This window comes from Flavobacterium sp. ACN6, assembly GCF_002304005.1.
GTDB lineage: Bacteria > Bacteroidota > Bacteroidia > Flavobacteriales > Flavobacteriaceae > Flavobacterium.
Window position 1 is genome coordinate 1 of sequence record NZ_MRCQ01000021.1, and the last position, 54,611, is coordinate 54,611.

The 54,611-nt window shown below is 34.6% G+C and carries 40 protein-coding genes and 2 tRNA genes; 11 read left to right on the top strand and 31 right to left on the bottom strand.

Annotated features, from left to right (window positions below; genetic code table 11):
* Positions 1–246: 246 nt before the first annotated feature.
* The 27 genes from BSF42_RS21480 to BSF42_RS21615 all read right to left on the bottom strand — a co-directional run bounded on the left by BSF42_RS21480 (position 247) and on the right by BSF42_RS21615 (position 31,921).
* Positions 247–331: transfer RNA gene (locus tag BSF42_RS21480), tRNA-Ser, on the bottom strand.
* Positions 332–484: 153 nt separating this feature from the next.
* Positions 485–569, bottom strand: a tRNA-Ser gene (locus tag BSF42_RS21485).
* A 140-nt stretch (positions 570–709) separates the two neighbouring features.
* Positions 710–1,108, bottom strand: a complete 399-nt coding sequence (locus BSF42_RS21490) for an acyl-CoA thioesterase (protein ID WP_095955189.1) — start codon at positions 1,106–1,108, stop codon at positions 710–712.
* A 1-nt stretch (position 1,109) separates the two neighbouring features.
* Entirely contained in the window at positions 1,110–2,243 is a 1,134-nt protein-coding gene (ribB, locus tag BSF42_RS21495) for a 3,4-dihydroxy-2-butanone-4-phosphate synthase (RefSeq protein WP_172426738.1), read from the bottom strand.
* Positions 2,244–2,245: 2 nt separating this feature from the next.
* Positions 2,246–3,700 (bottom strand): LptF/LptG family permease, encoded by a 1,455-nt coding sequence (locus tag BSF42_RS21500; RefSeq protein ID WP_095955155.1) that lies wholly within the window; start codon positions 3,698–3,700, stop codon positions 2,246–2,248.
* Positions 3,701–3,708: 8 nt separating this feature from the next.
* Positions 3,709–4,401, bottom strand: coding sequence for an outer membrane lipoprotein carrier protein LolA (locus tag BSF42_RS21505; RefSeq protein ID WP_095955190.1), 693 nt, complete (start codon positions 4,399–4,401; stop codon positions 3,709–3,711).
* A gap of 7 nt (positions 4,402–4,408) precedes the next feature.
* Positions 4,409–6,859 carry a DNA translocase FtsK gene (locus tag BSF42_RS21510; protein ID WP_095955156.1) on the bottom strand — a complete coding sequence of 817 codons (2,451 nt, stop codon included), beginning with the start codon at positions 6,857–6,859 and terminating at the stop codon, positions 4,409–4,411.
* An 18-nt stretch (positions 6,860–6,877) separates the two neighbouring features.
* On the bottom strand, positions 6,878–7,252 hold the full coding sequence (locus BSF42_RS21515; RefSeq protein WP_095955157.1) for a diacylglycerol kinase: 375 nt from the start codon (positions 7,250–7,252) through the stop codon (positions 6,878–6,880).
* Positions 7,253–7,265: 13 nt separating this feature from the next.
* Complete coding sequence (tpx, locus tag BSF42_RS21520) at positions 7,266–7,763, bottom strand: thiol peroxidase (RefSeq protein WP_095955158.1); 498 nt, start codon at positions 7,761–7,763, stop codon at positions 7,266–7,268.
* Positions 7,764–8,511: 748 nt separating this feature from the next.
* Entirely contained in the window at positions 8,512–8,769 is a 258-nt protein-coding gene (locus BSF42_RS21525; protein WP_042566605.1) for a hypothetical protein, read from the bottom strand.
* Positions 8,770–8,836: 67 nt separating this feature from the next.
* On the bottom strand, positions 8,837–9,145 hold the full coding sequence (locus BSF42_RS21530) for a co-chaperone YbbN (protein WP_008462030.1): 309 nt from the start codon (positions 9,143–9,145) through the stop codon (positions 8,837–8,839).
* A 256-nt stretch (positions 9,146–9,401) separates the two neighbouring features.
* On the bottom strand, positions 9,402–10,040 hold the full coding sequence (locus BSF42_RS21540; protein WP_065450690.1) for a peroxiredoxin: 639 nt from the start codon (positions 10,038–10,040) through the stop codon (positions 9,402–9,404).
* Between the two features lie 125 nt (positions 10,041–10,165).
* Positions 10,166–11,773: a glycoside hydrolase family 3 protein gene (locus BSF42_RS21545; RefSeq protein WP_371616457.1), complete on the bottom strand. Its 1,608-nt coding sequence runs from the start codon at positions 11,771–11,773 to the stop codon at positions 10,166–10,168.
* Positions 11,774–11,781: 8 nt separating this feature from the next.
* Complete coding sequence (locus BSF42_RS21550; RefSeq protein WP_095955161.1) at positions 11,782–12,228, bottom strand: GNAT family N-acetyltransferase; 447 nt, start codon at positions 12,226–12,228, stop codon at positions 11,782–11,784.
* 48 nt (positions 12,229–12,276) lie between these two features.
* Positions 12,277–13,158, bottom strand: a complete 882-nt coding sequence (locus tag BSF42_RS21555) for a hypothetical protein (protein ID WP_095955162.1) — start codon at positions 13,156–13,158, stop codon at positions 12,277–12,279.
* Positions 13,159–13,181: 23 nt separating this feature from the next.
* Complete coding sequence (locus tag BSF42_RS21560) at positions 13,182–13,523, bottom strand: hypothetical protein (protein WP_095955163.1); 342 nt, start codon at positions 13,521–13,523, stop codon at positions 13,182–13,184.
* A 21-nt stretch (positions 13,524–13,544) separates the two neighbouring features.
* Entirely contained in the window at positions 13,545–15,104 is a 1,560-nt protein-coding gene (locus BSF42_RS21565; protein WP_095955164.1) for an MFS transporter, read from the bottom strand.
* Positions 15,091–16,662 carry a glycoside hydrolase family 10 protein gene (locus BSF42_RS21570; protein WP_095955165.1) on the bottom strand — a complete coding sequence of 524 codons (1,572 nt, stop codon included), beginning with the start codon at positions 16,660–16,662 and terminating at the stop codon, positions 15,091–15,093. Before BSF42_RS21570 ends, BSF42_RS21565 begins: the two co-directional genes overlap by 14 nt.
* A gap of 93 nt (positions 16,663–16,755) precedes the next feature.
* Entirely contained in the window at positions 16,756–18,027 is a 1,272-nt protein-coding gene (locus tag BSF42_RS21575) for an acyltransferase family protein (protein WP_095955166.1), read from the bottom strand.
* Between the two features lie 38 nt (positions 18,028–18,065).
* On the bottom strand, positions 18,066–19,271 hold the full coding sequence (locus tag BSF42_RS21580) for an anhydro-N-acetylmuramic acid kinase (RefSeq protein ID WP_095955167.1): 1,206 nt from the start codon (positions 19,269–19,271) through the stop codon (positions 18,066–18,068).
* Positions 19,272–19,480: 209 nt separating this feature from the next.
* The gene (locus tag BSF42_RS21585; RefSeq protein ID WP_095955168.1) at positions 19,481–22,480 is read right to left on the bottom strand and encodes a glycoside hydrolase family 3 N-terminal domain-containing protein; all 3,000 of its coding nucleotides are present in this window, start codon (positions 22,478–22,480) and stop codon (positions 19,481–19,483) included.
* Positions 22,481–22,498: 18 nt separating this feature from the next.
* The gene (locus tag BSF42_RS21590) at positions 22,499–24,004 is read right to left on the bottom strand and encodes a sodium:solute symporter (protein WP_095955169.1); all 1,506 of its coding nucleotides are present in this window, start codon (positions 24,002–24,004) and stop codon (positions 22,499–22,501) included.
* Between the two features lie 24 nt (positions 24,005–24,028).
* Positions 24,029–24,850: an N-acetylmuramic acid 6-phosphate etherase gene (murQ, locus tag BSF42_RS21595; RefSeq protein WP_095955191.1), complete on the bottom strand. Its 822-nt coding sequence runs from the start codon at positions 24,848–24,850 to the stop codon at positions 24,029–24,031.
* A 131-nt stretch (positions 24,851–24,981) separates the two neighbouring features.
* Positions 24,982–26,178 (bottom strand): exo-beta-N-acetylmuramidase NamZ domain-containing protein, encoded by a 1,197-nt coding sequence (locus BSF42_RS21600; protein ID WP_095955170.1) that lies wholly within the window; start codon positions 26,176–26,178, stop codon positions 24,982–24,984.
* Positions 26,179–26,287: 109 nt separating this feature from the next.
* On the bottom strand, positions 26,288–27,190 hold the full coding sequence (locus BSF42_RS21605) for a hypothetical protein (protein WP_095955171.1): 903 nt from the start codon (positions 27,188–27,190) through the stop codon (positions 26,288–26,290).
* Positions 27,191–27,216: 26 nt separating this feature from the next.
* Complete coding sequence (locus tag BSF42_RS21610; RefSeq protein ID WP_095955172.1) at positions 27,217–28,830, bottom strand: SusD/RagB family nutrient-binding outer membrane lipoprotein; 1,614 nt, start codon at positions 28,828–28,830, stop codon at positions 27,217–27,219.
* A 10-nt stretch (positions 28,831–28,840) separates the two neighbouring features.
* On the bottom strand, positions 28,841–31,921 hold the full coding sequence (locus BSF42_RS21615) for a SusC/RagA family TonB-linked outer membrane protein (protein WP_095955173.1): 3,081 nt from the start codon (positions 31,919–31,921) through the stop codon (positions 28,841–28,843).
* A gap of 211 nt (positions 31,922–32,132) precedes the next feature.
* On the opposite strand from BSF42_RS21615, the gene BSF42_RS21620 reads away from it, so the two are divergent.
* The 3 genes from BSF42_RS21620 to BSF42_RS21630 all read left to right on the top strand — a co-directional run bounded on the left by BSF42_RS21620 (position 32,133) and on the right by BSF42_RS21630 (position 34,514).
* The gene (locus BSF42_RS21620) at positions 32,133–32,882 is read left to right on the top strand and encodes a DeoR/GlpR family DNA-binding transcription regulator (protein ID WP_095955174.1); all 750 of its coding nucleotides are present in this window, start codon (positions 32,133–32,135) and stop codon (positions 32,880–32,882) included.
* Between the two features lie 121 nt (positions 32,883–33,003).
* Positions 33,004–33,558 (top strand): LemA family protein, encoded by a 555-nt coding sequence (locus tag BSF42_RS21625; RefSeq protein WP_095955175.1) that lies wholly within the window; start codon positions 33,004–33,006, stop codon positions 33,556–33,558.
* Positions 33,558–34,514 carry a DUF3137 domain-containing protein gene (locus BSF42_RS21630; RefSeq protein WP_095955176.1) on the top strand — a complete coding sequence of 319 codons (957 nt, stop codon included), beginning with the start codon at positions 33,558–33,560 and terminating at the stop codon, positions 34,512–34,514. The genes BSF42_RS21625 and BSF42_RS21630 overlap by 1 nt, the downstream gene beginning before the upstream one ends.
* Before the next feature lie 630 nt (positions 34,515–35,144).
* Here BSF42_RS21630 and BSF42_RS21640 read toward each other — a convergent pair.
* Positions 35,145–35,957, bottom strand: a complete 813-nt coding sequence (locus BSF42_RS21640) for a mechanosensitive ion channel family protein (RefSeq protein ID WP_095955178.1) — start codon at positions 35,955–35,957, stop codon at positions 35,145–35,147.
* A 197-nt stretch (positions 35,958–36,154) separates the two neighbouring features.
* On the opposite strand from BSF42_RS21640, the gene BSF42_RS21645 reads away from it, so the two are divergent.
* On the top strand, positions 36,155–39,061 hold the full coding sequence (locus BSF42_RS21645; protein ID WP_095955179.1) for an FAD-binding and (Fe-S)-binding domain-containing protein: 2,907 nt from the start codon (positions 36,155–36,157) through the stop codon (positions 39,059–39,061).
* Between the two features lie 243 nt (positions 39,062–39,304).
* Here the strand turns inward: BSF42_RS21645 and BSF42_RS21650 are convergent, their stop codons facing one another.
* Positions 39,305–40,459: a Gfo/Idh/MocA family protein gene (locus BSF42_RS21650; RefSeq protein ID WP_095955180.1), complete on the bottom strand. Its 1,155-nt coding sequence runs from the start codon at positions 40,457–40,459 to the stop codon at positions 39,305–39,307.
* A 988-nt stretch (positions 40,460–41,447) separates the two neighbouring features.
* On the opposite strand from BSF42_RS21650, the gene BSF42_RS21655 reads away from it, so the two are divergent.
* Entirely contained in the window at positions 41,448–43,382 is a 1,935-nt protein-coding gene (locus BSF42_RS21655; protein WP_095955181.1) for an amino acid permease, read from the top strand.
* A 553-nt stretch (positions 43,383–43,935) separates the two neighbouring features.
* On the opposite strand, the gene BSF42_RS21660 is transcribed toward BSF42_RS21655, so the two are convergent.
* Positions 43,936–45,180, bottom strand: a complete 1,245-nt coding sequence (locus BSF42_RS21660) for an aminotransferase class I/II-fold pyridoxal phosphate-dependent enzyme (protein WP_095955182.1) — start codon at positions 45,178–45,180, stop codon at positions 43,936–43,938.
* Between the two features lie 350 nt (positions 45,181–45,530).
* Between BSF42_RS21660 and BSF42_RS21665 the strand changes: the two genes are divergently transcribed.
* The 3 genes from BSF42_RS21665 (at position 45,531) to BSF42_RS21675 (ending at position 48,514) form a co-directional block, all read left to right on the top strand.
* The gene (locus BSF42_RS21665; protein ID WP_095955183.1) at positions 45,531–45,989 is read left to right on the top strand and encodes an Lrp/AsnC family transcriptional regulator; all 459 of its coding nucleotides are present in this window, start codon (positions 45,531–45,533) and stop codon (positions 45,987–45,989) included.
* Between the two features lie 425 nt (positions 45,990–46,414).
* Entirely contained in the window at positions 46,415–47,818 is a 1,404-nt protein-coding gene (gene lpdA, locus BSF42_RS21670) for a dihydrolipoyl dehydrogenase (protein WP_095955184.1), read from the top strand.
* 153 nt (positions 47,819–47,971) lie between these two features.
* Positions 47,972–48,514, top strand: a complete 543-nt coding sequence (locus BSF42_RS21675) for a lipocalin family protein (RefSeq protein WP_095955192.1) — start codon at positions 47,972–47,974, stop codon at positions 48,512–48,514.
* Positions 48,515–48,570: 56 nt separating this feature from the next.
* On the opposite strand, the gene BSF42_RS21680 is transcribed toward BSF42_RS21675, so the two are convergent.
* Positions 48,571–48,945 carry a DoxX family membrane protein gene (locus BSF42_RS21680; protein WP_095955185.1) on the bottom strand — a complete coding sequence of 125 codons (375 nt, stop codon included), beginning with the start codon at positions 48,943–48,945 and terminating at the stop codon, positions 48,571–48,573.
* 301 nt (positions 48,946–49,246) lie between these two features.
* On the opposite strand from BSF42_RS21680, the gene BSF42_RS21685 reads away from it, so the two are divergent.
* The 3 genes from BSF42_RS21685 (at position 49,247) to BSF42_RS21695 (ending at position 54,178) form a co-directional block, all read left to right on the top strand.
* Positions 49,247–50,545, top strand: coding sequence for an anthranilate synthase component I family protein (locus tag BSF42_RS21685; RefSeq protein ID WP_095955186.1), 1,299 nt, complete (start codon positions 49,247–49,249; stop codon positions 50,543–50,545).
* A gap of 223 nt (positions 50,546–50,768) precedes the next feature.
* A complete protein-coding gene (gene tilS / locus BSF42_RS21690; protein WP_095955187.1) occupies positions 50,769–52,079 on the top strand; it encodes a tRNA lysidine(34) synthetase TilS in 1,311 nt (436 codons plus the stop codon).
* On the top strand, positions 52,079–54,178 hold the full coding sequence (locus BSF42_RS21695) for a protein-disulfide reductase DsbD (RefSeq protein WP_095955188.1): 2,100 nt from the start codon (positions 52,079–52,081) through the stop codon (positions 54,176–54,178). Before tilS ends, BSF42_RS21695 begins: the two co-directional genes overlap by 1 nt.
* Positions 54,179–54,611: the final 433 nt, after the last annotated feature.

The following is a 54,611-nucleotide window of genomic DNA, read 5'->3' on the forward strand; positions in this document are numbered from 1 at the left end:
GCAGAATCTTTCAATGCAAAAGTAAAAGCTTTTAGATCGCAATTTAGAGGAGTCAGAAAAATAGATTTCTTCTTATTCAGATTATCTAATCTTTTTGCTTAATCCCCAACTTTTGCACCTGATCCATGATTTTTCATATATCAATTCACCGGTATCGTTAAAAATTTTCAATGCAGAACAAGATAGTTTGATTTAGTATAATAAAAACAAAAACCCCTAACAAATGTTAGGGGTTTGAAGTTTCCGCGGAGAAAGAGGGATTCGAACCCCCGGACCTGTTACAGTCAACAGTTTTCAAGACTGCCGCATTCGACCGCTCTGCCATTTCTCCATTATGTAGCAATCATACGCTGATTGCGGGTGCAAAGATAAAATGTTTTTTCGGTTGTAAAAAATTTTTTCGGAACTATTTACAAAGAAAATAATAGGATATTCTATAAAAAAAAAGAAACCCTCAACAAATGTTAAGGGTTTCAATTTTCAGCGGAGAAAGAGGGATTCGAACCCCCGGACCTGTTACAGTCAACAGTTTTCAAGACTGCCGCATTCGACCGCTCTGCCATTTCTCCAGTATGTCGCGATCATTATCTGATTGCGAGTGCAAATATAGTATGCTTTTCCGATTATAAAAACTTTTTCGCTGATTTTTTTAAGTTAATTTTCAAGTGCTTAATTATCAGTATTTCGGAAAATATTTTTTTAAGAATAATTATTCTAAATCGTCTAAAATTGGAGTTGGTTTTTTGTTTTCATCAACAGCAACAAACGAAAAAGTTCCTGAAACTACCGTTTCACGAAGTTCTGAATACATTTGTTCCATGAAAATATCAACATGAATTTTACAGCTTGTTCGTCCAACGCTGTCAACTTTTGCTACCAATTCAATTAAAGTTCCAGCCGGAATTGCTTTTTTAAAGTCAATTTGACCAGTTGAAATAGTCACAACTTTCTTTCTGCTGAAACGCGTTGCACAAATAAAAGCAACTTCATCCATAAGATGAAGTGCAGTTCCACCAAATAAAGTGTCATAATGGTTTGTAGTGCTCGGAAAAACAGCTTTAAATATGCGTGTTTCAGATTTCTGAATTCTTTCTTCTATTGTACCCATATTAGTAATTAACATATTCAGTAATTTCAAGTCCGTAACCAATCATACCAACACGTTTTGTTTGTTCTGTATTTGAAACCAGTCTAATTTTAGAAATATCAATATCATGAAGGATTTGAGCGCCAATTCCGTAATCTTTACTGTCAATAATCACTTTAGGAGCTTTCAAAGTTCCATTAGATTGCAGCGATTTTAGTTCCGAAATTCTATTTAAAAGATTTACTGCAGTCATATCTTGATTGATGAATATAACAGCACCTTTTCCATTTTCATTAATTACTTTAAACATATCATCTAATTGCTGTTCGGCATTATTGGTCAATGTTCCAAGTAAATCGTTATTAACCTGCGAAGAGTGGATTCTGGTTAAAATAGGCTCTCCAAGATTCCAAGTTCCTTTTGTTAAGGCAATATGAATTTGTTTATTTGTAGTCTGCTCGTAAGCTCTTAATCTGAAAGTGCCAAAACGAGTTTCGATATCAAAATCTTCTTTTTTAACAATCAAACTATCATGCTGCATTCTGTAGGCAACTAAATCTTCAATTGAAACTAATTTCAAATCGAATTTTTTTGCCACTTCTATCAATTCAGGCAAACGAGACATTGTTCCGTCTTCGTTTAGGATTTCGCAGATTACTCCAGCTGGTTTAAATCCTGCCAGACGAGCAAAGTCAATTGCGGCTTCAGTATGTCCGGTTCTTCTTAAAACACCGCCTTGTTTGGCAATTAAAGGGAAAATATGGCCAGGACGAGCTAAATCGTGAGGTTTTGTATTAGGATCAACCAAAGCTTCAACTGTTTTAGAACGATCGGCTGCCGAAATTCCAGTTGTAACTCCGTTACCTTTTAAATCAACAGAAACAGTAAAAGCAGTTTCCATATGATCAGTATTATTGGTAACCATAGCTCGAAGATCAAGTTCTTTACAACGGCTTTCTGTTAGTGGGGTACAAATTAAACCGCGTCCATGAGTAGCCATAAAATTGATCATTTCTGGAGTTATTTTTTCAGCGGCAGCTAAAAAATCACCCTCATTCTCGCGATCTTCATCATCGACTACAATGATTACTTTACCTTGACGAATATCTTCTATAGCTTCTTCAATGGTATTCAGTTGTATTTTTGTTGTTGACATAATTATTGTTGCTTTTGAGCCGGTGAGAACCGCTCGGAAATTTTTTGAAATAGTTGTGAAATCGGAGTTGTTATCGCATCAAAATTAATTAATCCGTTGTCGTTTGTTGCACGATAGGTTAAAAGAACTGCTAACGGCAATAAGATAAACGACGACATCCATGATCCCATAAATGGAGTCATACCGCCTTCTTGTGACAATCTTTTTCCGAAAGTATTAATAAAGTGAAAAGTAATAAAGATTAAAACAGCAAAAACAATTGGAAGTCCAAGTCCGCCTTTTCTAATAATAGCGCCAAGCGGGGCTCCAATAAAGAACATTAAAAAGCAGGCAAACGCAATTACGAATTTTTCGTAAAATGCACTTAAGTGCTTGTTAATATCACGTTGTTTGTCTTTTAGATCTTTTTGAGTTGTTTCGATCGAGTAGATGTTGTTGGTAACATTACTTCCTGCCATCTTCAAAATATCTACTTTGTCTTTGTTAGAATACATTGACATAAGATCATTAGAAAGCTGTTTCTTCTTGAGTTTTTTTTCTGGTCCAGAATAGATTTTTCTAATTCCAACGCGCTGGTTAATATTCTCTGAAAAAGAAATGATTTCGTTATCTAAATTTTTATTTAACGAATCTAGAGTATAACGTAATTCATTAACGTTCAGCATTGCATTAGTTCCGGCAATACTTTCTTTGCTGTCGTCAACTTTGTTTAATTCTGCTAAATCTATATTAATGATCTGCTTTTTAAATTTTCCTTTTATGAAAGGTAATTTAGCGCGGTCTTCATATTTTTTTGGTGTAACATCTTGATAATAATAACCGTCATTTAAGACTAACTGTAAAATGCTGGATTTTTCACTGCTTATTAATTCTCCAGTTTTAGATTTTATTACCGTTTTATTTTCGCCCATATTATTAGGCTTTTCGTGAATCGTTACTCCAGTAAGATGATTTCCATTTTCACCAGATTTTTTATTCACTTTGATATTATAAAACCCAACATCATTAAATTGTCCTTCGGCAATTGCCATTGCGGGCTTGGCTTGAGCGATATTTTTTCTGAAGTTCACAAATTTATATTCTGCATACGGAATAACATTATTGGCAAACCAAAATGCGACAATACTTAAAACAAAAATAAAAACTATCAAGACCCGCATAGCTCTCTGAAGAGAAATCCCAGAAGATTTCATAGCAGCAAATTCGTAGTTTTCTGCCAAGTTTCCGAAAGTCATGATAGAGGCCAGTAAAACCGAAAGGGGTAGTACCAGAGGTATAATTCGGGGCATAGAAAAAAGCAGGAATTTCACGACCAATAATAAGTCGAGATCTTTACCTGCTAGTTCTGATATAAATAGCCATACTGTCTGCAGTATGAATATGAAAAATAGAATTACAAATACCGTAGTAAATGTAAATAAGAATGTTTTTAATAAGTATTTGTCTAGAATTTTCAACCTTCTGATTAATCTAATTTATTAATGTAGTATTTCGGGTATTTACTCGCTACAAAGGTAAATTGATTTTTTGATAATGGCTGATTGGTTTTAAAAGAATTAACGGTTAAAGTTGTTTTTGTTCCGTTTTTTCCAGTTTCAATCAAATTATATATGTGTTTTGTCTGAACGTCAACACCTAAAAGAATTTCTTTTCTTTGGTCTTTACCGCTTGTAGGAACTAATTTGATGTATTGAATTTTTCTTCCTTTTACATTTTGTACAATATCCATATTGTATTTGTAGCCAGAATTGAAGAAAGTAAGCATTTTGGAAGGCGTAATTGCATTGTCATCTTTCTCGTTTACTTTAGAAATAGTAACTTCTTCATCTTCAGGAACGATAGTATATGTTTTCTGACCGTCAAAAATTTTTGTAACGCCCATGAAATTCAATACATATTGATTGCCTTTCATCGTTACATTACCTTTGCTGTCTTGATTAATGTTTTCTTTGGCGTTATTCAAAGAATATTTAAAGTCAATAACAATATTATTGTAACTTTTTATTTTAGAAGTTACTTCGTTCAATAAATCTTTAGCTTTTTTATCCTGAGCCTGAATAGAACTGAAGCTCAAAAGCAATATAACTGCCATTTGAAAACACCTTTTAGTCATATTTGCGATAGAATTGTTGTTGATTTCTTGAATTTTTGTTCTCATGATTGGATTAATTTTGTTCATTGTTAAAAAATTGATCAAGAGCACTTAAGTCTAAAATATTCACACTTCTAGCTTTACTGCCTTCGAACGGACCAACAATTCCTGCTGCTTCCAGCTGATCGATTAATCGACCGGCTCTGTTGTATCCTAATTTTAATTTTCGCTGCAATAAAGAAGCAGAACCTTGCTGGGCATTGACAATAATCTCTGCCGCTTCTCTAAATAAAGTATCTCTTTCAGAAATATCTATATCAAGATTAATGCCAGTTTCTTCTCCTACAAACTCTGGAAGCAAATAAGCTGTAGCATATGCTTTTTGTCCGCCAATAAAATCTGTAATTTTTTCAACTTCTGGAGTGTCAATAAAAGCACATTGTACACGTACAACATCATTGCCATTCGTATATAATAAATCTCCACGACCAATTAATTGATCCGCTCCTTGCGTGTCAAGAATAGTTCTAGAGTCAATTTTAGATGTTACCCTAAAAGCAATCCTCGCAGGGAAATTGGCTTTAATTAAACCTGTAATAACATTTACAGAAGGTCTTTGTGTAGCAATAATTAAATGAATACCAATAGCACGTGCTAACTGCGCCAAACGGGCAATAGGTATTTCAACTTCTTTTCCTGCTGTCATAATCAAATCGGCGAACTCATCGACAACCAAAACGATATAAGGTAAAAATCGGTGGCCGGCTTCTGGATTTAATTTTCTTGCTTTGAATTTATCGTTGTATTCTTTAATATTACGAACCATCGCATCTTTTAATAAAGAATAACGATTGTCCATTTCGGTACAAAGTGAATTTAAAGTATTGACAACTTTTGCATTATCTGTAATAATAGCATCTTCGGTATCAGGAAGTTTGGCTAAATAATGTCTTTCAATTTTATTGAAAAGGGTAAGTTCCACTTTTTTCGGGTCGACCAAAACAAATTTTACTTCGGCTGGATGTTTTTTGTATAATAACGAAGTTAAAACAGCATTTAATCCAACAGATTTTCCTTGTCCAGTTGCTCCAGCCATCAATAAGTGAGGCATTTTAGCTAAATCGACAACAAAAGTTTCGTTAGAAATGGTTTTTCCTAATGCAATTGGAAGTTCCATTTCAGCTTCCTGAAATTTCGCTGCTCCAATAACACTTTTCATCGAAACCATAGTCGGGTTTTTGTTCGGAACCTCAATACCGATAGTTCCTTTTCCAGGAATTGGCGCAATAATACGAATTCCTAATGCGGATAATGATAAAGCAATATCATCTTCTAAGCTTTTAATTTTTGAAATTCTAATTCCGGCTTCAGGAACAATTTCATATAAAGTTACCGATGGACCAACGGTCGCTTTAATCTGGGCAATTTCAATTTTATAGTTACGAAGTGTATCTACAATTTTGTTTTTATTTTCTTCTAATTCCTCTTGATTTATGGTAATTCCTCCAGTTGAATATTCTTTTAATAAATCAATTGTTGGGAATTTATAATTCGATAAATCTAAGGTAGGGTCAAATAATCCGAAATCGGCAACTAGGCGAGAAGCTAAGTTTTCTTCGATAATGTCTTCTTCTTCAGCTTTTTCAATTACAAAAGCTTCATCGGGAGAAACTAAAGGTAATTCTTGTTTTGGGGTAATTGGCTTTAAAATCGGATTCAATTCGATTTCAGAAGAATGAGAAATTGTTGGCTTTAATGCCTCTTTGTTAAGTTCGAATTGTGTATCAACTGTTTTGATATGAATGTTATCTAAATCAGGATCCTTTTCTGGTTCTTCAATAGCAAATTCTTCTAGATTATAAGCACTTTCAGGTTGTTTGACAGCTGGTTTTAAAGCTTCAAGTTCCGATTTGAGTTCTTTTTTAGTAGAATCAAAAAATGACTGTATTCTTTCTGGAGATAATTTTATTTTGAAAATCAAATAAACAATTAATCCGAAAAGCAGTGTAAGTAAGGTTCCTGTTTTTCCGATATAATCCTGCAGGAATAAATTTAATTCATAGCCAATTGTTCCTCCTAATTCTGGTGCAGAAGTAGCGAAAAAGCCAAACAGAATTGAAACAATTATAATAGCAAAAATATCCCAAAACCAAGTATTTTTTAGCTTTTGAGTCGAAAGCTCCAATGCTAAAAACATTCCCGTAAGGAAAAATAAACGTACGAAGATAAAAGAAGCAAGTCCAAAACCTCTATAAATAATTAAATCGGCTAAATAGGCTCCGAATTTTCCCAGCCAGTTTTCAACAATTTCAGTACGATCGCCGAGCTGGTTTACAACACTTTGGTCATTCTGCCATTGTCCGTTAACGTAAAAAGAAATAAATGCCACTAATAGTGCAACAGAAAAAAGAACCAAAAGACAGCCCAAAACAAATTTTTGTTGTTTTGATATCTTAAAAGATCTTTTACTTCCTTCTTGTTTGTCGTTTTTTTTATCTACAGTTTCTTTTTTATTTTTTGCCATTCTTGCGTTTTCCTTTGCCTAAATAAATTTTGGAATATAAATAATCAAGCCTATTGCTATTGCAGTCATTGCGGCAAAAAATACCGCTCCGGCAGCAATATCTTTAATAAATCCGATTCGTTTGCTGTAATCAGGATGGATAAAATCGGCGATTTTTTCAACCGCCGTATTTAGTCCTTCAACACTTAAAACTAAACCGATTGCCATTGTTTGACAAAGCCATTCGGTTTGTGAAATATGAAAATAGAATCCAGCAATGGTCATGATAATTCCTAATGAGAATTGAACCATAACGCTGTGTTCTGTTTTAATAAGTTTTACAGCTCCTTTAAAAGCATAAGTTACACTCTTTAATCGACCTGTAACAAAAGTATTGTCTTTTTGAAACTCCATTTAAAGGAAAATATTATAGTGCTGCTAAAGCTGCTTCGTAATTTGGTTCGTTTGCAATTTCAGCAACTTGTTCTGTATGAACGATTTTTCCATCTGCATCAACCACAATGATTGCTCTTGAATGTAAACCTGCTAAAGGTCCGTCAACGATTTCTAAACCATTTGCTTTACCGAAAGCACCTTCTTGAAAATCTGATAAGTTTACTACATTTTCTAAACCTTCAGCACCACAAAAACGTTTTTGAGCAAAAGGTAAATCTCTAGAAATACATAATACAGTTGTGTTTTCTAAACCGCTTGCACTTTGATTGAATTTTCTAACAGATGCAGCACAGGTTCCTGTGTCAACACTAGGGAAGATGTTTAAAACTAATTTTTTACCAGCAAAATTACTTAATGAAGCAACAGATAAATCGTTTTGAACTAATTTGAAGTCAGCTAATTGTGATCCAACTGCTGGTAACTCGCCTGATGTATGAACTGGATTTCCTCCTAATGTGATAGATGCCATGATTTTTGTTTAAAATTAATGAGGTTCAAAAGTAAGGATTAATATTTGAATCTAAAAGTATTTGTTGTGGGTTTAAGGAGAGATTAAGGTTAGTTTTTGAATGGCCACGAATTCACGAATTTATCTAATAATTTTAGATTTTAGAAGGTAGATTTTAGATTTGTTATATCTGTCAGGCTGAGTGATGTCAAAGGAAAGAAGTGTGTTTAAGTTGCGTATTGCAACTTTTAGTAGCCTCCAACTTTAGTTGGAGGTTTTATAAGTGAATATAAAAGGCTTTAGCTTACCTCCAGCTAAAGCTGGAGGCAATTGATTTGCTTTTGATACCTAGATAAAATTAAAACGTCTTTGAAACCTTTTACCCGCGAGAGGGATAGGAGCTGGCTACCGAAGTAGCGCGGATAGCCCGACAGTATTTGAAAAAGCAGGCGAATAAAGACAAAGTATGTTTGCCTGCTTTTTCAAATACTGTCTCGCCCAAATTATTGTAGATTTTGGAGGGTAGATTTTAGATTTAGTACGACTCCGAGCTGACCTTTGTCAAAGTTTAAAACTTTGACAAAGGTTTTAGATGCATTAAGGAGTTTCTTGCGTGGGCTTCGACTTCGCTCAGCCTGACAAGACATTGTATAAACCGAGGCAGGGACTGAAAGCTGCCACTGAGACTGAAAACAAAAAAAAGCGTCCCTTATTAAGAAACGCTTCTTCAGTCATGTTTTTTTGTTTTTTTCTTGAAAAAGAGGTCGATTTATTTATCGATTGAACCTAAAACACGTTTCATGAACGCATTTAAAGCTTCTTTTTTATCTGTTCCCTGAGAAACCATTTTGTGTACTTCAAGAGCGCCATACATATTCGAAATCAATTCGCCAATTACGTCTAATTCTTCATCTTTAAGAGAAGGAATTTCGGTCATCGCTTCTAGAACTTCGATCGTTTCAATGATATAATCCTGATCATTTTCTTCGATGAACTGTGTTAATTGCTTTATTACTGGTAATTTCATGATTTTTTTGTTTAAGCGTTAAATCGTTTTTTTGTTTAATCGATTAAACGAATAAACAAATAACCAATTAAACAATAGCGTTTACTAAGTCAATTAAAACTTCTTGTTTGTTAGTCTGCGTTTCGCCAACCAATTGTCCGTTTACGAAAGTTGCAAATGTTGGCAGGTTGCTCACATTAGCTAATTTTCTAGATTCAGGAGAATTTTCTGCATCAACCAAAACAAAAGTGATAGCTTCATTTTCTGTTGCTAATTTTTTGAATTTTGGTTTCATAATACGGCAATTTCCACACCATGAAGCTGAATATTGTACTACTACTTTTTCGTTTTTAGCAACTAAATCTGCTAACGTATCTTCGTTTAAGTCGATTAACATACCTTTTGATTTAAATTCCAAATTTTAAATTCCAAATTCCAAATTTTACTATTGAAACTTATGAATTCTAAATTTTGAAAATGTTATTTTTGAAAATGAAATTGCAAGTTTGTAAGTTCCAAATTCTAAATCTTGCGATTGAACTTAGAAATTTTAAACTTAAAATGTTTTTGATTTTTGAATTGAATTTTCCAGTTTTTAAACTCCAAATCCCAATTGGAATTTGGAATTTAAAAAATTGGAATTTATTTTTTTCTTAGTTAGCACTAAGGTATTCTGCAGTACTGATTCTATCAGCAGACATAGCTTCTTTTCCAGCTTCCCAGTTTGCAGGACAAACTTCACCTTTTTCTTGAATGTGTGTGTAAGCATCAACCATTCTTAAGTATTCGTTTACGTTACGTCCTAATGGCATATCGTTAACACTTTCGTGGAAAATTTTTCCAGTTTCGTCAATTAGGTAAGTAGCTCTGTAAGTTACATTTGAACCTTCGATAATAACTGAATCTGTTTCTTCGCTGTACTCTGTAGAATCGATATCTAAAATTCCTAAGATGTTAGATAAGTTACGGTTTGTATCCGCTAAGATTGGGTAAGTTACACCTTCGATTCCACCATTGTTTTTTGGAGTATTTAACCAAGCAAAGTGTACTTCGTTTGTGTCGCATGAAGCTCCGATTACGATAGTATTTCTTTTTTCAAATTCTGGTAATGCAGCTTGAAAGGCGTGTAATTCAGTTGGACATACAAAAGTGAAATCTTTTGGGTACCAAAACAATAATACTTTTTTGTTGTTGTTTACTGCTTCTTCAAAAATGTTGATTTTTAAATTATCGCCCATTTCTGAGATAGCATCTACTGCAATACTTGGGAATTTTTTTCCTACTAAAGACATATTTTTCGTTTTACGTTAAAAATTTATTTCTGATGCAAAAGTAGGGTATAAGTACAGGTACTTACAATAAGATGTGATTATTAATATTTATAAGTTGATAAGTTTTGACTATTTTGTTTTTTAACTTATTGAATTTCAATGTTTACTGGAAGGATTCCATTTGAAGGAATTTTATCTAAAAATTGATTAGCTGCTGTTTTTTGAAATTCTTCAAAATCCTGATACGCCTGAACTAATCCTGAAGCCTTTTTAAGATTCGGAATTATCGGCAAAACATACGGATTTCCGAAAACGTAAAGGATGCATTTTTTAGTTTGAAGTAAATTTGAAAGAAGTTCTAAAACTTCATCATTAATTTCAAAATTGTTCATTGGTTTTGCTTTCGGAACAAATAAGGAAATTAGAATTGTATCGAAATTTTCTAATTCTTTTTTTATGGATAAAACATCCGAAACTTCTAAGTTTTCAAAAGCAAATTCTGGCGAAGACAGTTGTGAATTTAAAGTTTTGAAAAAAGTATTTTCGGTATTGTTATATAAACTCAGTTTGGCTAATTTATTGTTTTTCTGCGCTTCAAATGCCAATTCTGAATTTTGGTTATCAATAATTGATGTAATAGCATTTTGAGCAATTTCCAAATTTAAATCTGATGCTTTTTCGAAGTTTAATTCTCCCGAGGCAGCAGTATTTCCAGAAAGAATTCCAGCTTTTTCTTTCGCTTTCATAATTCGGTTAAAACTTTCTTCAATGCGTTCTGGTGAAGCATTTTTTAGAATTTCTTCAATTCCTTCGGGAACATTTTCGGCGAAGCATAAAACATCATTTCCAGCATTAAATGCTTCCCATTCTAAATGTCCTTTAGTTTCATACAATTTAGAAACGCTGTGCATATTTAAAGCATCAGAAATTACCAAACCTTCATAACCTAATTCGTCACGTAAAAGATCTTGAATAACCGCTTTTGATAAGGTTGCCGAAGTATCTTTTCCGTCATTTAAACTCGGAACAGCCAAATGACCAATCATAATCGAATCGACATTATTTTCTATTCCTTTAATAAAGGGATACAATTCGTTTTCTAATAGCTCGTCTAAAGTTTCTTTTAAAACGGGTAATCCTAAATGCGAATCAACATTGGTATTTCCGTGTCCGGGAAAGTGTTTCAGACAGCCTAAAACCCCAACTTCCGACATTCCATTTAAATATTCGATCGAAAAATCAGCGACTTTTTCTTTGTTTTCACCGAAAGAACGATAGCCAATAACGGGATTATTTGGATTGTTGTTGATGTCTGCCAAAGGCGATAAATTATACTGAATTCCGGCTGCTTTTAAATCTAATCCAATTTGTTTTCCGACTTCGTACACCAGATTTGATTTATTTGCAGGCAAAGCGCCAAGTGTAATCGCGTACGGATATTGCGGTGTTTTTTCAATTCGCATTGCCAAACCCCATTCTGCATCAATGCTTATTAAAAGAGGAGTAGAAGCAGACTTTTGATAACGAACAATAAGAGCTTTGATTTTTTCGTAGCTGTCATCATTAAAGACCACTTTTTTCTTGCTTTCATAATTCGTTGCAGCGCTCGCACGACTGTGGAAGAAAGTGAGTCCGCCAATGTTGTGTTCTTTGATCAAACGTTCTGTTTCCTGAATATTTTCTTCGGTATCGTTGATGAAAACTGCAGGAAAAAAGAATTGTCCCACTTTTTGTCGTAATGCTTGAGCTGTCATTTTCATTATTATAAAGTCTTTTTCATACAAACGCTGTTATCCATCTTTTCGTAAGGCGGATAATTTGGAATTATGGTATAATTTAATTTTTGATATAGGTTAATCGCTTCGGGCTGGTTTTTTCCCGTTTCGAGAATCGTGTATTTGTAACCAACTTCTTTTGCCCAGATTTCCAACTCTTTTAAAACGGCAGAAGCTATTCCTTTTTTTCTAAAATCAGGATGCACATACATTCGTTTGATTTCGGTTGTGCCGCTTTCTTTTTCGCGAAAAGCACCGCAGCCAACAGGAATATCATTTTCATAATAAACCAGAACATGTTTGATCTTATCCGTTTTATTATATTGATTGTAAAACGCATGATCTTCGCCGTCTCTAATCGATAAATCCTGATCTAATAAAACAACCAGATTTATAAAATCAATATCGTCTGAATTTGTTCGTTTTGTGGTCATTATGTTTTTATTCCTTCTTGTTTTTTAAATGAAAATTGAAGTTCGATTTTATTCATAACCTTTTCCTGTAAACCAATCGTAATTCTGAATATTTTTATATTCGGCTGGTACTGAATTTAGTTTTTTGATATTTTTATTGTTTTTGGTATAAGCTCTTTTTTTTGAGATAATTATTTTTCCGGTCTTTTTATCTTCTTTATCAGTTTCATAGTAAACATATTCTAAAGTATCAACGGCTTCACCATTCCATTTATATTTATAAATCGAAGTATATCCGGGATGACCATATTCAATACCTCTTATTATTTTTTCATTCGGAGAAAAAGTTGGATTGATAAATTCAAAGCTTTTTGAAAATGTCTTTTTATCGTTTCTCAGCAAATAAATATCGCTGAATGCTTTTAAGCAGCACCCGTTTGCGCCATACCAATTTAAGACGAAATCTTTTAATCCATCACCATTAATGTCTTGAATAGTGTCTTTTTGATAAGTCAGTTTCCATTGTTGGTGAGAAACTGCCTTTTCAAATTTACTGTCAACTTTTGAGTAGATATCTATATATAAATCATCTATATCATCTGCATGTCTGCGGATAATTAAGTGAGGATAATCTTTTGTGAAATGATTATCAAGATCTAATTCTACCTCAATATTAGAAGAAGTTTTATAGTTTTTTTGAAATTTGTTTTTACCTATGTTTTGTTCAGCAATTCGCAATGCATCAGATAAAACGCGATCTAATTTTAAACTATCTAACTTTTCATCTTTTTCAATTTCAGCTCTTTTTTCTAACCGCTCTTTTTCTCTTTGCTCAAATGTTTTTGTAACAGTTTGGTTTTTATCAAGCAGTTTATTTTTCTTTTCATTAGATTGTCCACAAGATAATAATAGCATCATCAATAATACTGTTATATAAATCTGTGTTTTCATATTTAGCTGTAGATTTGGATATTTTACTTCAATTTTGCTTTCCTTTGTTTAGCTATTTGCTTCTTGGTTTCAATTGCTTTTTCTAAGCGATTTTTAAAACGGAAAAGTTTTGGCAGTCCTTCAATTCGGTCTTCAATCGTGATTTCTTCGTAAACGATAATGGCTTTTTCTAATACACGAATTTCATTATCGAGATCATTTTGGTTTTTGTAGATCGTTGCCAATCTATCGTAGGGATGATTTCCTTTAAAGCTTTCTGCGACATTTTCTTCATACAATTCAATTGCTTTTTCAAGATTTCCGGTTTTTTCGAACTCAGCTCCTTTCAAGTTTCGTTCGGCCTGCAAATTTTCATTGATTTCCATATGTAAGAGTTTGATTTGGGTTTAAACTGCTTCAGATTTTTTCCCAAAATCTTTCGGGAAAATTAAAAATCTCGATAAAATAATTCCTGGGATTGTGGAAATGAAAACCCAAATAAAGAAGTTTCCATATCCTAAATAATTTTGAATATATCCACTGGCCATTCCTGGCAGCATCATTCCCATTGCCATAAAACCGGTTGCAAGTGCGTAATGAGCTGTTTTAGATTCGCCTTCTGCAACATAAATCAAATACATCATGAAAGCAGCAAAACCAAAACCGTAGCCAAATTGTTCAACTATAACAACTGCGTAAATGTAATAAATAGAAGCGGGATGAAAGTGAGCCAGCAAAACAAAACCGATAATAGGTAAATGCATAATTAAAATCATTGGAAGCATCCATTTCGTTAAGCCTTGTTTAGAAATCGCAATTCCGCCCAGAATTCCTCCTAGAGTTAATGCAATTAGGCCGAAGGTTCCGTAAATTAACCCTATGTCTTCAGTTGTAAGGCCCATACCGCCTTTTTCATTTGTTTTCTGATTTCCATTACTCGCGATCAACTCGTTTATAAAAGTAATTCTAGCACTGTTGGCGCTTTCGTATTCTTTTTTATCCTTTATAAGTTTCTTATCTTTTGATGTTACTTCTTCTAACAATTTTTCGCCTTTAAAAGTTTCAACAAGAATAGGAAGTTTAGCATATAGGTATTTTAGTTCCGAGCCTGAAAGTTTTTCATTTTTTTTGACCTTTGAATTGTAAATATCCAATGCTTTTGCCTGATCTGTATTTGTAGTTGTTTCGGCAAGTTCGTATTTAATAGGATCTATTAAAAAAGGGGTTAGCATTTTAATAAGCTGCGATTCACCCAATCGAAATAAAAGAATAAATGACAGAATGATGAAAATTTGCTTTTTCTTGAAGAAACTGGCAAATACAGTTGCAAAATTTTGTTTGTTGGTTTCGGCAGGTTTGTCGCCAGCATTTATTTCTGTTTTCGGAGTTGCAAAAAAATTATAAAGCGTTATAAAACACATCAATAAACCAACAAAGATCATTGTGTAGGACCAAGCTTTCGTATTATCACTATATTTCTGTTCCAAATAACCTGCAAAAAGAACTATTAATCCGTTTCCTGCAAGCATTGAAAGTCTATAGAAAGTACTTCTGATTCCGATAAAAAAAGATTGCTTGTCTTCAGGTAAAACCAATAAATAAAAGCCGTCACTGGCAATATCGTTAGAAGCCGAAGCAAAGGCAGCAACCCAAAATATAGCTAGAGTCATAAAGAAAAATCCATTGAGCGGAATTGTAAATCCGACTAGTAAAAAGGCAATCGAAATTAACAACTGCATCGATAAAAACCATTTTCTTTTGGTTCCGGTTAACTCAATAAAGGGGCTCCACAAAGGTTTAATTACCCAAGGCAGATATAATAAACTGGTGTAGACTCCAATATCTTCGTTTGTAATTCCTAGATTTTTATACATAATTACCGAAACTGAAATAATCACGGCATAAGGCAGCCCAGAAGCAAAGTTAAGAAGCGGAATCCAAAACCACGGTTTATTATCTATTTTCATTTGGTTGTGCTGGTATATAGTTTTTAAATGGTTTTTTTAGATCTATTGCTGTTGGTGTGCTTTCGTTGGCATAATAATCAATAAAAGTTATTGCACAGGCTTTGAAAAGATTTAGTTTTCCTGCAGCAATAGAGAACGTAATTTGTCCGTCAACTTCTTTTACGGTAACTTTTTCAATAATTTTTGTAGCGTCGTTAACATCGATTTTTGAAACATGATCGCCTCCGTAAACTACCATGTAACGAACTTTGGTGTTCAGCGGACTTTTAAATGTAAAATTATATCGGATGCTGTCTTTATTGTACTCTATCAATTTTGGCGTATCAATAATAACGTGTCGTAAATTAGGAACAGCAGCTGGAAGCGCTGGATATTTATATTGATTTTCTTCTAAATGACGGACTACGTCAAAGTTTTTCCCCATAAACCATTTTGAGCTGAAATAAGCACTTCCAGAAACGTTTTTAAAACTTCTTGCAAAGTCAATCTGTGTTGGAATTTCAGTCATAAAATTCCAGTTTTTATCTCCATCACCTCTAATTTTATAAGAAGCATGCCCAATATAAACGGCAGTATTATTAGAGTTCTCTGCCCACCATTTTACCAATTTAGAATAAGATGCTCTAGGATTGTTCATACTCCAATACAATTGAGGCAGAATATAATCGATCCATTTTTGGTCCATCCACAACATAGGATCTGCATATAAATCGTCATAATTGGATGTCGACTGTGTTTCAGAACCTCTTGGATCTTGTGATTTATTTCGCCAAACTCCAAACGGACTAATTCCGAATTGAACCCAAGGTTTGCTTTCTTTTATAGTTGTGGAAATGGTGTGTACAAAGTTGCTCACATTCGCACGGCGCCAATCGGCAAGATTTAAACCTGCACCGTATTTTCTGTAGGAAGCGGTATCATTAAAAACTTTTCCAGGAACAGCATATGGATAGAAATAATCATCAAAATGAATGGCATCAATATCATATTTGTCTACAACCTCTTTCACTACTTTTGTTAAATGTGCCTGAACTTCTGGCAGAGCAGGGTCATAGTACATTTTTCCGCCATATTCAATCATCCATTCTGGATGTTTAAAAATATCGTGATTGGGACTTAAAAGGTTTTTATTTAAATCGAAAGTAGCGCGGTATGGGTTCAGCCAAGCGTGAAACTCAAAACCTCTGGCATGTGCCTGTTCGATCATCCATGCTAATGTATCATAATAGGGGTTTGGCGCAATACCTTCTTTCCCTGTTAAAAAACGAGACCAAGGTGCAAATTCAGAAGGATAGATGGCATCACCAACACTTCTAACCTGAACAATTACGGCATTGTAATTTAGTTTTTTATAAGCCTCTAAAATTTCAAGATAATCAGCTTTTTCTTTCTCTACGTTATCTATACTTGTTTTTGGCCAGTCGATATTTACAACGGTTGCAATCCAGACACCTCTAAATTCGTTTTTAGGATGCATTGATTTTTCCTGCGCTTGAGAAATCGTTGAAAAAAGAAATATAAATAAGATTGAGAATATTAAATACTGATTTTTATGCATTTCAATGTTTTTTAACAGAAACCAAAAATAGTTTTTTTAGATGATATAAGAAATTTAAATTTTGCAATAATAATTATGGTTTTTCTTAGAAAATTAAACTTTAAAAATCAGCTTGTTTTTGTAAAAATACCACAATACAATACTCCATAATAAAATGTAAATTATAGAATAAGTTAAGGACGAAAGCAGCTGATTTTCAAACAGCGGACTAATCCAAAAATTATAAGCATAATCTCTAACGTTTATTTTGTCTGAAATATTTTCAGGGTCTTGAATTTTAATCATCGTTAAGGCACGCGGCAAAATTCCAGAAACGAAAAATACAATCATCGGATTTACACCCCAAGTCAATAAAAATGGGGTCCATTTTTTAGAACCTCGAACATCTATTATGTAATAAATTACTGAAAGCAATAATAAGGCCAAACCCGCGGTGAATAAAACATAAGAACTTGTCCAAAGCGATTTGTTGATTGGGAAAACCAATGACCATAACAAACCAATAAGAATTAGTACTAAACTAATTCCTGCCATTATTTTATTTATTTTAATTTTTGGCATTGGCTGGATTAAAAGCTGTCCGATTAATAAACCAATTAAACCATTCCCAATTACAGGTAAAGTACTCAATAATCCTTCGGGATCCCAAGTTTTGGTTTCGATATACATATGATTTTCAAGCAGAACACTGTCTAGCCAAGAAGCTAAATTTGTACCGGCTTCTAAATTTGGATATCCTACGTCAGGAACAGGAATAAGCGTCATTAATGCCCAATAACCTAATAGAATCGAAGCGCTTAGAATTGCTTGTGTTTTTATATTTGTTTTGAGATAAATCAAAGAAACAAAAAAGTAAACAATTCCAATTCGTTGTAAAACGCCAAAGATTCTAATTTTAGCAAAATTCTCATGTCCGCTGTAAGCGAGACCAATTAGAATGACAAAAATAAGTACCGCAAGAATGGTTTTTGTTTTGAGATTGAAATCGCCAATTAAGGCATAACCAACACAGAAAGTGAAAAATAAACGAATGCACAAAAGTGTAATCCCGGGCTGTAAACCCATAAAATGAATCGAATAGAAATAACTTAAAAAGAGTCCTAAACAGAAAATACGTAAAGATCGCGTTATAATTTTAGTGACATTTTCAGCATTGTCTTTTTTAATCGGCATTGCCAATGGAACTGCGATTCCCACAATAAAAATAAAAAACGGAAATACTAAATCGGCCAGCGTACAGCCGTTCCATTTGGCGTGATCTAATATAGGGTAAACGTAACTCCAGCTTCCGGGATTGTTTACTAAAGTCATTAATAAAACAGTCAGTCCTCTTAAAACATCAACTGAAATAATGCGGTCTTTCATTTTTGGTGGTTTTGTGGTTAGATTGGGTTTGGGGTATTTTAATCGGGCATTGAAATTTTCCCCATAGTTACCGATGGGATTTTTACAGAATTGAATTTGAAATCTCCTCCGGCAACAGTTTCGTTCGCTAAAATGGCAAATAGAATTGCTTCTTTTGCATCACTATTAATTCCCAAATCATTGCTTTTGAAAAAGGAACACGGCAATAATTCTTTCAGCCATTGCACTAATAAAGGATTATTAGCGCCTCCGCCAGACATGTAGATTTTAAAATCTTCTATTTTGTATTCGGTTTTTTGGATGGTAGATTGAATAGCTTCTGCAATAGTTTCTGCAGTAAAACGGGTTAAAGTGGCTAATAAGTCTGGTGCTAAAATATCAGTAAGATTACTTTTGGAAAGTGCTAATTCAACATATTCCGCATTAAATAATTCCTGACCAATTGTTTTCGGAAATCCTTTTTTGAAAAAAGCATTGTCTTTCAGATTTTCTAATAAAATTTGATTTACCGTTCCTTGTTTTGCTATTTCGGCATCTTTATCGTAACTCTTATCAAAGAAATATTTTTTTACAAAAAGATCAATTAAAGTATTTCCAGTTCCTGTATCGGTTACAAAAGTATCTTCGGTTTTTATGGCAGCGGGTAAATAAGTAAAGTTGGCAATACCGCCAATATTCAGCATAATTCTGTTTTCGCCTTCTTTTCCAAATAAAAAATAGTCGCCGTAAACCGCCAATGGCGCGCCTTCGCCTCCTGCAGCAACATGTTTCTGCCTAAAATCTGATAACGTAATAATTCCTGTTTTAACCGCAATATGATCGCCGTCACCTATTTGCAAAGTAGCATTTGGAAATTTCTCCTGCTGATGCAAAAATTTTGGTGCATGCAAAACAGTTTGTCCATGAGAAGCAATTAAATCAACTTCAGCGGCAAGAATATTCCATTTTTTTAAAGTGTCATTTACCATTCCAGCATGAAGTAAACCAATCCACTCGTTGAGCAAAGCTAAGTGTTGGAATTCGATGTTTTTTTGTGCAAAAACTTTACGAATCTCCGTTTTAATTTCTTCTGAATAACTAACGGTCTCAAACTGAATAAGATTTACATTCGTATTCACACCAGAACCCGAAATTTCGCATAATGCAATATCAAGTCCGTCGAGAGAAGTTCCCGACATGAGTCCGATGATGCGTTTGGTTTCTTTTTGGGCAATTCGATAAAGTGCCTTAATATTTTTGTTCATAAAAATTCATTTAAAATGCAGCTAAAGTTAAACAGTTGGGAGCATTAATTTAACACATAGAAGCATAGATTTAGGACGCGAAAAAAGGCGTTACACTTGTTTTAAACAAACATAGTTGCTATGTGCTAGAAACTAGTTTCTTTTGGTAATCTTTTTTTCAAAAATAAAACCTGTGTCTCTATGTGTTTAAAACAGTTAACGAAACAAAGTTATTTTATAATAGATTCATAAATTATTTTCTGAATATCTTCTCTAATTTTTTCTTTGGCTAATTTATTGCCTTCCTCGCCAATTTCGGGATAAGTTCTGTTTGATAAAAAGACATATACAGTTTCGTTTTCAGGATCAACCCAAGCCATATTTCCGGTAAAACCAGTATGTCCAAAACTTGAAGCAGAGGCACATTGACAAGTTGGGCCGTCTTTTCCTAATCTTTTATCAAAACCTAAACCTCTTTCTACCCCTTGAGCACAGTAAAAACAAGTATTGAAAGTGTCAAAAGTGGCTTCAGAAAAATACCTTTCACCTCCGTAACTTCCTTTTTGAAGAAAAAGCTGCATCATTTTAGCTACATCCATCGCATTTGAAAATATTCCCGCATGACCCGCAACACCGCCTTCCATTGCGGCAGCCATATCGTGTACATAACCTTGTATGAGTTGATGTCTGAAATAATTATCGATTTCTGTCGGCGCAATTTCTTTTTTGTCAAATTTCAACAACGGATTATAAGTCGTATAATTCATTCCGATGGAGTTGAAAAAGTTTTTCTGACTAAGATTTTCTAAGTTTTGATGCGTTGCTCTTTCCAAATATTCCTTTAAAATGATAAAAGTAAAATCGCTGTATTTGTATTCTTTTTTAAGAGAAACAGGAGAGTCGGCGATGAATTTCATGATCGTATCGTGATAATCATTTCGAATAAAAAGACTGTCGGCAACTTTTGTCGTGAAATTTTTCTCTGGAATTTTTCTGTAATACTTCTCCAGCGGAAAACTTTTTGCATCAATTGTAGATTTATAAAACGGACTCCACGCAATAAGTCCGGCGTAATGATTTAATAAATCTTTAAACGAAATATCCTTTTTGTTCGATTTCGCAAACAACGGCAGCATCGTTCCGAGTTTGGTTTCTAATGTAACTTTATTTTTATCGTATTGCTGCATCACGTTTGGAAGCGTAGAAATCATTTTTGAAATCGAAGCCACATCGTACAAATCAGTATTAGAAACTTTTACGTCTTTATTATAGGTATGATATCCATAGGATTTCTGAAAAACAACATTGCCTTTTCTCGCAACCAAAACCTGCATTCCGGGAGCCATTTTTCCATCAATTGCTTTTTGGGCAACGGCATCTATTTTAGAAAGAATTGCCGAACTCATTCCCATATTTTCGGGTGTTTCAAAACCTAGACGATCGATTTTTTCAGTATCAATTCCGTCATTTACTTTGAAATTTTCATTGATCGAAACAGGTAATTTTCCTTTAGCACTTTTTGCTCCAAATAAAATTTCGGCAGCAACAATTTGAGAAATATTTGAATTTTGATACGAAATCACCAATCCTTCAATGGCATCAAAATTCTGAATAGGAAGAAGTGTGTAAGGTTTTGCAAAAATGTCTAAAATCACTTTATTATTTTCGGCTATTTTGTTTAGAAAAAACAATTCGTTTGCACTGAAATCTTGTTTCTCCCACGCTTTATTTACTTTGTGATAACTCACAATTACCAAATCGTATTTTTTCAATGCTGCGTTTAAAGAATCAACATTGGTATTTGAAACTTCAGTGATTGTGGTGTACTTTTTTAAAGTAGTGATGAAAGTACTATTTACATCTTCTCCCAATTTTACATAAGCAATTTTCTGCTCCAGATCTTTTATTGGAAGAATGTCTTTTTCATTTTTTAAAACCGTAGCTGCGTTTTCGAATAAAGTATATTGAAGCGCATCTTTATCTGGGCTGGTTAGGTCTTTTTGTAAATTCTTTAGCTCAATTGGTTTGTATTTATTTAAACCTGCTTTGAATTTATAATGAAGAATTTTTTTAACCGAATGCGCCAGACGCTCTTCTGTAATTTTTCCTGCAGCATAAAAAGTTTTTAATTTTTCTAAAGCCGCTGGGACATCATCTGGGCAGAGAAAAATATCATTTCCAGCTTCTAAAACTGCTAATTCTAAATCGCCGACACCTTTAAAATTACTCGCGCCTTTCATGCCCAAACCATCCGTAAAAATTAGTCCTTCAAAACCCAATTGTTTTTGAAGAAGTTCGGTAACCACATTATAAGATGCAGAAGAAGGAATATTTTCTCTTGGTTCTAAACTCGGAATATTGAGATGCGCCACCATAACCGAAGCCAGACCTTCATCAAAAAGCTGTTTGTACGGATACAATTCCACTTCGTCCATATGTTCTTTGGTAAACGAAACGGTAGGAAGCGCTTTATGAGAATCGACTGCGGTATCGCCATGACCAGGGAAATGTTTTCCGGTACACAAAACGCCTTGACTCTGAATTCCTTTCATTAATGCCGATGCGCGATTGGCAACGTTTGTTTTGCTTTCGCCGAAAGAACGATTTCCGATAATTGGATTCAGCGGATTGGTATTAATATCTAAAACTGGCGCAAAATTGAAATGAATTCCCATTCTTTTGCATTCGCTTCCCATTTGTCTTCCGACTTTTTCGATTAAAGCTAAATCCTGAATCGCTCCCAAAGTCATGTTCCAAGGATAGGCATAAGTCGAATCTAATCGCATGCTTAATCCCCATTCGGCATCAAGACCAATAAAGAGCGGAATTTTGGCTTTTGCCTGATATTCATTAGTCAATTTCGCCTGACGAACGGGCCCGCCCTGAAAGAAAATCAGACCTCCAACTTTATAATTGGCAACTAATTTCTTTATTGAATTAACATGAACGGAATCCCTATTGGAATAAGCCGAAACAAAAAACAATTGCCCTAGTTTTTCGTCTAAAGTCATTTGGGCGTAAATGCTGTCTGTCCAGTGATTTTCGGCATCAGAATCTTGTAGAAAAGGTTTTTTTTCTGCTTTGTTTTTTGGGATATAAACTTCTTTATTTTCGGTAGAAACAGGCTGATTGGTAACTACTGTAGTTTTGCTTTTTTTCGAAACACCGCAATTGATGATAAAAAAAAGCATAATGGTAAACAGACCTATTTTTATAATAGCATTTTTCATGAAATAGTGTTTGGGCATTTAAAAAGAGATTCTTTCTGTTGTGCGTTTACTGGTGAAATAAATTCCGATATACGTAAACAATCCGTTGATAAGGATTAATTCATTGTCAAAAGTATAACCAAATAATTGTGTCGAATTTTCGCTTAAAAAGTAAGTCAGAATCGGCGAAATAATACAGATTATCGGAATCAATTTGTCGTTTACTAATCTTGATTTTTGTAACAATCCAAAAGCGTACAATCCTAATAATGGACCGTAAGTGTAAGAGGCTGCCCTGAAAATTAAGGCTACAACTGAAGCATCGTTAAACGAATTCAGCACAATAATAACCAGGAAAAGTAATATCGAAAACCCGAAATGCACCCAATGTCTTGTATTTACATTTTTGGTATTTCCTAAATTTTCAGATTTATCCATTCCGAGAAAATCAACGCAAAAAGAAGTTGTCAGCGCTGTCAAAGCAGAATCGGTTGTGGCAAAAGTGGCGGCAATAATTCCTAAAAGAAAAACGAAAGCCGGAACAATTGACAAATGATTTAAAGCAATTTCAGGAAAAAGCAAATCGGTTCTTGGTTTTCCTGTCGCTAAATCTAACGGAATTGCAACGCCATTTCTATCTGCATAGATATACAATAAAGCTCCTAAACTCAAAAATATAATGTTGATTAAAACAAAAATTCCCGTAAAAGTGAACATGTTTTTTTGCGCCTCGCCAATGTTTTTACAGCTTAGATTTTTTTGCATTAAATCCTGATCCAGTCCAACCATTGCAATAGTTACAAACATTCCTCCTAAAATTTGTTTTACAAAGTGGTACTTGCTCGTAAAGAAATCATCGAAGAAAAATATTTTTGAATAATTGCTTTTTTGAATGGTTGAAACGGATTCAAGTACAGTTAAATTTAAACTATCACAAACAAAATAAATGGTAATAAACACGGAACTAACTAAAAAAAACGTCTGTAAAGTATCGGTAATAATAATGGTTTTAAGTCCGCTTCTAAAAGTATATAAAAAGATGAGTGCCAGCGCCAAAAGCACCGTAACAGGAAACGGAATATTGAAATCGTTAAAAACATATCGTTGTAATACAATAACAACCAAATACAATCTAAAAGCCGAACTAATGGTTCTGCTGACTAAAAATATAGAAGCAGCGGTTTTGTAACTGCGAACTCCCATTCTTTGTTCGATATAACTATAAATCGATGTTAGATTCATTCTGTAATAGAGCGGGAGCAGGACTTTTGCAATGATTACAAATCCGATGGCGTTTCCTAAAACGAACTGAAAATATTTGAATTGTTCTCCATTTGGCGAACCCACTTCGCCCGGTACAGAAATAAAAGTTACGCCCGAAAGCGCAGTTCCAATCATACCAAAAGCAACTAAATACCATTTAGAATTTTTATTTGCTTTGAAAAAAGAATCGTTGTCTTGTCCTTTTTTGCTAATTATGTTTGAAATAAAAAGCAAAAGACCAAAGTAAACAAAGATGAAAATGAGAATGGTAGTAGAAGACATTTTGGTTTTGGTTTAGAAATTAGGTTATTTTTTACTGTTATGATCCAGCAGAACAGCGCGTACACTTTTATGTTTAAGCAGTAATTCTTCGGCGGTATCATAATCAATTGCAAGTTCTTCCATTATCATTTTGATGCCTCTTTTTACCAATTTTTCGTTAGATAACTGCATGTCAACCATTTTGTTACCTTTTACTTTTCCGAGTTTAATCATTACCGAAGTCGAAATCATATTCAAAGTCAGTTTTTGAGCCGTTCCCGCTTTCATTCGCGTACTTCCGGTTAAGAATTCTGGCCCTACAATTAATTCAATCGGATGGTCTGCTTCCTGTGCAATAAGTCCGTTACTGATGCAGGAAATACTTCCCGTTTTAATGTTATGTTCTTTTGCTTTTTTCAATGCACCCAAAACATAAGGCGTATTTCCAGAAGCCGCAATCCCGATAATAAAATCCAGACTTGAAATTTCAAATTTAGCTAAATCTTTCCAAGCTTGTTCGGTGTCGTCTTCTGCATTTTCAACCGCTTTTCTAATAGCAGTATCGCCGCCCGCAATAATCCCGATAATCATGTCGTGCGGAACACCAAAAGTAGGCGGACATTCTGATGCATCTAAAATTCCGATTCGACCAGAAGTTCCCGCGCCGATATAAAATAATCGTCCGCCCAATTGCATTTTTTTTACAATCGCTTTAACGAGTTTTTCAATTTTAGGAATCTGATGTTCAATAATATGCGGTACTTTTTTGTCTTCTGTATTAATGTTCGTCAAAAGCTCTTTCACGCTCATTTGATCCAAATCTTTGTACAAAGATTCTTGTTCCGTTTCAGGGTTTTTATTTTTCATTTTTTCTTTTTTTTTGATTTTTGAAGCCATTTTTTTTTCTAAATTCTGGCTTCGATGTTATGCATTAGTAGTTTCTATTTTATTAAAAAATAGTGTGATTTGGGGAAATTTTAAAGGGGGTAAAATTGTATTTAATAAATCAGATAAGCTTTTCGCATAGTTTGAAAAACCTCTAAATCTTTTTTCCAGCTGTCCCGAATGGCTTTTTCTGAAACGCCGGATTCAATTTGCTGCTGCAATTTTTTTGTTCCTGCCAATTTGGTAAAAAAGGGAATAAAAAATTTAGATTTATCTGTGGTATTTTGGTACGCTTTTAAAAGCCAGCGTAATTCTAGTTTTGTTACTTTTGGTGCGGTAGAAAGATCTTCGCCGTAACATTCTTTTCCGTTGTAAACAGGATCTTTAGCTCCAAAATTTGGTTTTGGCGTAAAAGTAAAACTTGTTTTGGTTAAGTAAGGAGAACCATAAATTTGGAATTGTTTTTCGGTTCCGCGACCGAGGCTCACATTTGTTCCCTCAAACAAACACAAACTGGCATATAAATTAATGGCCTGATCGTTTGGAAGATTTGGCGATGGTTTTACAGGAAGACCGTATGGCATATCTCTTTTATAATTACTGCACGGAATTATAGTCAGTTTACATTGTATTCCGTTTTTCAGCCATTTTTGACCATTAATCATTTGACCGTATTCTCCAATTGTCATTCCGTGTAAAATTGGAATAGGATGCATGCCGACAAAACTGGTAAATTTTTTTTCCAGAATTGGTCCATCGACAATAGAGCCATTTGGGTTCGGACGATCTAAAATTAGTAAGGGAATATTGTTTTCTGCACAGGCTTCCATTACATAATGCAGCGAAGAAATATAAGTATAGAATCTTGCTCCAACATCTTGCAAATCAAAAACTAAAATATCAATTCCTTCTAACTGCTCTTTTTTAGGTTTTCTATTTTCTCCATAAAGAGAAACAATCGAAAGTCCCGTTGTGGCATCTTTTCCATCTACTACATGTTCGCCCGCATCGGCTGTTCCTCTAAAGCCGTGTTCTGGTGCAAAAATAGTCTGAATGTTTATTTTTTTCTCTAATAAAAAATCAACCAAATGTTTTTTATTGGATAAAATTCCAGTCTGATTGGTAACAATGCCAACTTTTTTATCTTTTAATAAAGGAATATATTTTTCGAAATTATCAGCTCCTGTTTTAATTTCATTACTGATACCATTGATTTTATTTGTAATGATTTCCGCTGACGAATTTGCATTCGAAGCATTTGAAACGATCAAAAATAAAATAAAAGTGAATTTTTTTAAGGATTGAAACATAACACAAAAGTTTAAATTACAATTAAAATTACGCTTAATAAAGGACAAAAAACAAAATTGGATAATTAAATCGAACCACTTTAATCAAAAAGTGGTTCGATTTTTAAGCTTATTTATTCGTGATAAAAGTAACAGACGGAGCGTTGGAAGTCGCTGTTGGCAATCCGCCGATAATTCCTCTGCAATAAATCGTATAAACTCTTCCTGCTCTAGGAATAAAAGCAGTACTTGCTGGTGAATTGGCAAGATTGGCAATGGTTGTTCCTGTAGTTGTTCCCGGAACATTTGTTGGAGAACCTGCTACGCGAACCTGCAATTGATACCCTCTTGTATCTTTTGGATCTTGTGGTTCAATAGCAATATATTTTTCGTCTCCACCTTTAAAAGTCACATTTTTATACGTATAAACTTCTTTTGTGGTTATTGGCGTTGCTCCAGCAATTGAGGTTTCTTTAAGTAATCCTAAATCATAACCTGTTGCCGCAGAATTGCTAATTACATTTATAAAACGAATATATGCTTTCGTTGGATCTAAATCGGCAACAGCTAAATCATCATTTAATTGATAAAGAGAATAAACTGCAGGCGTAACAGACGGAGGAGTTGATAAAAGGAAACTCGTGTAATATTTTCCTGTTTCGGTAACAATATTTCCGTCATAAATGGTAACTGCTGGATTTGCGGGCGTTAAAATGCTCAAAGGCTGTGTGCCAGGTTTCATTAAAACATAGTTTATTGGAACAGGAAATTGAGCACCATAACTCATACCCACCTGAACTCCTGTGGTAGAACTTACAGCCGAAATTTTTTCAGTTCCTGTAAAGTAGTTAATTTGAAAATTAGTTCCGTTTGGGCCAACAGCGGCATGAACAAATTTTACGTTAGAAGCATCTGCGATTCCGTCCGTAGTTTGATAAGGCGTTTGGTCGTTCTCGTCGCCGCAGGAAGTAAAAACAAGTACTCCTAAAACGGGAATGATTAACTTTTTAAAATGGTTGAATATATTTTTCATCTAATTCGTTTTTTAATTATAAAAAATTACTGTTTAGAAAACCACATTTCTTCTGTGTGATAATCTACTTTATCAGCTCCAATCGCTTTTAAAGCATCAAAATTCCAAACATATTCTGAGTTAAATCTTGGGCGAACTCTATATGGTAATTTTCCATTGTTATCTACAAATAATCCTCCGTTTGGAGTAAAATTCATTGTTTTGTAAATTTCTGTATCATAATGATATTTACGCAAGTCAGTCCAAGTTTCCAGCATTCCGTAACCAAATAAAGCTACATATTTTTGAAGCATAATCTGGCTGATCGTTAAATCTGCAGCAGCAGGAACAATATTTACATTCGTTAAGAACGCCGTTTTTTCAGCAGCCGTAATTGTTGAGGTAATTGGGAAAGTGGTGCTTACAACCGTATTTGCATTTACAAAATCAATATTAGCGTCAATTGCTTTTCTGTAAGCATCTAAAGCCATTGCTTTGTCGCCTTTAATGAATGCAGCTTCTGCTTTAATAAACTGAATTTCAGAATACGTCATTAAAGGAAAATTTGCTTTATCTCTAAAAAGATATCTTCCTGGAGTTGTAATCGTTCCTGCAGCATACGTTCCGTAAATATTCGGGATTCTGCTTACGTTTGTCGCCACTGTTGAAGCCGTAGTATTTAACGGATTTCCATTAAAAGTATATTTAGACGGATCTGGATTTGCTGCAGATGCTGGCGCTAATTCAGACTGACCTACAGATGGTGCTAAAACTCTAGAAATTCTAGGATCTTTTACGTTTCCAAAAAGAGTTCCGTCCATTGTTCTTACTGCAAAATCAGTTTGACGGTATGTATTGAAATTATTTCTTCCAGGACCGTAAAAGTTGATATCTGCTGCAACTGTTCCGTTGTATCTAATCAACGCGTTATCTGCGTTTGAAGCCAATGATTTATCGCAGTATTCGATAACTTTATCAGCATTGTAAGAAGCTTTATTAATTTGATTGTTTAGGTTTCTAGCCAAAACTCCGTAAGCAAATTTAACCCATTTCGAGCGGTCTCCGCCGTACATTTTATCTCCCGAAGCTGTGTAGGTCTGCGAAACATTTCCGTCTGTACGATCTAAATCGACTAAACCTTCGTTTAATAAACGAACAACTTCAGCATACACTTTTTCCTGAGAAACATAATCAAAAGAAAGGCGTGAAGTGAAAACCTGATCAAAATCGATTAATTCGGAATGATAATCTGTTGCTACCTGCCAAGACCAAGCTCTGATTACTTTTGAAATTCCAGTAATATCATGACGTTGCTCTGCGGTTGCTTTTTCCTGTAATTTCGTTAAGTTTAAACCAATAGCAAAATACGCCATTTTCCAGATTTCACCGCCTGTGTCACTATTTGCTTGATATCCAAAACGATCCCATTCGCTTCCTACAGCGCCAACGGTAGCAATACTGAAATTCTGAATGTATCGTCCTAAACAGCGGTTGTCAAATTGCAGTCCAACAGCCATCTGCTGTTCGATTGGCGGTAATAAAGCTGGTGCAGAAACATCAACAGGAAAACTAGGATTTACGTTTATATCCTCTAAATCGTTGCAAGAAATCATTGTGGTTACAAGACCTAATGCTGCTATATATGTTTTTATATTTTTCATGGTCAATTAATTAAAGTCCGATTTTCAATCCTAAGTTTATTCCTCGTGGCGTAGAAACTACTCCAAAGTCAAAACCTGTTCCTCCAGCACCTCCAGTTGAAGCATTCGTTCCGTTAACCGAAGGATCTGCTCCAGTATAATTGGTGATGATAAACAGATCGGTCATTGTTAAGTATAAAGAAAGATTATTGATGAATGTTTTCTTCAAGATTTCTGAAGGCATTTGATAGCTTAAAGTAATATCTCTCATTCTTAACCAATTGATGTCTTTTTCAATAAAATCAGCATCAATAGCTCCAGTTCTGTAATATTCGTTTTGAACACTTGGTCGTACCGGAATATTATTTTGTGTTGGCGTAGCCGAATTTTCTAAACCGTCTCTCAAAACTCCTTTCACAATTCTCGTTTGATCGCGATCTAAGGTTTTAGTAGACAATCCGTTTTGGTACAAATAGAATTCGGTTGCGTTGTAAATATCACCGCCTTTTCTAATGTCTAATAAGAAAGATAAACTTAGGTTTTTATAGACAAATGTGTTTTGTAAACCAAGCATAAAATCTGGATTTCTGTCTCCAACAATTTTAAAGTTTGGATCTTTTAAAGCAAAACCAGTATTGGGATCAATTAAAGGTTCTCCGGCATTATTTCTCAAATAATCATTTCCAGTTAAAGTCGTTAACGGATTTCCAACGGTTACTCCGCCGCGAACATTTCCGTAAAGCCAAGTATCAGAAACATAATATTCTGAAACCACAGAAGGAAGATTTAGTAATTTAGATTGTGTTTTGCTGAAATTAGCACTTACATTCCAAGAAAAATTGTCTTTTTGAATAGGACTTCCGCTTAAAGTAATCTCTAAACCTTGGTTTTGTAAATCTCCAAAGTTAGCAGAAGTTACCACGAATCCCGTTCCGTAGCTTAAACGCATATTTTTTAGAATTGGATCGATTGTTTTAGTGCTGTAAACTGCAACGTCTAATCCAACTCGGTTTTTAAAGAATTTTAATTCTGTACCCAATTCAAATGATTTACGGAATTCTGGTTTCAAATTCGGATTTGCTCCTGTAACTCCGTAAGCATAACCTCCGTCTGTAGTCAATTGTGGTGTAAAAACTGGTTCAGCAGAATAAGGAGAAGGGATATTAGCGGCTTCCGCATAAGAAGCTCTCAGTTTTCCGTAAGAAAGTATTTCTTTGTCTTTCAATCCGTTTAGGTTTGTGAAAACAAAACTCGTTGAAACAGAAGGATAGAAAAATGGATCTGGTAAAACAGAAGTCCAGTCTTCACGTCCAGTTAAGGTCAAATAAACAATTTTGTCATAATCTAAACTCATCTCAGAAAAGAAACCAATGATTCTGCTTTGGATAATTCTCTCTTGAGATCTTTGCGTTGTAGCGTCTGTATTGTTGATAGAGTAGAAGTTCGGATCAAAAAAACGGCTTCCTGTTGTAGATAAAATTCTATAATCATTATCGTTTACCGAATTACCAACCATCAATTTGGTATTGAATTTTCCGAAAGATTTTTTAGCTGTAACTAATAAAGTCGTGTTTAAATTACTGGTATTAGAATAATAAGATTCGATATAACCCCCAGAAGCAATTCCTGCCGCAGATTCTGGATGAATAGCTCTGTAACCTTGACCAGAATTCACATCCCAGCCCACACGGCCTGTTAAGTTTAACCAAGAAGTTGGGTCGTAAATTAAGCCAACATTGGTAATGAAACGGTTGTTGAAATCCTCAGATAAGTTTTTATTGACATCCCAATATGGATTATCGGTTTCGTTATCCAAAGCACCGCTTGTAATTTTTCTTCTTGTTCCGTCAGGATTTAGATAAACACTTGCATCATCATTTGAAGGCCATGTTAAAAGCGAAAGCAAATATCCTGCGTTTGTTACACCGGGAATCTGTACCGCAGATCCAGCTCCTTTTGCTGCTTTCTGATTATCTGATTTTGTGAAATTAAAAGTAGCTTCTGATCTTAATTTTGAAGATAATTTTGCAGAAGCATTCAAATTAGCGGTCAAACGGCTGTAACCTGTATTGGGAACAACGCCTTCCTGCTCTAAATTAGCAATGGATAAACGGTAAGAAGTAGTTTCTGTACCCGCTTCAAACGAAAGATTATGATTGGTTGAAACTCCGGTTCTAAAGAAGTTTTCTACATTATTATAAAATTTAGTTCCCGGTTCGTAAGCCGTTCCAAATTGTCGTCTGTAATCTGGATTGTTTACACCGTCAGAACCTCTTTGATATACTTTTTGAATTTCGGGAAAACGGTATAAATTGTCAAATCTGGTATTAGTAGAATAGGTAAGTCTTCCAACTCCTTTTTTACCTTTTTTGGTTGTAATTACGATAGCACCATTTCCAGCCTGCATTCCGTAAAGTGCTGCAGCCTCAGGTCCTTTTAGTATTACTACAGATTCAATATCGTCTGGATTGATATCTGCGCCTCTGTTGGTATAATCTTGTGTTCTGTTTGGAGCATTAGAAATCGTTAAACCTTGATCCATTGTTTCGTTGCTCACAGGTAATCCGTCAACTACGTACAAAGGAGAGTTACTGCCGCTAAGCGAATTTACCCCTCTTAACTGAATCGCCGCAGAAGCACCCGGTGCACCAGAAGTACTCGTTACCGTTAAACCCGCCACACGACCTTGTAAAGCCGTTGCAAAGTTCGGACGCTGCGTCTCGGCGATTTCTTTTCCTTTTACTTCCTGAACAGCATATCCTAAAGACGATTTATTTCTCACAATACCCATAGAGCCTACAATGGTAACATTGTTTAGTGTTTGAGCACTTTCTGAAATTACGATTTTAAGATTAACGCCATTCACGATAATTTCTTTGGTGTTAAAACCAATGTACGAAACAAGAAGCACCGCTCCTTGGTTAGCTTTGATCGAAAAGGTTCCGTCAGTTCCCGTTGAGGTTTGATCTTTGGTTCCCTGTACTAAAATGTTTGCGCCTGGCAGTGTGTTCCCGCTGCCATCTGTAACGACACCTTTTACTACATTATTTTGCGAATAACTGGCTAGTATTCCAAAAATGAAAAGTAAAAGAATTAAATGCTTTTTTTTCATAAGGGTTAATTTATGGTTAGAGAAGCGAAATGTATAAAATATTTTTAAAAAACTGCAACTTTATGTCGTATTTTTATTAATTCTATTCAATAATGCATAAAAATGCATTTTTTATTTTGAATTGATTCGAATTCTGCAAATCGTAAAAAGTTTTATTTCGAAGATTTTCAAAAGTGCTTTGTTTTTCTAAATTTGTAGAAAAGAACATCTTATGCTCAAAAAGGAAAGACATCAATTCATAATGAATAAATTGCAGCAAGTCGAAAGAATAAATACAATCGACTTAGCCTTGGAATTGAATATTTCTGAAGATACCATTCGCAGGGATTTTATTGAGCTAAATGATAAAGGCCTAATAAACAAAGTATACGGCGGGGCATTTTTAGTCAAAAACAACCATAAAAATGTGTTTGATATTACTATCGTCAACGAAGACAAGAAAATAAGTGTAGCCAAAAAAGCACTTTCTTTATTGAGTGAAGGACAGGTAATTATCATGAGCGGGGGAACTACAAATTTGACATTCTGCAAACTTATTCCGCTAAATTTTACCGCTACAATTTATACCTACAGCCTTCCAATTGCCATGCAGTTATCGCAGCATCCTAATATCGAATTGATTTTTATTGGAGGAAAATTACAAAAGCAGGCGATGGTAACAGTTGGTATCGATGTGGTACAAATACTTTCTAAAATTAAAGCAGATATTTGTTTTATGGGGGTCAGCAGTATCGATGTAAATCAAGGACTTACCGAAATGGGTTATGAAGTTTCGGTAATCAAAAAAGAGATGATTAAGGCGTCAGATAAGGTAATTGCGCTTTTAACCTCAGAAAAAATGAACATCAAAATGCCACATAAAGTGTGTGATCTGGATAAGCTTTACGCTGTTGTAACCGACCTAAATGTGGCGAGTCCGAAAATCAAGAATTTTGTCGATTCAGGAATTAAAGTATTGTAAAATTGTGTAAAAATGCATTTTTATGCGTTTTTTTAATTATGTGATATTTCTGACAAAAAAACATAAAACATATTTCCTTATTCTATATATTTGTTTCCAAACCAATTAAATTTTTTAAGTTATGATTATAGTTATAATCCTTGTTGTCTTATTAGCAGTAGGCGTATTTATTTACAATTCTCTTATTGAAAGAAGAAATCAGGTTACCAATGCATTTTCAGCGATTGATGTGATGCTGAAAAAACGTTTCGATCTGATTCCGAATTTGGTTGAGGTTGTCAAACAATACACCAATTACGAACAAAGTACCTTAACTAAAATCGTTGAGCTTCGTGCTAAAGCCGGCTCAGGTTCATTAACCGATGCGGAAAAAGCAAGTTTGGATACAGAATTAAGTACGGCAGTAAAAGGTTTATTGGTAACGGTTGAGAACTATCCGGACTTAAAAGCCAATACAAATTTCCTAAACCTGCAGACAACTTGGACAGAAAGCGAAGAACAAATCGCAGCTGCTAGAAGAACTTACAATGCGTCGGTGACGAGTTATAATAATGCTATTATGATGTTTCCAGGGAATTTATTTGCGGGAATGCTAAATTATACTCCAATTGATGTTCTGGCAACTCCAGAAGAAGAACGTAAAAATATTAGTGCAAAAGAACTTTTCAATAATTAATGGATTCAGAAAACACGAATAATACTGCGTTGCAGGAGGTTTTGAATACGTTAGAAATTGACCGAAAAAAAATAGCAGAAACTTATAAAACATGCTATATATTATTTGGTCTTGCGGGGTTGATTGTAGTTATTGGTTTGCTTATTAGGTTTCCAATGTTAGCTTTTTTTGGTGCTTTAGTTCCTGCAATTATTGGAATTGTAATGTATTTTCAAATAGAAGATGAAGCAAAAAAATATAAATTTGCTTATAAAACAAATGTAGTTGCATCGGCATTAAAACAGATTAATGAAACTTTTTCGTTAACACCGCAAAGCGGGCTTCCTGAATATGAGTTTATAAGTTCTGAACTTTTTACAACAGAACCAAATCGCTATAAAACGCAGGATTTAATAAGTGGCAGCGTTGACAAAACTTCTTTTTGGTTTGCCGAGGTTCATGCCGAATACAAAACAGAAACCCGTACCAAAAATGGAACGCGTACCGAATGGTACACTATTTTTAAGGGAATTATTTTTGTCGCCGATTTCAATAAAAACTTTGAAGTGTCGACAGTCGTGCGCCCAAAAGATTTTGGAGATTCTATTGGGGAGTGGTTCTCTAAAAACGTTTTCAGTTTTGGAAACAGCAATTTAGTGCTGTTAGAAAATACAATCTTCGATGATATATTTGTCACCTATTCCAGAAACCAGATTGAAGCGCGATATATTTTAACGCCCGCCATGATGGAAAGAATTTTGGAGTTAAACAAAAAATGCGGCGACACCATTTCGATCTCTTTTATACATTCTAAAATGTATATTGCTTTCCCATTAGGTACCAATTATTTTGAACCACCCATTCATTCGTCACTCTTAGTTCCCGATTTACTTACCGATGATCTTTCGATTGTTGAGTTTATGCAGAATATTGTTCATGAACTGGATTTGAATACTAGAATTTGGGGGAAGAATTAAGGGATTTTGGAATATTTTTTTAAGCCGTTTAATAGATTTTGAGATTTAAAAATCTCAGCAGTTAGATTTTCAGGCAGTTTGTCATTTCGACCGAAGGGAGAAATCGCACTTGCAATTCCACATAGAAAATCTCCAATCTTTGGCGATCCACTAATGAGATTTGCTTCGCCAGTTCGCTATCGCTCGAGTCTCCCTTTGGTTGAAATGACAAGATTGATAGACTTTGTTGTAGAAAAATTTGACAATTTTTATGAAACCGAGTGTCTAGCCCTGATGGAAGCGGCATCCTTTTGCGCCGGGGTTCGGCGTAAAAGATATAGCGGACAGCAGGAAATAGCTTCTAAAAATTCCAAAAATTAAATTCCAAATTCTAAAATTCTTTGATTGTTACAATTTAAATTTAGTTTTCAAAAGCCTTCGACTACGCTCAGGTGACAATTGGGTGAAGTTTCAAATTCCAAATTCCAAGAAGAGAAATTTAAGTTTTTATAAGCCTTGGACTACGCTCAGGGTGACAATTGTGGATTGAGAAAAACCTCTGCACCTTTGAATCTCTGTACCTCTGTACCTTTGGTCCTCTGAACCTCTGAACCTTTGCCACTTTGAACCTCTGCAACTCTAAACCTCCCTCTACTTCAAAACAAACTCATTTTCTTTTAACTTTTTCAAGACTGCGGCGATGATTTTAGAACGGCATTCTGAGTTTTCAGTTGTTGATGCAGTTTTAACCCAATAACGAATATTAAGCTGAATAACACCCGCAGCGGCAACATCGGTAATTACGGCTGCGTTTCCGTGGTCTTTTTCGGTAACGTCTTCGCTGTTTCCAAGAACTTCTTTGACGAGTTCGATAGCGCGGGTATAATCAGAACCGTATTCGAGTCCGACTGTGAAAGTTTGGAGCAGAAATCCTTCGCTGTTGTAGTTAATGAGCGTATTTTTAATTAAAAGTGCGTTTGGAATATAAATAATTTTGGAATCGCTTTTTACTTCGGTATCGCGCAGGTTAAGGTTGATGACTTCCCCTTTTACGCCGTTGCTTTCGATAATATCACCAATAGAAAACGGGCGCTTGAAAGCCAGCAGAATTCCCGCAAGGAAATTTTCGCCAATGTCTTTAAGTGCAAAACCAATTACAAAAGCGGAGATTCCAGCGCCGGCAAGCATACTTTGCGCGATTCCGTCAAGACCGATAATTCGGAACATGATAAGAATCCCAATAATAATAAGAACAGATTTAATTAGTCGGGCAATAAAAGTAGCCAAAAGCCGATCGTGCATTCTTAATTTGAGTCGGTTGCCCGCAAAAATTCCGACACGGCTCGCAATAAACCATGAAACGAGAATAACCAGAACTGCCAGAATAAATTTTGGTGTAAGGTCGACAATGCTATAATAATATCCTTCTAAATGTTTAAAAACGTCTTGCAGAAAATTTTCCATAATATTAGGCTTAAAAAAGTAAAAATTTAAAATTAGAGATTTCAAAAGTGGAACGCTTTACAGGATTCTCTCAGAATCTTATAAAATCTAATACAGTAATCAGATAAAATCACAAATTATATCAATTTAACCTGCTATATTTTTATATTTGCTGTCTGAGTTTTTCAGAAAAATATTTTTATAAAAAGCACCATTTCATGTTGACCCAATCTCATTTAGAGCAATTAGCTGCAGCGCTCGAAGGCACACTTTTATACGATGATCTTCATAAAACACTTTATTCTACAGATGCATCGGTATATCGGATTCGGCCAAATGCGGTGGCTTTGCCTAAAACGGTTGAAGATATCAGCAAATTAATTCGCTTTGCTGCAGCGCATAATATTTCGGTTACGCCAAGAACTGCGGGAACTTCTTTGGCAGGACAAGCGGTAGGAGACGGACTTGTGGTTGATGTGTCGAAACATTTTACCAAAATCGTTGCTTTTGATGCCGAAAAGAAAACCGTTACGGTACAGCCTGGAGTAATTCGCGATGAACTGAATTTATTTTTAAAACCTCATGGTGTATTTTTTGCACCTATTACATCGACTTCAAACCGTTGTATGATGGGCGGAATGGTGGGAAACAATTCTTCTGGAACCACTTCGATTCGTTATGGTGTTACGCGCGACAAAATTGTGGAGATTAAAGCCATTTTAAGTGATGGTTCTGAAGTAGCTTTCGGCGAATTGACTTCGGCGGCATTTATCGAAAAAACCAAAGGCGATTCATTAGAAAATAAAATTTACAAAAGCATTTACGAAGAGCTTTCGGTAAAAGCGATTCAGGACGAAATTGTAAAAGAGTTTCCGAAACCAGAAATTCACAGAAGAAATACAGGTTACGCGGTTGATATTCTGCTAAAATCAGAGTTATTTGGCGGAACAGAACCGACAATTAACTTAGGAAGGTTGCTTTGCGGCAGTGAAGGAACTTTGGCCTTTACAACAGAAGTTACTTTAAAAGTAGACGACTTGCCACCGGCGCATAATATTATGGTTGTGGGGCATTATCATACAATTCAGGAATCTTTGGAATCTGTTGTCGTGGCGATGAAACATCATTTGTATACTTGCGAAATGATCGACGACACGATTTTGGATTGTACTAAAACGAATCGCGAACACATTAAAAACCGTTTCTTTTTAGAAGGCGAACCTAAAGCGATTATGCTGTTTGAAGTAGCTTCTCATACTTTAGAAGATGCAGAACTGCAAGCCAATGCTTTAATTGCCGATTTAGAAAAACACAATTTTGGTTACGCCCGTGTAAAAATTTACGGAGCAGATATCGATAAAGCCAATGAACTTAGAAAAGCCGGATTGGGACTTTTAGGAAGTATTGTAGGCGACAACAAAGCAGCCGATTCTATTGAGGATACAGCGGTTGAATTGAGTGATTTACCCGCTTATATTGCAGAGTTTTCTGCAATGATGTTAAGTCACGGACAAGAAGCGATTTACTACGCGCATGCAGGAGCAGGAGAATTACACTTGCGTCCGGTTTTGAATTTAAAGAAAACAGAAGATTTAAAATTATTTAGAACCATTGCAACAGATGTTGCGATTTTGGTTAAAAAATATAGAGGTTCATTAAGCGGCGAACACGGCGACGGAATTGTACGCGGGGAGTTTATTCCGTTTATGATTGGCGAAAAGAATTACGAATTGCTGAAAAGAATCAAATTGGCATTTGACCCGAATTCGGTTTTGAATATCGGGAAGATTGTCAATGCCTTGAAAATGGATGAAAATCATCGTGTGGTTTCGGGCAGGGTAGAACCAGATATTAAAACCTTTCAGGATTTCTCCGATAGTTTAGGAATTTTACGCGCTGCCGAAAAATGCAATGGTTCTGGCGACTGCCGAAAAATGCCATCGGCGGGAGGAGCGATGTGTCCGAGTTATCGTGCGACCAGAAATGAAAAAGAAACGACTCGTGCACGTGCAAACGCTTTACGAGAATATTTGACCTATTCTGAAAAAGAGAACAAATTTGACCAAAAAGAATTATACGAAGTTTTTGAGTTGTGTGTAAGCTGTAAAGCCTGCGCCAGCGAATGTCCGAGTAATGTGGATGTGGCAACTCTAAAAGCGGAATTTTTATACCAATACCAAAAAGCAAACGGATTCTCGACCCGAAGTAAAATTTTTGCCAATAACGCAAAATTGAATAAAATGGGAAGTTTGTTTCCGTCGCTTACGAATTTTATTTCGAATCAGTCGCTTGTTAAAAAATCAATGGGAATTGCACCAGAACGACAAGTGCCGCTTTTAGCGAAAAAGACTTTCAGAAAATGGTATGAAAACAATAAACCTGCATCCAAAAATTTCCCAAACGGACAATTGTATTTATTTGTAGATGAATTTACGAATTACTACGATGTCAATATCGGAATCGATGCTTTTGAATTATTAACGAAATTAGGTTACGAAGTTTTAATCGTTAATCACGAAGAAAGCGGAAGAACATATTTATCCAAAGGATTTTTGGAAGAAGCGAAAAAGATAACCGATATCAATGTCAACATTTTTAAAGCTCTAATTTCGAGTAACACGCCTTTAATTGGAATTGAACCTTCGGCGATTTTGACTTTTAGGGATGAATATCTGCGTTTGGCATCGGACAAAGAAAATGCAGAAAGAATTTCGCAAAACGCTTTTACTATCGAAGAATTTTTCAAAAAAGAAATTATCGACGGAAAAATAACGCTCGATTCCTTTTCAGAAGAAACGAAAGAAATCAAAATTCACGGACATTGTCATCAGAAATCATTGAGTTCTGTTGAAGCGACTTTTGCGATGCTGAATCTGCCTAAAAATAATACGGTGACTATTTACAATTCGGGCTGCTGCGGAATGGCGGGATCTTTTGGATACGAAAAAGAACATTATAAAGTGAGCATGCAGATGGGAGAAGATACACTTTTCCCAAAAGTACGTAACACTGCTGAAAACGTAAAAATCGCCGCTGCAGGAACAAGCTGTCGTCATCAAATTTATGATGGAACAAAACGTGAGGCGCAGCATCCTGTTAGTATTTTGAGGAATTGCTTGAAATGACAAATGGCAAACGGATAACGCGTATTTGAACGGATTGACGCAGATTTTTATTTTTTTTCACGCAGATTTAAAAAGATTTAAGCAGATATGCGCAGATTATTTAATAAAAAATCTAAAAATTAAATCTGCTAAAATTTGCTAAAATCTGCTAAAATCTGCGTGAAAAAATTATCCACAGATTACAAAATACATAAAAAAATCTGCGTCAATCCGTTCAAATCCGTGTCATCTGCGTGCTAAAAATTACAACAAGACTTTTTTTCCGGTTTCTGCTGCTTTATAAATGGCATTAATAACTTTAATGTCTTTTAATCCTTCTTCTCCGGTAATATGATTTGGCAGTTTTTTATTTTCTAATAATAATTTTGCAATTTCATCCATTTGCGTTTGCTGTTGATTTATTACAGGAAATTTCAGAATACCTTTAGATGTCTTTCCTTCAAAAGGACCGTAACTCAAAGCCGGACTTAACTCAAAGAAACCTTCATCTGCGGAAGCGTAAAATCGGTCGATATTAAAATTAACAGACGTAGTGCAATTGGATACGGCTCCGCTCGGAAATTCCATTTGCCAGGATATGCTTTCCTCTGTTTCTGAAAAAATCTGTTTGTTATAAACTTTTCCAAATTGCGCCGTAACAGCAATTGGTTCTTCTGCTAAAACATATCGGCTAGCCTGAATACAATAAACTCCTAAGTCCATTAAGGGCCCGCCTCCTGATAATTTTTTATTGAGCCTCCATTCATTTCGATCGTTAAAATTGACAGTAGCTTTTGTATCAAGAGGATCATGTATTTTATAACCCAAAGAAGCTTGGATAAAACGCACTTGTCCAAAAACTTTTTCTTGCCCCAATCGTTTTATTTCTAGATGTGTAGGTTCGTAATGCAAGCGGTAACCTATTGCTAACTGTACATTGTTATCCGTGCAGACTTTTATCATTTCCTCACAATCTTGTACAGAAATTGCCATTGGTTTTTCGGTTATAACATGCTTTCCTGCTTTTGCAGCACGGATAGTAAATTCTTTATGAAGTCCGTTTGGCGTTACAACATACACTAAGTCAATGTCTTTGTTTTTTATAATTTCATCGAAGTTCTCGTAATTGTAAATGTTGTTCTCAGGAATATTATATTTCTTTTTCCATTTTTCAGCTTTTGAAGGAGTGCCCGTAACGATACCGGCAAGATGGCAATATTCAGAAACCTGAATTCCCTCTGCTAACATGGAGGCGTAATTTCCGAGACCGCAAAGTACGATATTTAATTTTTTTCCAGTATAAGGCGTTTTATCCGTTTCCGGCGCAGATAAAAAGGAAGGAAGAGCAGTTACAATGACTGATGCTCCAACGCCAATCCCAAATTTGTTCACAAATGATCTTCTTGAAATTTTTTCCATATAATTTATCTTTTAAGTTAAATATCAATTTATTAGTAAGCTCTTTTTTATAAATGTTACATTTGTGTTTGATTTTATTTGATTTATAATATTTTTTTGTTTCTTCAGATTTTTCAGATTAAGCAGATTACTTTTAATGAATAAATTTGTGATAATCTTTTAATCTGTGGCAAAAAAATCTGCTTAATCTGCCAAATCTGCGAGAAAAATTTAGTTTCAGAATAAAGGATTTTTTTTGTTTCCCGCAGATTCAGCAGATCTAGCAGATAACTTTTAATGAATAAATCTCTGTTAAACTTCTTAATCTACAACAAGAGAAAATCTGCTCAATCTGCCAAATCTGCTAGAAAAAATTTAGTTGTAGATTAAAGGATTATTTTTTTATTTTCCGCAGATTCAGCAGATCTAGCGGATTACTTTTAATGAATAAATCTGTGTTAAACTTCTTAATCTGCAACAAGAGAAAATCTGCTCAATCTGCCAAATCTGCGAGAAAAATTTAGTTGCAGATTAAAGGATTATTTTTTTGTTTTCCGCAGATTCAGCAGATCTAGTAGATTACTTTTTAATGAATAAATCTGTGATAATCTTTTAATCTGTGGCAAAAATCTCCTCAATCTGCCAAATCTGCGAGAAAAATTTAGTTTCAGAAGAAAGGATTTTTTTTTGTTTCCCGCAGATTCAGCAGATCTAGCAGATAACTTTTAGTGAGTAAATCTCTGTTAAACTTCTTAATCTGCAACAAGAGAAAATCTGCTCAATCTGCCAAATCTGCGAGAAAAATTTTAGCCTCAGATTAATAGATTAAAAAAACGTTGTGTCTTAGTGTCTTTGCGGCAAATAAAAAAAATCGAAAAATTCGTGGCAAAAAATAATTCACAATAAAACAAAATGGTTTTATATATTTGAAATCAGGATAATTTTTGCATTATTTGCAAAATAAAACCATAAAGTCCGAATTAAATTAATTTACAATACCGAATTATATATGGCATTTTCAAGTTTATTCCGAAAGAAAACAGTACAGGATATTCTGAAGCAGGTTGCTCAGAACGAAACAGACGGTCATAATGCTTTAGGAAAACATTTGACAACTAGAGATTTAACTGCATTCGGAATAGCGGCAATTGTTGGAGCGGGAATTTTTAGCACCATCGGAAAAGCCAGCGCAGACGGCGGACCAGCTGTTATTTTCTTATTCCTTTTTACAGCTTTAGCTTGTAGTTTTGCTGCTTTTGCTTACGCCGAATTTGCTTCGATGGTTCCAGTTTCAGGGAGCGCTTATACGTATTCTTATGTGGCTTTTGGAGAATTAATTGCTTGGATAATTGGCTGGGCATTGATTATGGAATATGCCGTAGGAAATATAACCGTTGCCATATCGTGGAGTGATTATTTTACGGGACTGCTCCAGAGTGGCGGTATTCATCTTCCACAATGGATTCAGATGGATTATTTAACCGCTTCCAACGGATTTAACGATGCCGAAGCTTTAATGCGCGGCGGAAAATCATTCGAAAATTTAAGTACAGCACTGCAATCTGCTCATACGGCTTGGACAACTGCACCAACTATAGGATCTTTCCATTTTGTTACTGATTTACCAGCATTATTTATCATTATTTTGATTACCGCTTTGGTTTACAGAGGAATGAAAGAATCTCGTAACGCGAGTAACTTAATGGTAGTTGTAAAACTTTGCGTAGTACTTTTAGTAATTGCAGTTGGTGTATTTTATGTCGATACTGCAAATTGGGATCCGTTTGCTCCAAATGGAGTTGGAGGGGTTTTAAAAGGAGTTTCTGCCGTATTCTTTGCTTATATTGGTTTTGATGCCATCTCGACAACTGCCGAAGAATGTAAAAATCCGCAGAGAGATTTACCACGAGGCATGATGTGGGCGATTATTATTTGTACCATTTTATATATTGCTATTGCCTTAGTTTTGACAGGAATGGTAAAATACAACGAATTAAATGTTGGAGATCCTCTGGCGTTCGTTTTCGATAAATTAAACCTTAAATGGATGTCAGGAATTATTGCCGTAAGTGCAGTAGTAGCTATGGCGAGCGTTTTATTGGTTTTTCAAATGGGACAGCCTAGAATCTGGATGAGCATGAGCCGTGACGGTTTATTGCCAAAGAAATTTTCTACAGTTCACCCTAAATTCAAAACGCCATCTTTTGCTACAATTGTAACTGGTTTTGTGGTAGCAGTTCCAGCTCTATTTTTAAACTTAACAATGGTTACAGATTTATGCAGTATAGGAACTTTATTTGCCTTCGTATTAGTGTGTGCTGGAGTTTTAGTATTGCAGAATAAGCCAGAAATTCCAAGAGGGAAATTCAAAACGCCTTATGTAAACTCAAAATATATTTTACCAGTTTTAATGATTGCTGGATTGTATTACGCTTTTGCATTCAATAACAAAGCGACAATGGCTTTTATTAATAATGATGCGCAGATAAACGATGCAACAACAATTATTACGTCATTAAATAAAGAAGAATCTGCAAAGGTTTTCAATTATTTAGAAAGCATAGATGTTAAGAATAAAACTGCCGAAACATCAGATTTAGAACATTTATTAGGACAATATCAAGACGACGAAGCCAAGTATAATGAAGTTGTAAAAGGATTGCCAATCAACGATTCATTAAAGTACGAATCAGGTTTCAGCTTATTCAAACACAAAATTCCAATGTGGATTTTCCTTTTCGTTTTAGTTGGATTAGCGGTTTGGGCTTTCAGAAAAAATCTATCGTTAATTCCACTTTTAGGTTTAATCTGCTGTCTTTACATGATGGCCGAATTAAGCGTTTGGAACTGGATTTACTTTACAATTTGGTTATTAATAGGATTGTTTATTTACTTTACTTATAGTAGAAAAAATAGTAAGCTAAACTTCGTTGAGAGGGTTTAAGTTTTAAATTATAAATTATAGAAATGCCGTTCTGAAAATAGTCTTAGAACGGCTTTTCCGTTTTTTTTTTGTCATCCTTGACGGAGGAAGGATCACACTAGAAACTCGACAAAGATTGAAGATTTACTATACGAAGTTACGCGTGTGATCCTTCCTTCGTCAGGATGACAAATTGGTGCCGATTATCAATTTGCTAAAAAAAAATCGCCACGAATTCACGAATTTTTAAAAACAAATTAATTCGTGAATTGCTTCGCGTGTTCGCTTTTGCTCGGATCGTGGCAAAAAACAGCTGCGAAATAATTAGTGAAAATTAGTGAAATTCTTGTTTCAAAATTCCTAATTCCACCATACAAAGCTTTTATCATCTCATAAGTACGCTGAATATTAATATACCAACCAATAGAAAAACGAATCAAACTTTATTTTGCCACAGATCAAAACGATTAAAAAGATTTTGCCTCTCGCAGATTTGGCAGATAAAGCAGTTTTTTTTTGTTTAGGAGAAGATCAGCCAAATCTCCTAAATCTGCGAGAGAAAACAAAAAAAATCTTACCGAATCTCTGCGAAAACCTCTTTGCGAATCTCTGCGGAATTTAAAATCCCAAGCTCCACCATACAAGCTTTCATCATCTCATAAGTACGTTGAATATCATTATCCAATCCAATCGAGAAACGAATCAAACCATCTGTTAATCCCATTTCTTTTTGCTCTTCAAGTGGAATTTCACTAGAAGTCGAAGTTCCCGGCGCGCTGAATAACGTTTTATAAAACCCCAAACTTACCGCCAAATAGCCTAAGTTTTTAGCTTGCATCAACTCCATTAATTCATTGGCTTTTGCCAAAGTTCCAACATCAATTGTCAGCATGCCGCCAAAACCATATTCCGGATTAATCATCGTTTTGTATAATTCATGACTCGGGTGACTTTTCAATCCTGGATAAACCGTTTTCAAACCATCAGCTTCAAATTGATCTGCCAGAAAATGCGCATTATGACTGTGCTGTTTAATTCGGATGTGAAGAGTTCGAAGATTTTTCATTACCGAAGCCGAACGTAAACTATCCATCGTTGGTCCTAAAAGCATACTGGCTCCGGAATTTACATTTTTCAGCGAATTGATAAATTCTTTCGACGCACAAGTTACACCGCCAACCGTATCGCTGCTTCCGTTTATGTATTTCGTTAAACTATGAATCACAATATCAGCGCCTAATTTTGCAGGAGAAACAGATAAAGGTGAAAACGTATTATCGACAACCAATTTCAAATTGTGCTTTTTAGCAATTTTAGCCAAACCAGCAATATCAGCCACTTCAAGTAACGGATTACTAACCGTTTCGCAATACAAAACCTTCGTTTTTGCTGTAATTGCAGCTTCTACAACTTCTAATTTCGTAATATCAACAAACGTAGTTTCAATTCCGAATCGAGGCGTAAAATTCTTTAAAAAAGCATAAGTACCGCCATAAATCGTTCGGCTTGAAACAATGTGATCGCCCGCACCGCAAAGCTGTAGTAGAGTAGGCGTAATCGCTCCCATTCCCGAAGCCGAAACATTTGCTGTTTCCGTGCCTTCCATCGCTGCCAAAGCTTGATCCAAATACAAATTACTCGGCGAAGAATGACGCGAATACAAATAACAGCCTTCCATATTCCCTTCAAAAGTATCAAACATAGTTTTAGCCGAAAGAAAAGTATAAGTCGAAGAATCAGAAATCGACGGATTCACACCGCCAAATTCTCCAAAGTATTGCAAATCCTGAATTTTATCTGCTGGGTTAAAGTCGTTCATTATAGTTAGTTTTTGTTTGTTTCAAATTTCAGGTGTTGTTTGAACCTAAGTTTAATTTTTAGAAGCTATTCCTGCTATCCGTTTCAATCTTTTGTGTCTCGTTAAAGAAACGAGACACAAAAGGATTTCCACTTCTATCAGGGCTAGGGCACTCCTTTTCAAAAGAAATTCTATTCAAAATAATCTCTAATTAGAATATTAATCAATAGTAAAGTGAATAATTAGATTTTAAAACTATAATAATGTGTTTGTAGTGATTTTTAATCTAAATTTGATTTAGAAAATCCGATTCAATAGATTTTTTTTCATCGCAACCAAAAACAAAAAAACATACACCACAAACTGTTAAAATGACTTTAGATGCCACCGATAAAAAACTCCTAGTTTTACTTCAAACCGACAGTAAAAAAACAAACAAAGAATTATCTTTAAAACTAAATCTTTCGGTAACAGCAGTTTATGAAAGAATCAAAAAACTGGAACGTGAAGGAATCATCAAAAACTATGTAGCGTTAGTAGATAAAACCAAAATCGAAAAAGGATTTGTAGTGTTCTGTCATTTAAAACTCATTCAGCACACCAAAGAATTCCTTACCAAATTTGAAAGCGAAGTCATCAAACTAAATGAAGTTTTAGAATGCCACCACGTAAGCGGTGATTATGATTATATTCTAAAAGTGCTGGTAAAAGACATGGAAGCTTACAGGGAATTTTTGGTAACTAAACTAACTTCACTTCAACACATTGGCAGTACACAAAGTATGTTTATGATTAGCGAAGTGAAGAATTCGACGGTGATTTCTTTTTGAGAGGTTCAAAGGTTCAGAGAAGCAAAGGGACAAAGGTTTTAATAAAAGAAACTAAGATTCTAAGTTACTAAGGTTCTAAGTTTTTTAATCTTGCAAAGTCGCTAAGGCGCAAAGTTTTTTATCAATGACCGTTAAGTTTATCATTTCTGTAAAAGTATGATACAACCCTTACATTAAGACTTTGCGCCTTAGCGACTTTGCAAGATTAAAAAAAGAAAACCTTTGCGAACTTTGCGGTAAAATGCACAGTCCCCAAAAAAACTTTGCGATAAAATACCCAATCCATAAAAAAAACTTTCTGCCTTAGTGCCTTCGTGGCAGAAACCCTCCAACCTCAAAATTTCACACAAAAAACATTGGAATTTAAACTTTAAACAAAACTTTATTCCTTAATTTTGTATCGCTAAAAATAAAATAGACAAACTATGAGTTCATTTGACGTAGTCATTATAGGTTCAGGACCGGGCGGATATGTATCAGCAATTCGTTGCGCACAATTAGGTTTTAAAACAGCAATTGTAGAAAAGTATAACGCTCTTGGCGGAACTTGCCTTAACGTAGGTTGTATTCCTTCAAAAGCTTTGTTAGCTTCTTCTCATCATTATTCAGAAATTGCTCATTTTGCAGATCACGGAATTGAAGTTTCTGGCGATGTAAAAATCAATTTAGAGAAAATGATCGCGCGCAAACAAGCCGTTGTAGATCAAACCGTAGGTGGAATCAACTACTTAATGGATAAAAATAAAATCACTGTTTTCAATGGTTTAGGTTCTTTCGTAGACGCAACACACATTGCAGTTGCAAAAGCAGACGGAACATCTGAAACTATCGAAGCAAAATATACTGTAATCGCTACAGGTTCAAAACCATCTTCTTTACCATTCATCAAAATTGATAAAGAAAGAATCATCACTTCTACTGAAGCTTTGGCTTTAAAAGAAGTTCCAAAACACTTAGTAATTATTGGTGGGGGAGTTATCGGGATCGAGCTTGGACAAGTTTACCTTCGTCTAGGAGCTCAGGTTTCTGTAGTAGAATTTATGGACAGAATTATTCCAGGAATGGACAGTTCTCTTTCTAAAGAATTGACTAAAGTATTGAAAAAACAAGGAATGAAATTTTACGTTTCTCACAAAGTAAAATCGGTAGAAAGAAACGGCGATGCTGTTGTGGTTCAGGCTGAAAATGCAAAAGGAGAAACTATTACTCTAGAAGGAAATTATTCATTAGTTTCTGTTGGTCGTCGTCCATACACAGACGGATTAAACGCTGACAAGGCTGGAGTGAAAATTTCAGACAGAGGACAAGTTGAAGTAAACGATCATTTACAAACTAACGTTCCAAATATCTATGCAATTGGAGATGTTGTTCGCGGTGCGATGTTAGCGCACAAAGCGGAAGAAGAAGGAACTATGGTTGCTGAAATCTTAGCAGGTCAAAAACCACACATCGATTATAACTTAATTCCTGGTGTAGTATACACTTGGCCAGAAGTTGCTGCAGTTGGAAAAACTGAAGAGCAATTAAAAGCAGAAGGAATTGCTTATAAATCTGGAAGTTTCCCTTTCAAAGCGTTAGGACGTGCAAGAGCAAGTGCTGATTTAGACGGATTTGTAAAAATCCTTGCTGACGAAAAAACAGATGAGGTTCTAGGAGTTCACATGATTGGAGCACGTACAGCAGATTTAATTGCTGAAGCGGTAACTGCAATGGAATTTAAAGCTTCTGCTGAAGATATTTCAAGAATGAGCCATGCGCATCCAACTTTCGCGGAAGCGGTAAAAGAAGCAGCATTGGCAGCTACTGAAAATAGAGCAATACACGTATAATTTACGTAAACTAATAATACAAAACCGCTGGAGCAATCTAGCGGTTTTTTTGTGCTTTATTTTTAAGCTTCGGATAATATAATAATTGAAAATAATTTTGTAAATTAGATGGGTAATTCAGGTGTTATCTTTACAAGACTAAAAGATAATATTATGAAAAATAGATATATAGTTCCGATTTTGATCGGAGCAGGAATCGGATTTGCACTTTACTCTTGTGGAGGAGGTATTCCGAAAAAAGCACAGGCTGTAACTAATTTTGACAGTGCAAAATATCTCGGGAAATGGTATGAAATCGCTAGATTAGATTACAAATGGGAAAGAGATCTGGATAATGTAACAGCCGAGTATTCTTTAAAAGATGATAAAACTATAAAAGTAGATAATAAGGGCTATAATGTCAAAAAAGACAAATGGGAACAAAGTATCGGGAAAGCTAAATTTGTCAAAAAAGACAATATTGGTATGCTGAAAGTCTCATTTTTTGGTCCTTTTTATTCTGGATACAATGTCGTAGCTGTAGATCCAGATTACAAGTATGCACTTGTTGCCGGCGAAAGCCTAAAATATATGTGGATTCTTTCGAGAGAAAAAACAATTCCAGAAAGTGTAAAAGCAGATTTTTTGATCAAAGCTCAAGATATTGGATACAAAGTAACCGATCTGGTTTGGGTGAAGCATGATCGAACGAATTAAAAAAGAACCCGACAGTTAAAAAGCTGTCGGGTTTTTTATTTTTAGTTTGGGAAAAATTATGGTTTGAAAATACTCTTGTAATTATCCCAATATCTGTAAATCAAAAATAAGTTTGCTAAAAACAATAAAATTGCAATTGGCAGACCTTCGGGAGCAAGAAAATAATTAATAAACAAGATGTTTACCGTAATAGGCAGGATCAGGATATTAGCAAGCGTTACATATCGCCCAGTTATAAATGCAATTCCACATAACAATTCAATTGATTTAGCAAGTGGTATTAAATAAGTCGAAGCCATTAAACCTACATTAAAAGCTTTAAAATTTCCTGTAGTTTCTGGTTCAGGCATTAAATGAAAAAAATAACTGACAGAGGCAAAAAGTAACAAAAGACCAATTAAAACGCGGACAATAATTGTGGCAATTTTCATAATACTTAGGATTTTTTAAGGTTAAAAAATATAATTAAGTTATTGGAAAAGATGCAGTCTAAAGGCTCAAATTAGAATCACAAATCAATTTTTTTGTGCTTCATTTTTAAGGATTTTTCAATAAGATTAGTTGGTTTTTGGGATTAATCTAATTGTATATCAAATATAACGAATTTTTTCTTATAAAAAGTATGTCTTTTTAACAGTTTTGCATCATTGTTCTAATCATTTGGTTATTTCTTTTGCTTTATAGTAATGACAGAATTTTGTCGTAATTTTGAAGTTTAAAATTTACTGATTTTTGAGAGTTTCCATTCATAAAAATATTGCAAATCCAGAACTGTTTAAAGAACAGCTTTTAAATTGGGCACAGCAGTTTCGCGAAGTCATTTTTTTAGACAGCAATTCCTATCCACAAAACTATTCCGATTTTGACTGCCTGCTCGCAGTTGACGCTTTTACTTCTTTAAAAACAGATTTTTACAATGCTTTTGACGATTTAAAACAATATCAGCAAAACACAAAAGACTGGCTTTTTGGTTATTTTTCTTATGATTTAAAAAATGACGTAGAAAGTCTCCGATCTCATAATTTTGACGGATTAAATTTTCCAGATTTGTTTTTCTTTCAGCCTAAAAAAATATTTATTCTGAGAGGAAATGAACTTGAAATTCAATATTTGATGCTTTGTGATGATGAAGTTGAAATTGATTTCGAAGAAATAGTTCAAAGTCCCTCCCGAAGCTTCGAGACAAAAGCCCAAAGTCTAGAGACTTTAGAAATAAAACAACGCATTTCTAAAGATTCGTATGTTGAAAAAGTAAATAAAATGCTCAAACATATTCATGTTGGTGATATGTACGAAGCTAATTTTTGTATGGAATTTTATACTGAAAATGCAAGTATAAATCCGTTAGAGAAGTTTCAGAAACTCAATGAAATTTCGAAAGCGCCATTTTCCGTTTTCTTTAAAAATTACAAGCATTATTTGCTTTCCGCTTCACCAGAGCGTTACATTAAAAAAGTAGGAGAAAAGATCATTTCACAGCCAATTAAAGGAACTTCGAAACGATTTGTAGATCAGATTGAAGACGAAAAATCAAAAACTGTTTTGGTTTCAGATGAAAAAGAAAGAGCTGAAAATATTATGATAACCGATTTAGTTCGTAACGATTTATCGCATACGGCGCAAAAAGGATCTGTTATGGTTGAAGAACTTTGCGGGATTTATTCATTTCTACAGGTGCATCAGATGATTTCTACAATTAGTTCAAAATTAGATGCTCAATATTCGGCTTTAGATGTTTTAAAAACAACTTTTCCAATGGGAAGCATGACCGGCGCGCCAAAAATTTCTGTCATGGAAATTATTGAAAATCTGGAAGAAACAAAAAGAGGATTGTACAGTGGTGCTGTTGGTTATTTTACGCCAGAAGGCGATTTTGATTTTAATGTCGTAATCAGAAGTATTTTATACAATCAGGAAAATCAATATGTTTCTTTTTCGGTAGGAAGTGCCATTACAGCATTATCTGATCCTGAAAAAGAATATGAGGAATGTTTGTTAAAAGCTAAGGCAATGCGGGAGGTTTTGCAATAAAAATATCACACGGATTACACGAATTTACGCGTATTATTTTTTTACCGCAGATTAAAAGATTAACACAGATTTTTTTAATCATTTTTAATCTTCTGATCTGTACCTATAATTTTTTAGCTTTAGGAAAGAAAAAATTAGTTGAAATTCGAGTAATTCGTGGCAAAGAACATCACTTAACATTTCATTTAAAAATAGATCGAATTTAATTTTTTACTTTTATCAGATGTTTTCAAAATTTCAAAATCATATCGTTTCAAGATTTCCTTTCCTAGCCGAAAAAAAGCTTTTTCTTGCAGTAAGCGGTGGCTTAGACAGCATGGTTTTACTGCATTTATTCAAGCAATTACCGTATGAAATTGCAGTTTTACATTGTAATTTCCAGCTTCGCGGATTAGAAAGTTTTGGAGATCAGGAGTTCATTCAGAATTATTGCGATCAAAATAATATTCCAATTTTTACCACTCATTTTGACACGGAAGCTTTCGCTAAAGATTATAAATTGTCCACACAAGTTGCGGCAAGAGAATTAAGATACAGCTGGTTTTATGAACTTTTAGAAGAAAAAAACTTCGATTTTATTCTAACAGCGCACCATGCCGATGATAATCTGGAAACGTTTATTATCAATTTAACACGCGGAACGGGATTAGAAGGTTTGACTGGAATTCCCGAACAAAATGATAAAATTATACGTCCGCTTCTTCCTTTTTCTAGAGATGAAATCCTAAAATATGTCCAAGAAAATAATATAGAATGGCGTGAGGACAGCAGTAATGCTTCAAATAAATACCTGCGAAATAAAATCCGCCATGATTTAGTGCCTGTTTTAAAAGAAATTAATCCTAATTTTTTGGATGCATTTCAGAAAACACAGTCTTACCTTCAGGAAACAAAAGAAATGGTCGAAGACGCCTCTATTATGATTTATCAGCAAGTTGCAAAAGAAGCAGGAGATGATATTCACTTCGATTTAAATCAGCTTAAAAAACTTCCAAACTATAAATCATATTTGTACCAATGGCTTAACGAATTTGGTTTTTCGGCGTGGAATGATATTTATGATTTGGTTGAAGGACAATCCGGAAAACAAATTTTTGCAGAAGAATTTCGATTATTAAAAAATAGAGAAACCTTAATTTTGAGTCCGTTTTCTGAAGCGCCAGAAAAAGAAGAATTTGAAATTTATGAAAACGATACAGAAGTTAATTTTCCCTTAAAATTAAGTCTTTGTAACGTAGGTCACACAACATTCGATTCAAATAGAGTTATATTTGTCGACGCCGATAAAATCCGCTTTCCGCTGGTATTACGTAAGTGGAAAGAGGGAGATGTTTTTCAGCCTTTTGGGATGCATGGTAAGTCAAAAAAAGTCAGCAAACTTTTTAAAGATGAAAAATTATCCTTGATTGAAAAGGAAAAAACATGGCTTTTATGTTCAAATGACCAAATCGTCTGGGTTATCGGAATCAGACAAGGCGAACGTTTTAAAATTGAAAATACCACAAATAAAATACTTAAAATAGAACTACAATAATGAACTTTACTCAAAATCATCAAACAAACTTTTTTAAAAGTGTTTGGACTAAAACTATTTTACTGCTGTTGTTTTTCTTTGCTTTTGCAAATGGTAACGCTCAAATATTAGAGCCGGTAAAATGGACTTCAAAAATTGAAAAAAAAGGAAATAATGCTGTACTGATTTTCGATGCTGTTATCGAAAAGGACTGGCATATGTATTCTCAGTTTACTCCAGAAGGCGGACCGCTTGCTTTAGAAATTGCTTTTAAAAATCAGAAAGGCAATTATGAATTGATTGGAAAAGCAAAAGAAGGAAAAACAAGAACGGCATATAATGATGTTTTTGAAGTAAACGAAACCTTTTTTGAAGGTAAAGCACATATTGAACAAGAGATAAAAATCATTAACCCAAACTTAAAAACGGTTGATGTAGATTTTGATTTTCAGGTTTGTAAAGAAGTTTGTATCAATTCGAGCAAAAAGTTCTCAATTGCTGTTCCTTCCACTTTTAAAATGGATGAAGTTCCAGTTGTTGCAGAAGCAAAAAAAGATGAAACTAAAGTAGCTGGAATTGCAGTTGATACGATTGCAAAAGCACCAGCTTCTCAAATAGAGAATGTTATAAAGAAAGATCAGGAATTGGCTAAAGGAGATGCTGATACAGAAATTCCTGCTCCAGCACCTGCTAGAAGTTTATGGTCAATCTTTTTTATTGCCTTTCTATCAGGATTTGCAGCTTTGTTGACACCTTGTGTTTTTCCAATGATTCCGATGACGGTGAGTTTCTTTACCAAACAAAGTAAAAGCAGAGCAAAAGGAATAAGAAATGCTGTTATTTACGGACTTTCTATTATTGCTATTTATGTAATTTTAGGACTTATTGTAACAAAAATATTCGGAGCAGATGCGTTAAATGCATTATCTACAGATGTTTGGTTCAACTTGATTTTCTTTGTAATCTTAGTTGTTTTTGCTACTTCATTCTTGGGTGCTTTCGAAATTATGCTTCCAAATTCATGGGCAAACAAAGCCGATCAGCAAGCCGATAAAGGCGGGATAATCGGAATACTATTTATGGCTTTAGCTTTGGCTATTGTGTCATTTTCTTGTACAGGTCCAATTGTAGGAACTTTATTAGTTGAAGCAGCTTCAAATGGTGGAATCGCTCCAGTTGTGGGAATGTTAGGATTTTCATCTGCATTAGCACTTCCGTTTATGTTATTTGCAATGTTCCCAGGATGGTTGAATTCTCTGCCAAAATCTGGAGGATGGTTAAATACTGTAAAAGTGGTTCTTGGATTTTTAGAATTGGCATTGGCATTCAAATTTTTATCAAACGCCGATTTAGTTTTACAATTGCATTTCTTAGAAAGAGAAGTTTTCATCGCGATCTGGATTGCCATTTTTGGAGCTTTGACTTTATATTTATTCGGAAAAATTACATTGCCTCATGATAGTCCAATGCAGCATATTTCTGTTGGAAGACTATATTTAGGATTGCTTACTTTAGTATTTACGATGTATCTAATTCCTGGACTTTGGGGAGCGCCGTTAAAATTAATCAGTGCTTTTCCACCGCCGCCGCAATATAGCGAAAGTCCGTTTGGAGTAGGAGGATCAGGAAATGGAGGAGGTTCAGCAGAATCTATAAAAGGACTTCCTGAAGGTGCAGAATTAGGTCCGCACGGAATTATGGTATTTCACGATTTTGAAGATGGTTTAGCTTACGCAAAAGAAATCAAGAAACCAATAATGCTTGATTTCACAGGTTACGCTTGTGTAAATTGCCGAAAAATGGAAAATAATGTGTGGTCGGATCCAACGGTTTTACCAATTCTAAAAAATGACGTGGTTTTAATTTCGCTGTATGTTGATGATAAACGTGAACTTCCTAAAGAAGAACAGTTTGTAACAGCTTCAGGCGATAAAATTATCACGGTTGGAGATAAATGGACCGATTTTATGATTTCTAAATATAAAACGAATACACAGCCTTTATATGTTATTACAGATTTAGAAGGAAATAATTTAAACATTACAAAACCAACAATTAGCTACGTAAGTACAGAAGAATATCTGCACTGGTTAAAAGAAGGAATTTCTAATTTTAAATAAGAAGAGGTTGATTGTTTATTGTTTATGGTTTATTGTTGATAGTTGGTGGTTGATGGTTGATGGTTGTGTTGTAACAATCTGCAATCTAAAATCTATAATCTAAAATCAGTACTTTATTCGGTTGAAATTAATTCAAACAAAAGCGCTCTAAGTTACTTAGAGCGTTTTTTTTATGCAATTGAGAAATAAAGATTTAAGTTTTACTAGTTCTTCTTCGGTGTATTTTTTTATAACTAAGTTTAGAGAAGGTACTTCTTCAAACAAAAAGCGCTCTAATTACTTAGAGCGCTTTTTTTATCAAGATTGTGTCTTGTCCTGAAATAGCGATACACAAAAAGTATCATTATGGAAAAAGATCAAGAATTGCGCTATGTTAAGCGTACACAGAAAGATTACAGTATGTCTTTAAAACTTCAAATTGTTCAAGAAATAG

Excerpts from the sequence above, each read along its gene's own strand:
- BSF42_RS21665 (WP_095955183.1), top strand. The coding sequence starts at position 45,531 with ATGACTTTAGATGCCACCGATAAAAAACTCCTAGTTTTACTTCAAACC.
- BSF42_RS21625 (WP_095955175.1), top strand. The coding sequence starts at position 33,004 with ATGATTATAGTTATAATCCTTGTTGTCTTATTAGCAGTAGGCGTATTT.
- BSF42_RS21525 (WP_042566605.1), bottom strand. The coding sequence starts at position 8,769 with ATGAAATTACCAGTAATAAAGCAATTAACACAGTTCATCGAAGAAAAT.
- BSF42_RS21630 (WP_095955176.1), top strand. The coding sequence starts at position 33,558 with ATGGATTCAGAAAACACGAATAATACTGCGTTGCAGGAGGTTTTGAAT.
- BSF42_RS21695 (WP_095955188.1), top strand. The coding sequence starts at position 52,079 with ATGAACTTTACTCAAAATCATCAAACAAACTTTTTTAAAAGTGTTTGG.
- BSF42_RS21645 (WP_095955179.1), top strand. The coding sequence starts at position 36,155 with ATGTTGACCCAATCTCATTTAGAGCAATTAGCTGCAGCGCTCGAAGGC.
- BSF42_RS21565 (WP_095955164.1), bottom strand. The coding sequence starts at position 15,104 with ATGAAAATAGATAATAAACCGTGGTTTTGGATTCCGCTTCTTAACTTT.
- BSF42_RS21605 (WP_095955171.1), bottom strand. The coding sequence starts at position 27,190 with ATGAAAAATATATTCAACCATTTTAAAAAGTTAATCATTCCCGTTTTA.
- tilS (WP_095955187.1), top strand. The coding sequence starts at position 50,769 with ATGTTTTCAAAATTTCAAAATCATATCGTTTCAAGATTTCCTTTCCTA.
- BSF42_RS21505 (WP_095955190.1), bottom strand. The coding sequence starts at position 4,401 with ATGAGAACAAAAATTCAAGAAATCAACAACAATTCTATCGCAAATATG.
- BSF42_RS21640 (WP_095955178.1), bottom strand. The coding sequence starts at position 35,957 with ATGGAAAATTTTCTGCAAGACGTTTTTAAACATTTAGAAGGATATTAT.
- BSF42_RS21675 (WP_095955192.1), top strand. The coding sequence starts at position 47,972 with ATGAAAAATAGATATATAGTTCCGATTTTGATCGGAGCAGGAATCGGA.
- tpx (WP_095955158.1), bottom strand. The coding sequence starts at position 7,763 with ATGGCATCTATCACATTAGGAGGAAATCCAGTTCATACATCAGGCGAG.
- BSF42_RS21655 (WP_095955181.1), top strand. The coding sequence starts at position 41,448 with ATGGCATTTTCAAGTTTATTCCGAAAGAAAACAGTACAGGATATTCTG.
- BSF42_RS21585 (WP_095955168.1), bottom strand. The coding sequence starts at position 22,480 with ATGAAAAATGCTATTATAAAAATAGGTCTGTTTACCATTATGCTTTTT.
- BSF42_RS21610 (WP_095955172.1), bottom strand. The coding sequence starts at position 28,830 with ATGAAAAATATAAAAACATATATAGCAGCATTAGGTCTTGTAACCACA.
- BSF42_RS21545 (WP_371616457.1), bottom strand. The coding sequence starts at position 11,773 with ATGACAGCTCAAGCATTACGACAAAAAGTGGGACAATTCTTTTTTCCT.
- lpdA (WP_095955184.1), top strand. The coding sequence starts at position 46,415 with ATGAGTTCATTTGACGTAGTCATTATAGGTTCAGGACCGGGCGGATAT.
- BSF42_RS21550 (WP_095955161.1), bottom strand. The coding sequence starts at position 12,228 with ATGACCACAAAACGAACAAATTCAGACGATATTGATTTTATAAATCTG.
- BSF42_RS21590 (WP_095955169.1), bottom strand. The coding sequence starts at position 24,004 with ATGTCTTCTACTACCATTCTCATTTTCATCTTTGTTTACTTTGGTCTT.
- BSF42_RS21555 (WP_095955162.1), bottom strand. The coding sequence starts at position 13,158 with ATGAAAACACAGATTTATATAACAGTATTATTGATGATGCTATTATTA.
- BSF42_RS21620 (WP_095955174.1), top strand. The coding sequence starts at position 32,133 with ATGCTCAAAAAGGAAAGACATCAATTCATAATGAATAAATTGCAGCAA.
- ribB (WP_172426738.1), bottom strand. The coding sequence starts at position 2,243 with ATGTCAACAACAAAAATACAACTGAATACCATTGAAGAAGCTATAGAA.
- BSF42_RS21540 (WP_065450690.1), bottom strand. The coding sequence starts at position 10,040 with ATGTCTTTAGTAGGAAAAAAATTCCCAAGTATTGCAGTAGATGCTATC.
- BSF42_RS21600 (WP_095955170.1), bottom strand. The coding sequence starts at position 26,178 with ATGTTTCAATCCTTAAAAAAATTCACTTTTATTTTATTTTTGATCGTT.
- BSF42_RS21650 (WP_095955180.1), bottom strand. The coding sequence starts at position 40,459 with ATGGAAAAAATTTCAAGAAGATCATTTGTGAACAAATTTGGGATTGGC.
- BSF42_RS21530 (WP_008462030.1), bottom strand. The coding sequence starts at position 9,145 with ATGTTAATCGACTTAAACGAAGATACGTTAGCAGATTTAGTTGCTAAA.
- BSF42_RS21660 (WP_095955182.1), bottom strand. The coding sequence starts at position 45,180 with ATGAACGACTTTAACCCAGCAGATAAAATTCAGGATTTGCAATACTTT.
- BSF42_RS21570 (WP_095955165.1), bottom strand. The coding sequence starts at position 16,662 with ATGCATAAAAATCAGTATTTAATATTCTCAATCTTATTTATATTTCTT.
- BSF42_RS21615 (WP_095955173.1), bottom strand. The coding sequence starts at position 31,921 with ATGAAAAAAAAGCATTTAATTCTTTTACTTTTCATTTTTGGAATACTA.
- BSF42_RS21560 (WP_095955163.1), bottom strand. The coding sequence starts at position 13,523 with ATGGAAATCAATGAAAATTTGCAGGCCGAACGAAACTTGAAAGGAGCT.
- BSF42_RS21515 (WP_095955157.1), bottom strand. The coding sequence starts at position 7,252 with ATGGAGTTTCAAAAAGACAATACTTTTGTTACAGGTCGATTAAAGAGT.
- BSF42_RS21680 (WP_095955185.1), bottom strand. The coding sequence starts at position 48,945 with ATGAAAATTGCCACAATTATTGTCCGCGTTTTAATTGGTCTTTTGTTA.
- BSF42_RS21575 (WP_095955166.1), bottom strand. The coding sequence starts at position 18,027 with ATGAAAGACCGCATTATTTCAGTTGATGTTTTAAGAGGACTGACTGTT.
- murQ (WP_095955191.1), bottom strand. The coding sequence starts at position 24,850 with ATGAAAAATAAAAACCCTGAAACGGAACAAGAATCTTTGTACAAAGAT.
- BSF42_RS21490 (WP_095955189.1), bottom strand. The coding sequence starts at position 1,108 with ATGGGTACAATAGAAGAAAGAATTCAGAAATCTGAAACACGCATATTT.
- BSF42_RS21580 (WP_095955167.1), bottom strand. The coding sequence starts at position 19,271 with ATGAACAAAAATATTAAGGCACTTTATCGAATTGCCCAAAAAGAAACC.
- BSF42_RS21510 (WP_095955156.1), bottom strand. The coding sequence starts at position 6,859 with ATGGCAAAAAATAAAAAAGAAACTGTAGATAAAAAAAACGACAAACAA.